Genomic DNA, 57,671 nt, shown 5'->3' on the forward strand with positions numbered 1-57,671 from the left:
CGTTTACGCTCGTTGGCTTTTATAGCCAGAGAGCCGTGTCGTGAAAAAGAAGGCATTTCAATCAAAAAGATACCATTCATCGCGTTAAGCTGACATCCGCGATTCTTGTTTTATCCCTTTGAATTAACTCTGTTCCCAATAAATATCGGGTGAGCCAAGTAATCGCATCCAGACATTGCATCTCTATGTAAATTCGCAAGCGAAACTCTTGCATAATCAAAAAAAATCAATACCTTTGCACCCGGTTTCAACAAGACCTTGGAGAGATGCTCGAGTGGTTGAAGAGGCACGCCTGGAAAGCGTGTAAACCCCTAAAGGGTTTCGCGGGTTCGAATCCCGCTCTCTCCGCAGAACTAACCAGACAATGAACAGTTAAGTCCCACAAATCCAACGATTTGTGGGACTTTTTAGATTTTTTGTTACCTACACTAAATCTTCTTGTTTGATCGAATAACACTTAGTGTTTGTAAGATGACAGACAATATTATTACCCCTAGCCCTATATAAAAAGCGGCGTTCAACTCTTTAGCCTCACTAAAAAGAAGCATAGCCAAGATAATGCTATAAATAGGTTCCAGATTATAACTCAAGTTTACCGTGAACGCAGAGATCTTTTTCAGGACTTGTATCTGAAGTAAATACAAACCAATCGTACAAACAGAAGCTAAAAGCAATAAATAAGTAAAATCTAATAGCCCGGGAACAATCGTCGATACAGGAAAATATCGCAAATAGAACGGTAAAATACAGGAAAGCCCGATAAAGCCACCTACCATTTCATACAAGAGCATGGTACTTGTTGAATAATTATTTCCGATCTTCTTATTCGTGATCGTGAACAAAGCCGCTAAAGCGGATGATATAATACCCAAACCTATTCCTAAACGATAGCGAGTATCAAAATGGAAAATCAGCACCACCCCGAATAAAGTCAACAAACTAAAAACAACCTCCTTGAAAGACACTCTATGACAATTAATCAATGGTTCTAGAAAAGCCGTAAAGAAACCTACCAGAGAAAAACAAACCACTCCAATAGACACATTCGAAGCCTTTATACTTCCATAAAAGAAAACCCAATGCAATCCCAGCAATAACCCTAATCCCCCTATTCTCAAGGCATCCCCGAAAGAAATTCGATTCAATCTTTTGCCGACGGATAAAACGAGTAAAAACAACAAAGACGCAAGCATCATACGATACCAGACCAATAGGGCTTCATTCAAGCTAATCAATTTTCCAAATATGCCCGTCGCACCTGCCAAAATAATAGATATATGCAGTTTTATAAATGCGTCTTTCATTATGTCACTATAATATTTAATTATGGACAAATGTACAAAGGAAATATAAGCTATCGAATTCAAACTTGATAAATACTCCGTTTTTTACCCTAATGGTAACTTTTTTCTAAATGGAGAAGCCTACTTTTGTGCCGCAAAAATAAAAAGAAAAGAAACTGATGATGCAAGACAGTATTGATTTTGGAACAATGAACATTCCGAAGTTGTTCCGTATGATGTTTATCCCTACCTTATTAGGTATGGTCCTTTCCGCCACTATAAATATCGCCGATGGAATATTCGTAGGAAGAGGCGTAGGAAGTGACGCCTTGGCTGCGGTAAATATCGTGGCTCCTTTTTTCATGTTAGCAACCGGAATCGGGCTTATGTTCGGAGTAGGCGCATCTATCGTCGCCTCGATCCACCTTTCACACCAGAAAGTCAAGGTAGCGAATATTAATATCACGCAAGCACTTTCGGTCTCATTATGTATTATGTTATCGCTTTCCTTGTTAGTGATGACATTCCGTACTGAGGTCGCTCTTTTATTGGGTAGTTCCGAACAATTATTGCCCTCCGTATTGGAATATATGAACTGGATCGTCCCGTTCCTTGCCTTTTACATGTTATTGAATATCGGGTTATTCATTATCCGGTTAGACGGATCACCTACATACGCCATGTTATGCAGCGCTATCCCGGCCCTGATAAACCTAACATTAGACTATATTTTCGTTTTCCCATTGCATTGGGGATTAATGGGAGCCGCTTTAGCTTCCGCTATTTCCGTAATCGTAGGAAGTATTATGATCGTGGTTTATATCGTAGGTTTTTCTAAAGTATTACATCTTTACCGCCCTAAATTCTCGCTTAAAAGTATCTTATTGACAATCCGCAATATCGGATACATGGTAAAGCTTGGTTCTTCCGCGTTCTTAACTGAGGCAGCTATCGCTTGTATGATGCTGGTGGGTAATTATATATTCATGAGATACCTTGGGGAAGACGGGGTTGCCGCCTACAGTGTAGCCTGTTATTGCTTTCCTATCGTATTCATGGTGAACAATGCGATCGCCCAGTCTACCCAGCCGATCATAAGCTACAACTATGGCATACAGCAGTGGAAAAGAGTACGGCAGGCGTTTAAGTTAGCCCTACTATGCGCTGTCGTGTGCGGAGGACTCGCCTGCGTGGGTACTATTTTATTCTGCCCGGAAGTCTCCTCCTTATTTCTCGGTAATCATGGCAACGCTTACGAGATAGCGGTCTCCGGCATTCCCTATTTTTCTTTGGGATATGTCTTTTTCGCTCTCAATATCGTTTGTATCGGGTACTACCAGAGCATAGAACGTTTCAAACCCGCTACGCTATTCACTATTCTACGAGGAATCGTGATTATCACCCTAAGTTTCATGTACCTACCTGTTGTCTGCGGAATTAAAGGTATTTGGCTGGCCATACCTTTGTCGGAATTAATTACTTTTGTAATCATAGTGGTATACTATCTATTGAAACGTAGAAGAGCATGAAAGAGGAAGTTCGCCAGAAAGTGATGGAACGGTTTTCAATCTCTGAGCAGGCCATGCAGTTATTGCTGGAAAGCGCAGAGATGATGTCGTTTGTCCCCAAAGATATAATCGTACATGAAGGTGAGATAAACACGAATATGTATATCTTATCCAAGGGAATCTGGCGGGCTTATACATTTAAAGATGGGACGGAAGATACCTTTTGGTTCGCCGTGGAGAGCGAGATCGCACTCCCGGTATGGGGATATACTTCCGGCTCTCCTTCTCTTTATACCATAGAAGCCGTTACGGAAAGCGAGGCGTATTGCCTATCCAAACAGAAACTAGAAATCCTATTTCAATCCTCCGTGCAATTAGCAAATATCGGAAGAAGGATTCTAGAGAATTTTATGCTTGAGATCGAGACTTCATGGTTAAGTTCTTACAAACGAACCGCCATTGAACGTTACGCCATTCTATTGGACAAGCAGCCCGAAATCATCCAATCCGTCCCCCTAAAATATATAGCTTCTTATCTAGGTGTCACGGCTCAATCCTTAAGTAGAATCCGGGCGAAGTTAGCTAGTTCCTTAACCTTTATCGTGTAAAGCCCCTTCATATCCCCTCGGACTGGAGATACCATGTCCAGCCATTTATATTTACCTGTACGGCATTCCATGTATTATCAGCAAAGAAAAAGATAATCTTATATCTATCTTGGCGATCCAGATATTCTTGTACATCCATATTATTTCCCTCCATACTAGTCAAGGCTAAAAAATCTGTCAAATTAATATTGAATACCTTTTTGCCGGTAGACTTCTCCGTTACGACAAAACGTGTCGGCCGATCTTCCATCAACCGCATCGTGTTCAACTCGACAGCTGCCGCCGATGATGACTTTTGTTCCATATAATAAGGTCGGAAACTTAACACATCATCCTCCAATAACGAGTTGTCATAGGCCAGATGGCCATTCGACTCGATGATCTCATATTCATAATCATTCATGTTCACATTCCAATTATCTCCGGAGGTAGCCCGGATATAACTATCGGAATAACCTTGAAAAACAAACCGTATCTTATTCGTATCTTTTATCAGATCAATCGTCTCAGTCTGATGGCTGGTCCCTGTAAAATCAACGTCACTGATATAACCATACCAAAGAGGCTCCAGTTCTTTACTGATGATAAGAGACTCCTCACGTTTCAGCCTTAACCTCATATCAGTAATCGTATTCTCTCCCCTAGGCGTATAAATATCGTAGGAGTCACGTGCGCCGGCCCAAGCCAGAAATTGGTATTCTCCTATCGGAAGCTTTACCTCCATTTGGTAATTGCCAGTCGCCAACGCTTCACCTTCCTCTACTTGACTGAACAGAAACTTTCCGTCTTTGTCAAATACATAAAGCTCCACTTTATCCACCTGCGTATGGAACGCATCCGTGAAAAGCATATTATAGTCGTACTTAAACTTGACAAATAAACGACATTCGGGAAGATCCTCATGAAACATATCGCAAGAGGTCAATATCCACGGACAGATAATAAGGATTCCCCAAATTGTATAACGTATAAGACGGTTCTGTTTCATATTTTTCTATTTTTCTAATTAATCCTTACTCTAATTAAAGGGAGTTCCCAGAAGGAAAAAACACTGTTTGGAAACTCCCCTTTTCTAACCTGCGATACCTAACTAATAACCTAAAATCATAAGATCTCCTCTTGGCTATACCAAGTCCACGGGTTCACGTTAATCTGGATAGACAACCATGTCTCATCATTCTCATCTGGCGTATCTGGGTCCGGATCCGGAATAGTAGGATAACCCGGATTATTAAATCCCTTGATATTAATATCATAAACGGAATTACGCACAACCCCAAACTCTCCAAACTCATTCATCGCCTTATCCGAGTCATCATGTTTAATCATGATCTTGTAATAACTTACACCACCATCATAATAAAAGACCGTACCATAACTACCCGCCCCTTTATTCTCTACGGCAAGCCTTGCGTCTACAAATTTCTGTTTAAGTGCCGCAGCCTGCGTTTCTGCGCTTCGACCGGATTGCTTAAATTCATCTCCGGTTGGAATAGTAACCTCCTTGGAGGAATCCACGTATTTTACATACCGGTTGAAGGCTGTTGATATAGAGGTTGGATAACCGTCAGGGTTCCCATCCTTATATTTCTTTGTCAACTCATTTTCTATCCAGTCCATCAAGGTATCATATGTATAGCTTACGCCATTTACGATCATCCAAGACTCACCCTCTCCCACATCAACCGTACCGCCATCTAATTTTTTCAGTTTCTTCGGCGCGAAGTTCGCTTGTAAAAGGACTTGGGTCGTATAAGCATGGTTGTTATACTCTTTTTCTTGTGTATTCTCCAGACAATATTCAGTAACGGGATTAGATGCTGAACTTATCTCATTCCAAGATATGGCAGATGCGTTCGTCGAAGCAGACACAAAATTGTAATTATTCGTATACGCCATTTGATTCGCCTCGTTCCACTCACCGATATTCGTATTGTTGTAATTCGGGTCTACCCGGTATGAACCGATCTCATACCTATCGAATGGAGTGACACAAGTACCGCGAGCATCCGGAGTATTGGCAGGATCTTCATTCCAAGTCTTAATCCTCCTCGATACAGGATAATACCATTTATTAGTAACGTTCAGAATCCATTTCGGGCTATAGATCGATGCCGTGCTATTATCCATAGCGCCATCGCTGGTATATACACGTACTTTAGCGACAACACGATCTATATAAATCGCTAGCGGATTCTTTACCGCGACATCTTGGCTCTTATAAAGAGTTAAGTTTATCGTATTTCCCGAGTTATCCGAAGGTTCCAGATGACCTTTTGAGTTTGCCATCAAAAATGTTCCTGTTTTCGCGACACTCGTTGTTATCGACTCATCCTTCACCGCCTTGTTCACATCCACGAAACTAGAGCCTTCCCCGACGCTGGAGAAACCGGCACCCGGATTCGCGATAATCAGTATTGTCTTAGAAGTAGCCGGAATCTGAAAAGCCTTACTGCTACTGCTTGCGCCGGAAGATGTCAAATCACCGGAACCGGTACTTAGGTCTATCACTTTTGTAACTAGACTCGCATCTTGATCGCCATCGAAGAAAATCGCTTTAACATCCTCAATCTCATATTCGCCTGTTATCGCATTCTCTTGATTAGGGATATTCAATCCACGGGTAACGGCGGCGGGAGTCTTAATATTCAAAGCCACCCACGCATCGCCCGAAGGATCGGTTACTACATCGCTATTCCCATCCGAAATAGCATGGTCATCACTACACGCAGCAAACACTAGCGTCGCAAGCGCAAACATAAAAAGTCTTTTCTTTTTCATTTTACAACAATTAAACTGTTTCTAACTAAACACTTATCACTTTTTATCTCTTAGTCATCTTTTAATCCGTCACGACCGTTTGGGATAATTGACTAATATTTAACTTTATACGTTGTACAGAATTAGTATTCGAGGATACACCGGGATCTTTTATAGTAGTCAGGTATATAATGCCACTTCTCTGTTTGGACATTGTATTCCCCAAGACTTCAATATAAATTGTCCCATCATCAACCGTGATCTTATCCGTGTCCTCCCGTACAGCGCCGGCGGAAGGACGCAGCTTTATCCAGCTCTTAGGATCATCCGCCCCATCTTCCACATATGCGGAAAGACAATAGTAGTTCATATCGAAACTATCGCTGCTATCCGCAGCCGGCATATATTTAATTGTCACTCCAGCCGCCGGTATAGCATATCTTTGCCTAATACGCACCGTCTTTTCGAGAGTCCCCAATTTCAGCGTGATATACGCATGATCTAACAAGCCATTCGATATTTGAGCTTCCACAGCCGTGATATTCGGATCTGATGTCGTATCATCCACGATCGGTATTCTCGCTCCATTAGATGGGTTTACCAGCAAGGGTACCCCAATGCCGACCTCGTTTCCATTATCACTAATCCGGCAGGCATTCGGAAAACGAGTCCGGCAATCCGTAATCAATTTAAAAACCTCAAAATTGGCACCCTCACTCGTATAGGCGATAAATACCGAATTACTGACTCCCAGAAAGAAATCGTTGTTCGCTACAACTTCGTATGAGTCTCTATTATCAACTGAGATCTCATAATCCAGAGCTGTGTTGGAAGGTTTAGAGGCTTTTGCATCTTCTACCGTATCATAGCCGGGACCTTTTGCCGTAACAATAGTGAATTGATAAGAATGATTACGTTGTAAATCCATTAACTGGACATCCTTATTGACGATCGCCATTTTATAGAAATAATCCCGTCCCCCATACGCACCTTGAATAATCAAGTGTGTATTATTCCGCATATCAGACTCATATAAATAGACTGGATCATTCTCAGTACTCTCCCCCCCATCTATGAAATCTGCCTGAACCAATAAGGATGAATAAGCAGCATCATTCCTGTATTCAGTCAAATTAGAGGTATTATCCCTAATGAGACCATCCAGCGTATGAAACGGTCCTTGCCTAGGTACATTCATAACCGCCACAACTCCCTTTAGCTCAAAGTTCGTCGCCTTATTGACAATTACCATTTTAGCGATCGCCCGGGTAAGCATCAAGGGCGTTCCGTCCGTATTCTCGATCTTTGTTGTATGATCTATCTTATCTACTTCCAGTAAATAACTCATCGGGATCACTTGCCCGTTACCACTATAAGGAATGACAGAAACCGAAGGTACCGCCAATGGAGCCGTCAGCATATTCGTACAGAAATCAGCCAATGTCGTCAAACCTTGCATCAATTGGGCAGAAAATCCAGTTTCATCGAATCCATATTCCGTAACCGCATCCCCATAATAAAATCTATCGGGTGAATTAGCCAATATCAATAACTGATATTCACTATCATTCGATTGTTTAGTCAATATCACATATCTTTTTCCCGCTAATTCAAAGGCTTGCACGGCTTCCACAAAAGTAGCGTTAGGCCCTTCCCCTTTGAAAACAAACATCCATGGGTTCTTACCCACCGTACCCTCATCCATAAGTCCTTTTGTTGACGGGAGATGGTACGAATTAGCACGGGCGAAAATCTCCAGCTGTACTTTTTCAGAAAAGACTTCTTCCTTTCCTACCTGTTCAGATAAAGCAAATTCATGCTCACAGCCAGATAGCATTAATAGGGATAACAGAGCCCAAAAACCGATCATATGCATACTAATTATTCTCATTCTTTCACGCAACGAATTGTAAAACCAAATTGATGACTCGAAGACTTGGGAGTTGTCGCTAAATAATTATACTCTATCCCCCAAATATTACCGTGAGCAGAACCTTTCTCTTCTCCACTTGACGTATCAGTCCACCCCGGAGCCGCCGAAGAAGACCAATAATACCCTGTCTCACTCGCATATTCCAAACTACCATCCGTATGCCATCTTCGGCCTGCGGCCGGAAAGAAAATAGAGGCGTTATTGTCCGGATTAAATATCAAGACACCCCCATAAGCCGCTTCCGTCGTATCTAAAGACACTCCTTTATACTTACTGACCTTCCCCGAACCTCTTTCTATGCCATCGATCATATCTCTTTCCACGATAGGACGCCTGTCGAAAAAACCATCCGCATAGAATCCGTACTTGATCTCTTCCAGAATCTTAGGGATATATTTCTCCGGTTTATTCTGTGGATCAATCGGTTTTTCAGCCGTCACCCAATTTCCATCCCCTTTCATTGGATTACGGAATAACGACATTCTTATCTCGGATTTATATACATCATTATAGGTATAACTATTCAACACAATCCTATCCAAGGGACCGTCGCTTGGACGATGATAACCCGGGGGACAGATCTCGTAATAATCTTTCAGTTTATCCCCGCTCGTAGCATCCCAAAAAGTGGGAGTCTCAATACGTCTTATCGGCCATTCCGATAACTCCCACGTAGCACTCTTATTATTCACGTTGGTAGGGTGATACGCACGAAGTGCTAAAGAAGCATATGCTACCGGTAATCCCCATTGAAAATGAGCGCCGGCTTGAGTCGGATACTTAACAAAATCAACTTGATCAGTGCTTTTATCTATCTGCCTCCATTCATCCTTTGTATCAACATCATTTAAGAATGACCGAGCTGTCAAATTGTACGCACTAAATTTTACACCTAAATCCGGCCCCTCGTTTGTACCCCTCCGCATTATATAATCAGGCGCCTCTCCTTGGCGGACATATAAATCAGTTTCGTAAGTCGTCCCATTTTCCGTATAAGAAAGCTTTACGACACCATATCTAGGCACTCCTTTTCTAGGATTCTTGCTCTTCAATCCTATCCGGAAGTAAACACGTCCTCTTCCTTGTACAAAACTGCCTGTCTCACCTTTCTGTGAATTAGGAATAACCGGATAGTCTTCCGGATCTCCCGGAGAACCTGTTCCAACGTTAGGATCAAAGCTAGGTGTCGAGCTTATCACTATAAAATCCTGATATTCGGTTGGAACTTCCACACGCCACTGATACCAATAACTCCACTTGTTCCCACTAATTATCCTTTCTCCACTTTCATCATCCTTATAGAAAGCCCCTACATAAGGGTTAGACCATAGATGATTCGTTGAATTAATATCAAACGGATAACGATTTCCATATTGACTGACCTTTACGGTTATCGTTCTCCGAATAGCGTTCTTCCCCGAGAAGTCTTCCGCAGCCATCAATGTAATCTCATAGGTTTCCTTACCTATAATATAGTTTGGCAAATCAAGTAAGATATCCATATAGCCCGCTCCAGTACTCGGATCATACGAAATCCTCTCATCAGCGTTCGGCTGCCACTCTTGACTCGACAAAGCGTTAAACACCTCATTCGTTTTCTTATAAGTGTTTGTACTTAGCACTTTTACTTTATCAAAAATCCTCACAACCGGCATATTGGACGAGAAAGAGATTCGTGCCCCGTTAAAATCGGTAATATCGACCTCCGTATGTGACACATTTAGCACTCTATTACCAGATATATTCCAATCATTTGCTATTGAATCCCAATCCGATGCCTGTATATTCATCTCCAAGGGTTGTTTAATGATCCCGGTAAGATCTAGCTTCGTATTTTTAGGTAAGTTATAATCAACCGGCTCTGAGTTTATTTTCAACTCACAGGAGGGATTATAGCTATCCTCCATATCTACCGTAAAAACCACCGCATTTGCCGGATCGTTCTTTCTCTCCAACTCATTAGAGGGCAAAATAATACGAGTGATCTTCCGAGCCCAATTCATTCCGGGAATATTTGGAGTAACAGAGGAGAAATAATCACCATCTTCTCTCAATGTAAAATTACGTGTTACATTCCTCTCAATAGTAGAGCCACTATATTGAGCGGTCAATGGGATCAAATTAGGGATACCACTAAATATAACTCCATTAAAAATATCATCGAGATTATCTGCTGCCTCCAAAACAACATCTACTCGAACTCCCAGACGATTAAGGGCCAGTTGTAATAAAGAAACCGTTGTCCCATCACTCAATTTAGCCCCTTTACCTTTTGGTAAAACCTCTACGTTATTTATTTCCTGCATCATTGGGATCGATTTCTCCGAAGAAAAAGAGCTTGCGGGATAAGCGATAAGATTCAAATCATCATAACGTGAAAGAGTGTTCAGTTTATTGGCTATAACGTTATCCGTCGGTTCATTCGCCAAAAATACGAAATCATAATTCCCAGCTACGATTGGATGCCGGATGATATTTTCTATCCATTGATTCTTACTATAGTGAATATTAGATATGCATGCTCCCGTTGTCTTATTGAAAGCCAAAACACGAAGCGTATTCACGTCGTAGTCCTCTTCGCTACCCGAATGAGTCCTATTTTGAGAATCTATATTCCTAATAGAAATATAGGCTCCTTCCACATTACCGCTAATCATTGTCTCATCCGTACATGAGAAAAGGATTATCAATAACAAGACTGCCACGAAACCTTTATATATTTTACACTCTTCCACTATCATAAAAATTGCTCTAATGTTATAATGCAAATATCACGATATAAAAAGTCACAATAAACTAAATATGCACCCAATAATGACAATATGAATCACAGTTTACATCTAATTATGCAATTATTTTTCAGGCCGTTACAGTTTCCAGAAAAACAAGATCAAAAGGCTCTATTTTTCTATTATACGCAAGACTCTTATCAAACAGTTCCGATTATCGAAACAAATCACATTAATAAGAATCCACGAAAAAGCCCTTAAACGAAAGATCGCTTAAAGGCTCAATAAACATCCCTTATAATATTCATTTATGTAGAAATTAGGTCCGTTATATTTCGTCTTATCTATAATTATAATATATCAATAACCGATCTCTGTCTTTTTATAAAATCGATACGTTGTGCCTCTCCACTTTCGGATATTAGGATAGAATGGCGTTTCAATGCCTGAATCCAATCTCGTTGCATTTTACAAATCTGCGGACTTTGGGAGTCCATAGAATTGATTGAATAAACTCGTAGCATACTAATTTGGAAATCCAGCTTCTCTATATAAGTATAGGTTGCCTCAAAATCAATGCTTGATAAGTAGAAAAACACCTTATGGCCCTCACTGAACTCTCCTGTGATAGATAAAGCCTCCATATGAGTAAGTAATTGATAAAGTTCCTCTTTCAAGCACAGAACATCCTCTTTCGATATCAAATTCAGGCAAGCAAAGTATTGGACCTCTTTCACGAAAGAAACAAAAATATTCATATCCCAGATAAAACTGGTTTTCGGACAATTCTTTACGCTATAACTTAATTTTTTATGTACATTTATAATTCGTTCTTCCACCACCATCCCATATAGAGAATTTGGAGTCTTTATCTGTCCATGATGATATAACCAGCGGCAAAGACGGAACTTAGACAGATATTCAAAAGAGGAATAAAGCGTAAAAGGCAAAACATTCGATGCCGTACAAACCTCCGTACTCTTATCTCCTTTCACATAGTCAAATATCCGTAAGTAACGATCAATAATCTCATAATAACTTTCTATCGCATTGGCAGACCGGAGCAAGTTCATATCGAAAGTCACTCTATTATGCAAGTGATTTCCTATGATCTGATCTATGGAGATCCCCAACTTATAGGAAATTTGCGCAACCTCATCAATCGTAAAAGCGACCTCTCCCCGAAGCCTGCGGTACACCGCCTCTCTCCCGATACATAAAGTATCCGTCAAGAAATTAGCAAGATTTTGTCCGGGAGGAAGCCTATCTTTCATTGCGGTTATCAATTCATTTACAATACTATCTTTCATTGCCTTATACCTTATTTCCAACTATTAATATTCCTTGATACATTTGGCAAATGTAAAACATGTAAACGATAGTTTTGTACGATAAAGCAAGCCTATGAGAATTGTTCCTTTTCTAATTAAAGCAAACACAGACAGAAAAAGATAGAAAACGAAATTAAACTAAAAAAGCACCTATAAATTTCGAATCGCGCAATCGGAAGATCTAGGTTGTTTCATTTATCGAAACAGGTTCAAACCCTAAAGCGTATTTATAATCTCCCTTTGTCTATTGAAAAACTGGATACGTTGCATCTCTCCACTCTCGGAGATCATGGTAGAGAACTTTTTTAAAGATTGAATCCAGTCTTTCAAGCTATTAAACATCTCAGAATCCTGTGTCGTAATAGAATTTATCGAGTAAACCCGTATCATACTTAACTGCAAAGAACTTGTTTCCAGATAACTATACGTAGCCTCAAAGTTAATATGCGATACATAAATTCGTACACTATTGCCAGCCTCGGTCTTTCCTCTCATGGCAAGTTCTTCCAATTCATCCACCAACACTAATAACTCCTCTTTGATACGTTGTATATCCTCACAGGAAATAAGATGGATATCGGAGAAATATTTAATGTCATTGACCAAATGATGGAAGATCATATTATCCCAAATATAATCCGTAGAATGGATATACTGTGTCAACGATACAAATTCTCTTTGGGTATCAACCAGTTTTTCCGGTATCTTCAGATTCTCAAAATGATTGCATTGGATATGCTTATTCTGATACATGCACTTAAATAAACGAAACTTTGACAAAAGGTCATGCTTCAAATAAAGGGTCTGAGGAATAGTATTGGAAGAGGTACCCAAAGCCGTAGTAGGATCATCCTGAAAGGCCCTAAAGATCTTCACATATCTAGACAAGATCGTAAAATAAGCATTAAAAGGATCATCGTGATCTACCACATTCAAGTCGAACACGGCATTGGCACTAAAACTAACCCCTACTATTTTATCCAATGACACACCCAATTTCCTTGAGATAAGAGCTGCCTCTTCCAAGGTGAAAGGAACCTCGCCACGTAAGCGCCTATAAATGGCTTCTCTGCCAATATAAAGGGTATCCATCAACAGATTCGCCAAATTTGTCTTAGGGGGAAGTTTTTCTTTTAAAGCTTCAATCAAGCCTGTATTTAATTCATTTATCATCATAACCATGTCGAATGAAAAATCATCTACTCTAGTAACATATATAGAGAGGAAGTTGTTTCGAGAACAAGTACATTCGTAGATGGATTTTCAAAGCACGTAGCTTTTCAGCTTATTCATATCAACTATTTTCCCTTCCCGGGAAATAGCCCCTTCCTCTATCATTTCCGAGAAACTACGGGCCAATGAAGGACGGGCCACTCCAAAATATTCCGAAAGCTCTGTTTGATTACGATCCTGCTTATAATGATCTCCTTGAATACGTTTAAGTATATAGTAAGCCAGTTTACCTTTAATGGTCTTAATCGATAATAATTGAAGACGTTCAGAAAGAAATTGTGTCCGATTGGCGTTAAAAGCCATATAGCTTTGAAGAAAATGCTCGTTTGTCGCCAGCAAACGCATCACCGCATTCTTAGGTATTAAAATGATCTCGCATTCCTCCAAGGCGATAACATCTACCGGGAAGCGATTATTTTCCGCAAACAAAAATGCGGAGGCCAAAGGAGTAGGCGCCGATAAAGTCTCCACTTCCAAAATTGTCCCGCTTTCGGTGATCATCTCAGTCTTTACCCGTCCTTTACTCAATAGATAAAGCGAAGATAAGGCATCTCCCTGACGAGCTACCCAGTCACCTTTCTCAAACGACCTTGTCGAATAATCCAACGAACTGAAAAGAGCGGTTTGCTCTTCCTCAGACAATTTTCCGCAAATAGGACACAAACTCAGATTCATAAAACTTCCTTTTGCGGATAAAGATAAAGAAAATAATCAAAGAGTGTAACAACTGTTACAGGTTAAACGATCTTCTATCCCCTACATTCGCGATAAACTTATAAAATAAAAGCTATGTTCTGTTATCAATGTCAAGAAACCGCCCAAGGAAAGGGCTGTATATTAAAAGGTGTATGTGGTAAGACCGCCGAAGTGGCCGGATTACAAGATTTACTGATGTACTTAATGAAGGGAATCTCCAAACTAACAACGACTTTACGCAAGCGAGGCGTGGAATCAGCCACGGCCAATAAGTTCATCGTCGACGGACTTTTCATGACCATCACAAACGCCAATTTCGATTCATCCAGATTCGTCTCAAAGATCAAAGAAGCCTATCAGCTACGGGAGAACCTTCTCGACGAGCTACATCGACAGGGAATCCATCCATCCTTAACCTGCGATTGTCTGACTTGGAAATCGGACAAAGTAGAGGAAATGGAGGTCAAATCGAAAGAAGTAGGTATTCTCGCCACAGAAAACAAGGATATCCGCTCTCTACGAGAATTACTCACTTATGGGATAAAAGGTATGGCTGCCTACGTGGAACACGCTTACAATCTAGGCTTCGAGGATACCAGCCTCTATGCCTTTATCCAAGACGCCTTGGTCGCAACGACTCAATCGGACCTGACCGTCGCCGATTTAACCCGATGGGTACTCACCTGCGGCGAATACGGAGTAAAAGCCATGGCCTTATTAGATAAAGCGAATACTTCCACCTATGGCAACCCGGAAATTACGAGAGTGAATATCGGCGTAGGAAAGAACCCGGGTATACTTATCAGTGGGCACGACTTGAGAGACATTCAAGACTTGCTGGAACAAACCGAAGGTACAGGCATAGATGTCTATACACATAGCGAGATGCTTCCTGCACATTATTACCCGGCTTTCAAGAAGTATAAGCATTTTGTAGGAAACTACGGTAGCGCCTGGTGGAAACAAACATCTGATTTCGAGACATTCAACGGAGTTATCCTGTTTACGACCAACTGCCTTGTCCCTCCCCGTTCTTCCGCCACTTATGCCGATCGGGTCTATACGACCGGCTCTACCGGGTTCGAAGGATTCCCACATATCGCCGATCGTAAGCCCGGAGGCTCTAAGGATTTCTCTGCGTTAATCGAACACGCAAAGAAATGCGCCCCTCCAACGGAAATCGAACATGGGGAAATCATCGGTGGATTCGCTCATGAGCAGGTATTCCAATTAGCCGACAAGGTTATCGATGCCGTAAAATCAGGAGCGATACGTAAATTCTTTGTCATGGCAGGTTGCGACGGAAGAATGAAGAGCCGTAGCTACTATACCGAATTCGCCGAGAAATTACCGAAAGATACCGTCATATTAACCGCCGGTTGTGCCAAATATCGTTACAACAAACTGCCTTTGGGGGAGATCAGAGGTATTCCACGGGTATTAGATGCCGGACAATGTAATGACAGTTACTCATTGGTGATGATCGCCCTCAAGTTAAAAGAGATCTTCGGGCTGGATGATGTCAATGAATTACCTATCGCATACAATATCGCATGGTACGAGCAAAAAGCGGTAATCGTATTACTCGCCCTACTCTACCTAGGCGTAAAAAACATTCACTTAGGACCGACATTGCCAGCGTTCTTGTCGCCGAATGTAGCCAAAGTATTGGTCGATAATTTCGGGATCGCCGGAATAGGTAGCGTGGACGAAGACATGGAACTATTTCTAGGAAAGTAAAATAAACCTTTCCCGATCCGCTCTTGTTTTCCTATCACATTTTAATCGATTCAAGATGAATAAGGAACAACAAAAAAGAGTAGCCGCCATTCATGACCTATCGGGATTTGGCAAATGTTCATTGACAGTTGCCCTCCCGATCCTCTCGGCGGCAGGAATAGAGACAAGCGCCTTACCTACGGCCATACTTTCTACACACACAGGAGGTATTCTCGGCTATACTTATAGAGACTTGACGGAAGATATGCGTCCGTTCATGAAGCATTGGAAAGAATTGGATATCCGTTTCGACGCCGTCTACAGCGGCTTTCTTGGATCTTTCGAGCAATTAGATATCGTAAAAGAGTTCTTCTCCCTTTTCAAGCGGGAAGATAACCTGATTCTAGTCGATCCTGTCATGGGCGATAACGGAGAACTATACAAGATATTCACCCCTAAATTCGCCAAAGGAATAAGATCCCTTTGTGAAAAAGCGGACATTATCGTACCGAACCTGACGGAGGCCGCATTATTGTTGGGCGAACCCTACCAAGCAGGTCCCTATACCAAAGCTTATATCGATGGTATTTTACATAAACTAAGTCAGCTAGGCCCTAAGCAAGTTGTCTTGACCGGTGTCTATTTCGACGAGAAAGAACTGGGAGCCGCCACTTTCGATATGGAACGAAATGCGACAGAGTATGTTTTAACAGAGAAAATACCTGGTTATTATCATGGTACGGGAGATGTTTTCGCAAGCGCTTTACTATCCGGTTTGTTAAATAATTTCAACTTGGAGAGATCTGCGGAAATAGCCGTTCGCTTTACGACAGAAAGTATTCTTCGAACATTCAAGGCGCAAACGGATTATCGCTTTGGCGTGAACTTCGAACAATCCATTCCGGATTTACTAAAAGAACTGAAACTGATATAAATGAGAGCCTTTTTTTTCTCATATTTGCAAATAAAAGGAATATAATAGTATGGCTAAATTAAGAATAGCGTTTTCTGGTATCGGTGCGGTGGGTGGTTATTACGGAGGTATGGTCGCCGCCCGCTATCAAGGAACAATAAAAGCAGATATCTTTTTTATCGCCCGTGGAGAAAATCTAAAGGCTATCCGTGAAAACGGTTTACAAATGCAACTAGGCATCCGGACAATCCATACGGCTCCGGCACTAGCCACCGATAATCCCGCCGAGATAGGGCCGGTAGACTACCTTTTCTGTTGTACAAAAAGTTACGATCTAGAAGAAAACATCCAGCAGCTAAAGCCTGTTATCGGACCTGAGACCGTTATCATCCCCTTGCTAAACGGATTGGATATCGAAGAACGAATCCATAATATACTACCCGAACAAGAGGTCTGGAAAGGATGTGTTTACATCGGTTCCCGCTTGACAGAGCCCGGTGTTGTCGAGAAATTCTCCTTGAAAGAACGTATTTTCTTCGGCAACAAAGATGCAAACAAAGATAAGCAAACCGAGTTGCTTAAATTACTTATGTATGCCCGGTTAAACGCTTTTAATCCAGCGGATATAGACCTACGCATTTGGAAGAAATTCTTCATGATTTCTACGGCGGCTACGGCTACGAGTTTCTTCAACCAGCCCATTGATGAAGTACTAGCCCAACATATCGACCTGTTCATCGCTTTGGGTACGGAATTAAAAAGCGTAGCGGAGGCTATGGGAGTCCGTTTACCCGATGACATCGTCTATACTTCCATCGAGACGCAAAAGATGATGCCGACCGGCTCCACGACTTCCATGCATAGTGATTTTCTCGCCGGGAAAAAAACAGAGTTGGAAACATTGACAGGATATGTAATTCGTCAAGCGGAGAAGCTCGGCGTTGATGTCCCTACTTATCGATTTATGTATAACGGATTGTCTTTTTATCCCTATCCGAAGAAAACAGAAATATCATAATTATGCAAGATATAATAAACGGGCGTTGTGGTTGGTGCGGAACTGACGAGTTGTATATGAGATACCATGATCAAGAGTGGGGAAAGTTGGTGACTGACGATAAAACACTGTTCGAGTTTCTTGTGCTGGAAAGTTCTCAAGCCGGGTTAAGTTGGATAACTATCCTTAGGAAGCGTGAGGGATATCGCAAGGCATTTTGTGATTTTGATATCGAAAGAGTGGCGCAAATGACCGATGAAGATGTTGAACGGTTGATGCAGTTTGAGGGAATTGTGAAAAACCGTCAGAAAATTAAATCGACAATCACAAACGCAAGGCAGTTTCTCTCCATACAGAAAGAGTTCGGTAGCTTTTATAATTACACTCTATCATTCTTTCCTAACCAAAAACCGATTATCAACACCTTTCAGTCATTGAGTGAGATTCCGGTATCATCTCCCGAATCCGAAGCCATGAGCAAGGATATGAAGAAACGAGGATTCAAATTCTTCGGAGCCACAATTTGTTACGCCCACCTACAGGCTTCGGGATTTATCAACGATCATCTGGTGGACTGCGTTTGCCGAAAAAGATAATAAAAAAGGCGGAAACAGCATGTTCCCGCCTTCATTATTATTTTAGTGAGTGATCTTATTGACCGATATAAGTCTCCATGAACTTAGCGCCCGGAGCCGGAGAGATGGTTATTACCTCCGTATCCGCAGGGATCAAGACAGTTTGACCTTGGTGAACAAAGATCTCGTTTCCTTTATTATCACGGATGGAAGCCTTGCCTGCCATGCAGATGTAAACCACGAAAGAATCCAGATCCGAGAAATTACGAACCATAATCGTATCCAGATCCAAAAGATTCGTGGTGAAATATTTGCAATCCGCCAACTCTACCGTGGCATTCGTATGACCTTTGTAGTGAGTACGGTAATCCGGATACAACGTATAATCGATAGCGTCTTTCGCCAATTCCGTATGCAGCTCACGGCCATTACCGTTCACATCTTTACGGTTGTAATCGTAAATACGATACGTGATATTACTGGTCTGCTGGATCTCGGCGATAAAACAACCCGCTCCGATCGCATGCACACGTCCCGCCGGCAAGAAAAATACATCACCTTCATTTACGTCGTAACGTTGAAGCACATCCATGATCGTATTGTTCTCCACCCGTTTCACGTATTCCTCTGCGTCGATTTGCTCAGAGAAACCGGAATACAAGCCAGCGCCTTTCTCTGCCTTGATCACATACCACATCTCCGTCTTACCGAAAGAGTTGTGGCGCTTTTTCGCCAGCTCATCGTCCGGGTGAACTTGAATAGATAAATTATCACGGGCATCGATAAACTTGATTAGCAACGGGAAAGTCGTCCCGAATCTCTCCATCACCTTCTCTCCCAGCAATTCCTTGCCATAAGAGCGGATCAACTCATCCAAAGACTTACCTTCCAACTCGCCATTATCGACGATTGAATAATTTCCCTCAACATGAGAAAGCTCCCAGCTCTCGCCTACACCATTCTCAACCGGAGTAATACCCTTAAACGGGCAGATATCTGAACCGCCCCAAATCACCTTCTTGAGGATCGGCTTAAATGTAAATGGATATAACATAACGTGTTTTGTGTATAGAGTTTTACTTTTTGACCTTCACTTTCCTTAATACGACGGCGCTACGTGCCGGGATATAAAGTTTCAGCCATTCTTTCTTTTCTTTCTTATATAACGGATCAAATTGCGTGAAATGCCTTATGGTATCATCAGCCAAGCCAAACCCCCCGAAACGGATAGCGTCGGTGTTCAATACGACCTCATATTCTCCCTTCGGAACCAAGAAACCGTAATCCGTGAACGATTTCGTCGGGCTAAAGTTGAACACAAAAACCAAGTCTTTACGCATATAAGCCAATATCTGATCGCCATCATTATCCCAAACCTTCTGGATAGGGGTATCTTGGAAATTCTTCACATCCCCGATCAATTCCAACATCTCACGGTCGAAATCGCCCAAGAAATGGTACTTCAAATCCAAGTTGTCCACCAAATCCCATTGGCGGCGAGCGTATTTATAAGACCATCCATTGCCCTCCCTCGGGAAGTCGATCCATTCCGGATGCCCGAACTCATTTCCCATAAAGTTCAGATAACCGCCATTAATAGTAGAAGCCGTAACCAAACGGATCATCTTATGCAAGGCGATACCTCTATCTACCATGAAATTATGGTCATCTTTTTGCATATGCCAATACATATCGGCGTCGATCAAGCGGAAGATGATCGTCTTATCACCCACCAAGGCTTGATCGTGGCTCTCGGCATAACTGATCGTCTTCTCATCGGCACGACGGTTCGTCGTCTCCCACCAGATCGAAGACGGATGCCAATCCTCATCTTTCTTTTCCTTGATCGTCTTGATCCAATAGTCCGGGATGTTCATAGCCATGCGATAATCAAAGCCATAACCACCATCCTCTATCTTAGCCGCCAAACCCGGCATGCCACTCACCTCCTCGGCGATCGTTATAGCGCCCGGATTCACCTCATGGATCAATTTATTGGCCAAGGTTAGATAAGCGATAGCGTCGCCATCTTGGTGGCCATTAAAATAATCGCCGTAATTACAGAAAGCCTCGCCCAAGCCATGGCTGTAGTAAAGCATGGAGGTCACGCCGTCGAAACGGAAACCATCGAACTTATACTCCTCCAGCCAGAACTTACAATTCGACAATAAGAAATGAAGCACCTCGTTCTTTCCATAATTGAAGCACAGGGAATCCCATGCCGGATGCTCACGGCGTTCGCCACTCAGGAAATATTGGTCATACGAACCGTCAAAGCGGCCTAATCCCTCCACCTCGTTCTTTACGGCGTGGCTATGTACGATGTCCATGATCACGGCGAGACCCATCCCGTGCGCCTCATCGATCAGTTGTTTCAACTCGTCCGGCGTACCGAAACGGGAAGAGGCGGCGAAGAAGCTACTTACGTGATAGCCGAACGATCCATAATAAGGATGTTCTTGTATAGCCATGATCTGAATGGCGTTATAACCATCCTTCGCTACACGAGGCAATATATTTTGACGGAATTCATTATACGTCCCCACCTTCTCCTCGTTGGTGCTCATACCGATATGGCACTCGTAGATCAAAAGGGGAGACTTCTTAGGTTTGAATCGTTTATTCTTGAATTTATAAGGTTTCTCCGGGTTCCATACTTGAGCGCTGAATATCTTAGATTGCTCATCTTGCACCACCCGGCGAGTCCATGCGGGAATACGTTCTCCGCTACCGCCGTCCCACTCGACCAGCAACTTAAACAAGTCCTCATGATACATCTGCGCATCGGTCAAAGCGATCTCCCATACGCCATTCGCCTTACGTTTAAGCTTGTATTTATTATCTTTCTGCCATCCGTTGAATGTTCCAATCAAATAAATAGCGGTAGCATTCGGCGCCCATTCACGGAACACCCAGCCTTTCGTGGTTTTGTGTAACCCAAAATAAAGATATCCGGAAGCCATCTCGGATAAGGTTAGTTTACCATTATTCGTCAGGCTCTTTTCTTTATCAATCACGTATTGATACCGGCCTTCTATAGCCGCCTCATAAGGGGCCAGCCACGGGTCATTTTTTATCAGATTTAGAGACTCCATGATTTATTATAATTTGGTTCTCGGCAAAGATAAAAGAAAAAAACATACCCATTGATAATATTAGGATATTTCTTATATTCGCGGTAAACCGTACAAAGATGAGCAAAGGAACAAAAAGTATAGCCTTTTACCTAATGATGATCCTCATTTTCGGTTCGCTGATGTACTTTATCGCCAAAGAAGGGGAAAGTCAGCAACTGGAAAATTCGATTGCGTCCATCCAAAACGCACCTAGTAATTTAGAAGAGGGATTTACCATATTTACTCAATTATTAGTACATAATATCGAGTCTTCCATAGGAATTCTGCTTTTACAAATCATCACGATATTGCTTACGTGCCGTTTGTTCGGTTGGTTATTCCAGAAGATCGGGCAACCCACCGTCATCGGCGAGATCGTTGCCGGAATCGTGCTAGGGCCGTCCGTATTAGGCAATTTATTCCCGGAGGCTTCCGCCTTCCTTTTCCCTGTGGAATCGTTGGTGAATATAAATATGCTGAGTCAATTCGGACTTATACTCTTTATGTTCGCTATCGGGATGGAACTTAATATCTCCGAGGTAAGGAAAAAGCTGAAAGAGACGATCTTAATCAGTCATACCAGTACGATCGTCCCCTTCTTTTTCGGTATGCTGACCGCCTATTTCGTGTACGACAAATATGCGGATAAGAGTACGCCTTTCCTCTCTTTCGCCTTGTTTATAGGTATCGCCATGAGTATTACCGCCTTTCCCGTATTGGCACGTATTATCCAAGAGAAAGGACTTACCAAGACACATTTGGGTACCATCTCGTTGGCAAGCGCAGCGAATGGGGATATCACCGCATGGTGCTTGCTAGCGGTTGTCATAGCGATCGCACAAGCGGGTTCGATGCTAAGTGCCGTTTACAACATTTTATTCTCAGTCCTTTACATAGTGTTTATGTTTTTGGCGGTGCGGCCATTCCTGCGGATGATCGGACATATTTACCACAACAAGGAGGTAATCGACAAGGGGCTGGTCGCTTTCATCTTCTTGCTATTGATCACCTCGGCTTATCTGACTGAGATATTGGGATTGCATGCCTTGTTCGGCGCTTTTATCGCAGGGGTGGTGATGCCGGGAAATGTCAAATTCCGCAAGATCATGACCGAGAAAGTAGAGGATGTATCCCTTGCGCTATTTCTTCCCTTATTCTTCGTATCCACCGGATTACGTACGGAAATAGGTCTTCTAAACAAGCCTGAGTTATGGTGGCTATGCCTTATCTTCATAGTCGTGGCCATCGCGGGAAAGTTTGGGGGAGCGATGTTCTCCGCCCGATTCGTGGGTGAGAGCTGGAAGGATAGCCTATACATAGGGGCGCTCATGAATACCCGCGGGTTGATGGAGCTGGTCGTATTGACGATCGGGTACGAGATGGGGATATTGACGCCTTCCGTATTCGTGATCTTAGTGCTAATGACGCTGGTCACCACCTTTATGACAACACCGTTGGTCTCATTCATCAAATTCTGTTACCGAGCGCATGACAAGCTGATGGAGCAAAAAGAGAGAATGCCATTGGAGGGGATATTCAAGGTACTGTTGTCCTTCGGACGAGCCGGAAATGGACAGATCATGCTGGACGTAGCCTACCAGATGTTCGCCCAAGGCAAAAACAAACTGGAGCTGACGGCACTGCATTTGACGGTTGGCTCGGATGTAAACCCGCTACACACGGATAATTTCGAGGAAGTCAGCTTCGGCCCGATCCTTTACGGGGCCAAGAAGCTGGGCATTCAGATACAGACCCGCTACGAGGTATCGAACAACGCCGGAGTGGATATTTGTAGCATCGTAAACAATGAGGGGTACGATTTCCTTCTGGTCGGTTCCGGGATATCGATGAGCAACACACCGGACGATATAGCGGCAAGCCATTATCGGGCCTCGTTCTACAACCGTTATTTCAAACGCTTCAAGGCTCCGGAATCCTGGTTTTATCCGGGTGCCTTATTGAAAGACAAGACGAAGATGTTTATCGAGCAAAGCAATTGCCCGGTAGGTGTATTCGTGAACCGGAATTTCGTCAAGGCATCGAACGTAATCGTGGTCATCGACTCCGAGGAGGATTTATTCCTGTTGGGATACGCCCAGACCTTATTGAAGTCTACACACGGCTCGGCCAGCGTACTTGATAAATCCAGCAGCACGACCCCGGGGAACGAGGTGATCAAGGAAGGAATCCTGCGATTCACGGAAGACGTGAAGCAGACCACGCTTCTACGAGGGAAAGACCTTACGCCCCAGTCTTTCAACGGCTTCAACTTCATGCTGATCAGTTATAAGACATGGAACGATGTCTCCGAGCACCGGAAAGAAGCCTTGCAGAAGATGCCTTCTACGTTGATATTAAGCAAATAATCCGTTATAAATCCATATAAACCCGTCTTTATGAGAATCTGTCTTTTCTTCTTGATCACCGTTTTCCTCATGGGCTGCTCCTCTACGGAAAGCCAGCGGCAGGAACCGGAAAACCAGACCTTGGAAACGATACTCAATCGCAAAAGCGTACGTAAGTACAAAGATCGCCCGGTAGAAAAGGAAAAGATAGACAAACTGATACGAGCCGGAATGGCCGCCCCTTCCTCCCGTGACAGGCGACCCTGGGAATTCATTATCGTAACCGACCGGAAAGCCTTGGATACGATGGCCGAAGGCCTTCCCTTCGCCCGGATGCTGAAAGAGACAAGGCAAGCGATCGTCGTTTGCGGCGATACGATCAAATCCTCCAACGCTTGGTTTCTGGATTGTTCCGCCGCCTCGCAAAACCTGTTACTTGCCGCCGAATCCATGGGATTGGGAGCCGTATGGACGGCTGTTTACCCCTATCCGGACCGGATCGAGATCGTCCGGAAAGAGCTTCGGCTACCGGATCATATCATGCCGTTGAACGTCATACCTGTTGGATACCCCATGCAGAAAGAGACTCCCAAAAACAAATACAACGTCCAACAGATCCATCACAATGGCTGGTAAAGCTATATGACTTCCAGATAACTCCGTCCGTTTCCCGCCCGGTTCACCCGAATCTGCACGGGAATACGTTCCGTCATTTCCTGTACGTGCGAGATAACGCCGATCTTGCGCCCTTGCGTACGCAGGCTCTCCAAGGCATCCATAGCGACCCGCAACGTCTCCGCATCCAAAGAGCCGAAGCCCTCATCGATAAACAGGCTCTCTACCTTCATCCGGTTCGAGGAGAGAGAGGACAAGCCTAGCGCCAAGGCCAGCGAGACCAAGAAAGATTCCCCTCCGGAAAGGCTATGCACGGTACGGATCTCGTCGCACATATCTTGGTCGATCACCTGCAAAGCCAAGGTATCCGGCACACGCTCCAACCGGTAACGCTGGGATAGTTGCCGCAATTGCACATTCGCATAACTCAACAAGACATCCAAGGTGTAGCCTTGGGCGATCCTACGGAACTTGGCGCCATCCGCCGAGCCTGCCAATTCATTCAGCTTCGCCCAACGCTCGCTCATCGCCCTCCGCTCCGAGAGCTCTTGCTGGAAGCCGGCTATCTTCCGCTTATTCTCCTCGTGCGTACGCAGACGGAAACTACATTCAGACTTTTGGGCCGTCATTTCCGACAGAGATTCCTCCAGCGTCTTCCCCTCGGAGTTCTCTTGATAGGCGACCATCCAGTTATCCAGCTCCTGCCGGCGTGCGGAAAGGAGACCGGAAGTCTCCGCCAGATCCTTCTTGATCTGTTCCGTAATCCCCCGGTATTGCTCCACCTCGCCGGCGTGCTTCGTCGTACTCTCTTGCAGCTGCTTCAAATGGCTCTTCAAGGCTTCCACCCGTTCGTGGAAGGTACGTTCCACCTGGTCGGCGGGCTGGCCTCCCAGCAGGAGATTCCGCTCCGAACGCAAGCGGGTATAGGATTGATTCTTCTCGTCGTAGGCTTTCGCGGCGTCCTCGTACTGCTTGCGCAAGGGAGGGAGGAAAGCCTCGTACGACTCCCGTTCCGCTTGATAGGCGCTCCGCTCCCGTTCCAATTCCCGCAAGCGTTCCCCGTTGGCTTGCCACTGCCGGGCGAAATCCGTCAAGGTCTCCCGGAAGCTTTCCGGGTCCTTGTTCCAGCCCGTCTGCCATGCGTCGTTCCCGAACAGGGCGTTGGCGGCGGATAGGGATTGGGACAGCTTCTCCTGCTGCTCCCGCTTATCCAGTTCTTCCCGGTCGATTTGCTCGGACAGGGATTGTAGCTGGTTCCTTAATTCCGTCCGTGCGTTCTCGTCCGCGGCGAGTTGTTTATGCAGCTCCAGTTCTTTCTGTTGCAGGGCGGCGAGTTGTTTCCCGCAGGCCTCCTGCCGTTCTTTCCGGTCGAGAAGCCGCTTGAGGCGCAGGGTAGCTTCCGAGATGCGATCCGCCAAGGCCAACAGACGCTCATGCGCCTCGTGAGAGGCGAAAGGATGCTCAAGGCTTCCGCAGACCGGGCAAGGCGTTCCGGCGGTCAGCTTGTCCCGCAGGCTTTTGATATCGCCAGTCGTCACGAACTGGGCTTGCTCCAACAATAAACGTTCCCGTTCCGTACGGCAGGTCTCGATCGATCGATCCAAAGCCTCCGGTTCCAATTCCTTGAGGGCTAGCGCTACGGACTTCCGCTCTTCCTCGATCTTTACCTGTTCCTTGGCGTGTGCCTCCGTTTCCCGCCGCAAGGATTGCCTCCGAACCTCCAACCGCTGAATTTTCTGTCGGATAGCTAGCAAGGCCTTGTCCGACCGCTCGACTGCCCGGCGAGCCGTAAGGCAGGTATCCAGATGAATCAACAAGGCCGACAGTTGCTCGGCGATCCCCTCCTTGCTCCGGTAACGTTCACGCCACGACGTCAGCTTGTCCCATTCCTCCGAGGCTTTCTTCTGCCGCTCCTCCACCTTCCGGAGTTTCTCTTCCGCCTCCTGCTTCCGCCGGGAGAAATCTTTCATCCGTTCATCGGCCTCGGAGCGGGCTTTCAAGGCCGATTCCAGTTGCACGTCCAGTTTCCGGGCCTGTTGCAATTCCAGTCGCAGACGCTTAGATTCCTCATCCGTCCTCGCCAATCGCACCTCTCCTTGCTCATACTCCTTCCTCGCGGTTTCCAGCGATGCCAACGCCCGTTCCAAGAAGCGGGCGTTCTCCTCCCGCTGTTTTTCCTTCGAGGCGATCTGGACCTCGGCCGCTTTCACGGCCTCCCGTAAGCTTTGCCGCTCGACCCTCGCCTTCTCCAGACGGGCCAGCTCCCCCTCCAAGACCGAAAGGCGGGTTTGGGAGGCTTCCACCTCCTCCTCCGATAGAAGCTCTATGCCTTGTACGCGGGCGTATAGCTGCTCGTAGGCCTCCTTCGCCTCAGCGTTCTTGGCGAAGATCCGGCGGGAGATCTCCGAGTATTGCTCCGTACCCGTCAGTTTCTCCAGCAAGGAGGCCTTCTCGCCCTGCTCCGCTTTCAGGAAGGTAGAGAAATCGTTCTGAGCCAAGAGCACCGAGCGGGTGAACTGATCGAAAGTCAGGCCGATCAGCTCGATGATACGGGCTTGCAGGTCCTTGTTGGTTCCCGGCTCCTCTTTCCCGGCATCTATATTATATAATGTAAGGCGGGCGGCCTGCAAACGTCCGCTCTCCTTCTCCCGGGCCCGGGATACGGACCAGCGGGCGCGATACCGACACCCGTTCAGCGCCACGAAATCCACCTCGGCGTAGCCCGAGGCCGTCCCGCGGCGCAAGAGGAAGCGGGGGTCGCTTTGCGGCAACACCTCCTCTTGCACGTCCCTCAGCCGCACGTTATTCTCCCTCGCCAGCTCCGTTCGCGGCGTACGGGAGAAAAGGGCGAGGCACATGGCATCCAGCAACGTGGATTTTCCCGCCCCCGTAGGCCCGGATATAGCGAAGATACCCGCCGAAGCCAAAGGCTCTTCCGTAAAATCAATGGAAAACTCTCCTTCCAGCGACGCCAGATTGCGTCCTCTGATCGCCTGCACTCTCATAAAGCAACCTCCCTCATCACCTCATTAAACAATGTCTCTATCTCCTCGGGCAACTCGCCTCCGTATCTCGCGGCAAACGTATGCCTCAGCATATCCAGCGGGGCTATCTTTTGCAAATCGTTATACGATAAGGCCCTCTCCTCCGCCTCCCCTTCCCGCCGGGGATACGAAGGAACGATGGAGGTGAGGCGGACCGCCTTCCCGACCAACGCCTCCTCTACCCTATGGCGGAACGTAGGGTCCGGCTCCGTCAGCAGGACCCGTATCTCCAAATAAGGCCAGCGGCTCTCGTCCTCCCTGCCCTCCTCCGGCTCCGGAAGCCCGGCGAGGCATCGCAAGACCTCCTCCGGAGGTAACGGGCTGTCCGGTATACGCATCAAGTCCGCAACTCTTGGGATCTCGATCGCCTCGATACCAGCGACCTTCCCCTCCTCGACCGCTACGGCTATCACTTGATGCCGGTAATTCTTCTCCGAGAACGACATGGGAAGCGGGCTTCCGGCGTAACGTACCGCCTCGCGCCCGCCGATCCGTTGCGCTTTATGGATATGCCCCAGCGCCGTATAAGCGATCCCGGCGTCGAAGGTATCCGCGGATACGGACTCCAGACCTCCCATGATGGCGCGCTCGCTCCGGTCGTCGTCCGACAACTCGGCTCCGGTAGCGTGGAGGTGTCCCAAGGCTACGATCGCCTCGCCGGGATTCCTCTGGGCATCGGCATAGGCGTAGAGCCGCCGGTACATCCGGCCGATACCCGCCACATACGAATCAAGCTCTCCCTCGGGCGCCGCCGGGTAATCTCCTTGGCGGAGGAAAGGCACCGCCAGGCAAAGCGCCTCCCGTTCTCCCGCCCGGTTCCTTAAAGGGACGACGAGCGAGGCGAGGTCGATCTCCCCGGAATCCGTTCTCCCCACGATACCTACGATCGAGGTATTCAATTCCTCCAGCAAGGGATTCGGGGCTTCCAGACGGATCGCGGAGTCATGATTGCCGGCGATGATCACGATCTGCAAGCCCGGGTTCAGGCGATTCGCCTCCCGCAGGAAACGATAGAAACGGCGTTGCGCCCCCGCGGAAGGGTTCGTCACGTCGAACACGTCGCCGGCGATCAACAGGACATCCGTCTGCCGCTCCACCAAAAGATTTGTCAGAAAACCGAGGAAAGCCTCGTGCTCCGCCTCCCGGTCGTAGCCGAAAAAGGTCTGGCCCAGATGCCAGTCGGCGGTATGGATAAGTTTCAATGCCATATATTGTCATATTTATAAAAGCAAAGGTACAATTTTTTTCCAGGTTCTTTCTTTTGCCGTCAACATTGCCAAAGAGACATATCCGCGTCAAGGGAATAAGTTGTCGTTTCTTCTTTTTCAGGTCTATTTCAGCAATATACATCATAATATATGTATTTTAGTCCTAAGTTTATAAATTCTTTTGTTACATTTAGAGCGAAGAATGATCATCAACCGTTTTTCCCATAGCAACGGATATCATAGATTTCCTAAAGGCAATGACATAGTTTACAATAAAAAAACTAAATAAAAATCATGTACCATCTGATATTAAACGTTCTAGTTTTCTTTCTCCCATTGCTTCACGGGGATAAATCGACCGCATCAAATCCGGATATCAAGGAGGGAAATGAGGCTTACACAGTCTCATTCTATCCGGAAGGGGGCCGATTGATATTAAATACTGCCTGCGTAGTCGCATTCAAGGCAGAAAGCAGAGATGGTAAAACATTAGAAATCTCAGGAGAGATCGTGGATGACAGAGGTAATATTGTACAAAACGTAAAATCCTTATATAACGGATTAGGATATTTCAATATTTACCCAAATGAAGGAAGGACCTATTATCTGAACTGTAAAAGCACAGAAGGTATAGAAAAAAGCTTTATATTACCTGCCGCAACCCTGTCAATAGGGATAAAAGTACATTTCAAGGAAGACCAAATATTAGTCTCCGCCTTAAAACCAGAGCATTTGCAATTTAAAGACACTTTATATATACTGTTACAATCCGAAGACTCCATCGTTTATAAAGACATTTGGGATTTCTCAAGGAGATGGATCGTATTCGAGAAAAAAAACATCAAGACCGGACTGTCTAGTTTTCTTTTAGTAGATAGTAATGGCGATCTACTTTCCGGGCGACCGTTTTTCAAGCTAGAAAATATCTCATCACTCCAATCTTTGTCTCCGGACTTCAAGATAAGGCTACTTCCTATCATGAACGATCCGGGAACCGACTCCATACGGAAGAATCTCGTATTGGATACTTTGGCCAAGACTTTAACAATCGACCAGGAACAATCGGAACCTGATAAAAGGCCAGATGATGATATATGGAAGACCATCGAGTTGGAGAATGTAGAAATCAAGGCATTCAAGAAAGAAAAACAGAATCAAGGACTCTATTCGTCTGTCCAAGCTTCCAGCCGTATTTATAGCTCCCAAGATATAGAACGGTGGCATATAAATGAGATGAAATCGTTATTATCTCGCTTTAGCGGGGTTAAATTTATCTTCGATGACGTTAAGCAAAAATATTATCCGGTACTCCGTGACGCGATAACTTCCTTTAGATCAAAAAATGAAGGGAAACCCCTAGTCGTGATTGATGACACGCCTTTTATCGATTTCGACATCCTAGATTACCCTGTTAACGACATAGAAGAAATATTTTTACTAAAAGGATCAGACGCTGCCATATGGGGGCCTAAAGCTAGCAATGGAATTATCGTCATTATAACCCAAAGAGGTAAATCCACAAAAATCGAGCAAAAAGAGGAATAAAATGAGAATCCCGTCTAGGGTCGGCAAGACATCCGCTTCCCGCTCCACTATCCCCCCTTATATACCGGCAGCACGACCGAGAAGCGGCTTCCTTCTCCCTGCTTAGAACTCAGCGCTATCCGTCCCCCCAAGTTTTGTACGATTCCTTGGCAGATAGACAACCCCAGACCGGCCCCTTGGCTGAATTCATCTTGCTTGAAAAAACGGCTGAATACCTTCTCTTGTTCCTCCTCCGATAGACCGATCCCGGAATCCTCGACAAAAATCGCCGCCTCATCCGTCCCCCTCAGATGCTTAAATCCCAATTTTATATATCCGCTATTCGTGAATTTACAAGCGTTTGTCAAGAAATTGGTTATAACTTGCGAAAGTCTCTTTTTATCCGTATAGATAAACAAATCCCCCTCCGCCTCTTTCGAGAATCGTAGGTGGGTGGGGACCAATAACTGATGGGCGAGGTAAAGGTCGTCTACCAACTCCTTGACGGAGCAGCTCTCTTTCTCGAATTTCATTTGTCCCGATTGAAGTCTCGAAACCTCCAGAATATCATTGATGAGCACCAACAACAGATCGCAGCTCTGATTGATCGTCTTGGCAAACAGCTGCTTGTCGGCCTCGTCTAAGTCCTTCTCCGAGGCCAGCAGGTTCGAGAAGCCTACGATAGAGTTCAGCGGCGTACGTATCTCATGGCTCATGTTCGCCAAGAACTTTTGCTCATATCCCCTCATGAGGATAAGCTCTTTTTCCCGTTTCTTCATGTCATCGATATTGATAAGTATACCGCTCACGTCTTTGCCTCCCTCCGCATTATCTACCGCAGGCATGGCGCTAAAGCGGAATTCCCACCATTCATAATCAGATCCGGCGAAGCGGGCACGGCATTGGAATACCTCCTTGTCCGCTTTCCATAAGGATTGCCTCTGCAGCTTGAAAGCGATGAGATCATCGGGATGTATCAATTTCCACATCTCCTCCAACTCGATTCGCGACGGCTGGTCACCGACAGGATACTTGAAAAAGAACTCCTCATCCTTGAATTCCCAGATGTATATGCCTCCACACTGTATGGCCAAATCCAAGAAGAAATTCTTTTGAGACAAACGGGAGAAGATCATCTTGACTTGCCTCTTCTCCCGCCGGTACAGGTATAAGACAACGATTAGCAGCAGGATAGAGGAGATCTCAAAAATAGGCCTCAGCCTGTAATACTCAAATAAGGGGGAGCGCTCGGGCAGTAAATAGATCGCTGCGAACAAAGCCGCCAAAACCAAGAATATGTAAAGTAGGTGCTTCATTATTCTTCAAATTTATAAGTCCTCGCGGGACTACGGTTAATTATGAGACCAAAGGTATGAATATTTATTAAACAGTCAATGAAAATCAACGATAGTCTTAATAATAAATAATAATGTTAACACGGGAGGAAGAAATAAAGCCGTCTATCACCGTAGTCCCGCGAGAACAGCGCCTACCTCTCCCGCAATCATCCATCCATCCCGGCTTATATCTCGTCCGGAGATTCCCGGTCGGAGCCGAAAAAGGCCCGGCCCGGATGCCAGTCGGCCGTATGGATAAGTTTCAATGCCATGATGGTAATCTTGTTTTATGGAGGCCAAAGGTAGGGAAAAATCTCAGGAAAGACCTTTAGAAAGGAGGAGAGGATGCGGGAAGGAAGCAAGTTGTCATTTCCGGGTGCCGGAAACGGACGTTTCCACGTATCGGAAACGAGAACTTCCACGTATCGGAAACGAGAGCTTCCGGGTGTCGGAAACGAGAACTTCCGACACCCGGAATAAAAGTTAAACCTCATCGGGGCTTTCGCTATCTCCATCACCTCCGCCCACGGTTAATGGATAAGGGAAGCGATTCCGGCGTACTTCCTTCAAAAAGACTTTACTGTTGCCACTCGAGCGAGTAGCCACCTCCAAGTAATACGTGCCATCCTCCAAGGCGGGGATGATAAGCGAGAAGGCCGACGGATCGTTGCGCAACACGGAGGTCATCGGCACGGCTACCGACGTTTGGGAGCCGTCCTTCACGAAGAAGAAGCCCACGGCATCTCCCGTCTCGCCGGCGATCTTGATACGTTGCCCGCTGCCGGTCAATCCTCCGCCCGGGGTCAGTTTCGTATTCACGGCACCGGACGCTACGTCCGTCACGCTGATGATCGTAGGCAGCCCCTCCTCCACGTGGCTGACGATCACGCTGATGTCCGTCAGCTTCGAACGAATCTCCGCCGTGGGCGTGGAACGGAGCACGACCTTGTTGCGCGCCGGGTCGAACTGCGCCTTCGGGCCGATGAACGAGCCCTCCACGCCCAAGCTGTTCGTCGTGAAACCGAACTCCACGGTACTGCCCGAGTACAGCTCCTCCTCGGCCACACCCTTGATCTCACTGTAAATACCTTCAATCTCCGAGGCCGAATATTTCGTACCGAGCCGAGCGGCGGCCAGCTTGCATAAGTCGCCGATCGAACGACTTTGTACGTAAGTGACGTTGAACGTGAAATCGTCCGTGCGCGCCGTCAACTTGTTCTCCACCAGCTTACCGGTGATACTTCTTTTCTTAGGTTCTGCCATACTATCATTCAGATTATGGGCCTCTCTTGGATAGAGACCCTAGTTATTAAACACCCAAATGTAACAATAAACTTTCACTCCGACAAGCGGGAATCGGATTACTATTCACGCTTTCCCAAAAACTATTTGTAAGCAAAACCTAGCCAACTCATAATAATTTGTTACTTTTGCGGTGGTTTTAAATAGGAACAACATAATTAATAAACATACCTATGGCAAAGATTACAAAAGAGGAGGCCCTTCGGTACCATGCCGAGGGCAAACCGGGTAAGATCGAGGTTATCCCGACAAAGCCTCATAGCACGCAAACGGATTTATCCCTGGCTTATTCGCCGGGCGTAGCCGAGCCGTGTCTGGAAATCGAGAAGAATCCGCTGGACGCGTACGAATATACGGCGAAAGGTAATTTGGTAGCCGTAATCTCCAACGGTACCGCCGTACTCGGGCTGGGCGATATAGGCCCCTTGGCCGGTAAGCCGGTGATGGAAGGCAAGGGATTGCTATTCAAGATATTCGCAGGCATCGACGTATTCGATATCGAAGTGAACGAGAAAGATCCGGAGAAGTTTATCCAGACCGTGAAGGCGATCTCGCCCACGTTCGGAGGAATCAACTTGGAGGATATCAAGGCACCGGAGTGTTTCGAGATCGAGACTCGCTTGAAGAACGAGCTGGATATCCCCGTCATGCACGACGACCAGCATGGTACGGCAATCATCTCCGGCGCCGGGCTGATCAACGCCTTGGAGATCGCCGGCAAGAAGATCGAGGACGTGAAGATCGTGGTGAACGGCGCCGGAGCCGCCTCTATCTCATGTACGAAACTGTACGTGATGCTGGGAGCGCGCAAGGAGAATATCGTCATGTGCGACAGCAAGGGCGTCATCTCTACCAGCCGCCCGGACTTGAACGCCGCCAAGCGGGAGTTCGCTACCGACCGTCCGATCAAGACCTTGCAGGAGGCCGTGGTGGGAGCCGACGTATTCTTGGGCCTCTCCGTGGCGAACGTATTGACCAAGGAGATGGTACGTAGCATGAACGCCGACCCGATCGTATTCGCCTTGGCGAACCCGAACCCGGAGATCTCCTACGCCGACGCGATGGACTCGCGGGATGATATCATCTTCGCTACCGGACGTTCCGACTATCCGAACCAGATCAACAACGTGCTGGGATTCCCTTATATCTTCCGCGGCGCCTTGGATACGCACGCCAAGGCGATCAACGAGGAGATGAAGCGGGCCGCCGTCTACGCCATCGCCGACCTTGCCAAGGAGCCTGTCCCCGACGTGGTGAACGCCGCCTATAAGCTGAAACGAACCACTTTCGGACGCGACTATATCCTTCCGAAAGCGCTCGATCCCCGCTTGCTGACCCGTGTATCTTGCGCCGTGGCGAAAGCCGCTATCGACTCGGGCGTGTCTCGCAAGACGATCACCGACTGGGAGGGCTACGCCAACCATTTGCGTGAGATGATGGGGTACGATAATAAACTCTTGCGCTCGTTCACCGATATGGCGAAAGCGAACCCGAAACGGGTGGTATTCGCGGAGGCGAACCACGTGAATATGCTGAAAGCCGCCGCCGAGGCGAAAGCGGAAGGTATCTGTTTCCCGATCTTGCTGGGTAACGAGGAGCGTCTGGCCAAGATCGCCGCCGAGGAGAATATCAGTCTGGACGGTATCGAGATCGTCAACCTCCGCCACGACCGTGAGACGGAACGCCGCCACCGCTACGCCCGTATCCTTACCGACAAGAAGGCGCGCGAGGGCGTGACCTACTCGGAGGCTTGCGAGAAAATGGTAGACCGTAACGCCTTTGGTATGATGATGGTGGCTACCGGCGACGCCGACGCTTTCGTGACGGGTGTATACAGCCGCTACTCGGAGGTTACCAAGATGGCGGAGCAGATCATCGGTATCCGTCCGAGCTACAAGCATTTCGGCGCCTTGAACATCCTGACGTGCAAGAAGGGTACGTTCTTTATGGCCGATACGTTGATCAACCGTCATCCGTCGGCCGAGGTATTGATCGATATCGCCCGCCTGACGCACGACGCCGTGAAGTTCTTCGCTCACGAGCCGGTGATGGCGATGTTGTCTTACTCGAACTTCGGTTCCGACAAGCAGGGCAGTCCGCTGAAAGTACACGAGGCGATCGACTTCTTGCATAAGACATACCCAGACATGGTGGTAGACGGAGAGATGCAAGTAAACTTCGCCCTCGACAAGAAGCTGCGCGACGATATGTACCCGTTCAACAAGCTGAAAGGACAAGACGTGAATACCTTGATCTTCCCGAACCTAAGCTCCGCCAACAGCGCATATAAGCTATTGGATACGCTGGGTATCACCGAGACGATCGGCCCGATCCAGATGGGATTGAACAAACCGATCCACTTCACCGACGTAGAAAGCTCTACCCGTGATATCGTGAACCTGACTACCGTAGCTGTCGTAGACGCTATCGTTCAGGAGCAGATCGAGAAAGAAAATAGATAAGTTTTGACGCAGATGACACGGATAACACGGATAAGAATAAAATAAATCCGTGTCATCTGCGTCATCTGCGTCTAAAAGATAGACCACCAAGAGTTTTGACACAGGGTCATGTCAATTTAGATAGCTTTCGATATTCGCTATTACCTTTTGCGACAATCGCTCCATACATTGCTCCGAGTGGCCGGAGACTTTCGGGGTATATATGACATTATCGAATTGCGTCAAGGTATCCGCGTAGTTCCCGATACCCACCTCATCGCATAAGAAGAAATTCCGCTTATGGGCGCTAAGCCAACGTTGTAAATCCGGGACACGGAAAGTAGGCCCTACCGACGTATTGATCAATATCTTCAGATTACCGAACAAACGAAACTCACCCGCCCCCAGAAGAATCGTATTACGAGGTAAGCAAGTACATAAAATATCCACCTCCGGCAGCAACTCCCGCAAAGGCAGGTAAGCGATACCGGCGGCCTCGGCATCCGGCTTACGGGTACGGCTGAAATAATAAACCTCAGCCCCCAAGAAACGAAGAGCGTCAGCGATCATTCTCCCGGTGCGACCCAATCCCACGATGCCTACTTTTTGCCCGCCCAGCTCATACGCCTTATGTTTCCACTGTTTCCCGCCAAAACCATGCAACAAACGGACCAGCTCGCTAATGACATACTCCACGACTCCCTCATCGCCATAGTCGCGGATGCCCAAGACCGTTATCCCCCGCTCACGTGCGGCGGCGATATCCACATTCGCACTAGACTCGCTATAGAGGGTACAGCACATCCCGATGTATTTGATATTCGGGCAAGCCTCGATCACGTTCCTCCGGATCTGTGTATTATAAGAGACGAGCACACAATCTGCGTCCCCGATCCGGTTCACGGTCTCCTCATCCGTTTCCGGAATGCCGGTATAAAAAACAACCTCTTTTCCAAGCTCCTTCAAACGTTCCACTCCCCATGTATTCAACCCGGTAGAATCTACCACTACTATTTTCTCAAACATATCTCACATTATTAATTACCATCTTCAATTAATTATCCCTCTCACAAAGCTATAAATAAAATAGCCGCAAAGGGTAACCTTCAGCACGACACTCAATAAAAAACCCGCGAACGCCCCAAAACCAGCCTTCAACGCATCCCCAGACGCCTTGCCTCCCAAAAGTTCCCCCACGAAAGCCCCCACGAAAGGACCCAGCAAGATCCCCCAAGGCGGAAACACGAATATGCCGGCCACGGTTCCCACGGCACATCCCCAATTTCCCCACTTGGACCCTCCGCTATACTTAGTCCCCAGCATGGGCGTAACATAGTCCATCGCCTGTGCCAACACGACCAGCAATCCCCACACGACCAACTCCGTAACCGTGAATTCCGCATAGCCTGTAAAATGCAGCAGCCACAAAGCCAAATACGCCACCGGCGGCCCCGGCAAGACCGGCAAAAAACACCCCGCCAATCCCACCAACAAACAGATAACGCCTAGTATAACCAATAAGATATCCATACATTTCAGTTTTTAGGATATATAAATAGACAAAGATACAAACATTTCCCACCCTTAACTGTTTTGCTAAAAGCTAAATCTAAACATATATATTTATGCACAAACATTTACGCCTGACATGTTATGCTTTGTTGTGCTTGCTGGTACCGATCGGGGTAATGGCGCAGACAGAGCATACGTATTTAGACCGTGCCCTACCCGGGTCATGGTCTGAGGAAGGGAGTGATTTCCAGCAGACACTTCCCGTAGAAGATAATTGGTGGAGAAATTTTAAGGACCCGTTGCTGGACTCGCTGATAGAAGTAGCCGTGAAACAAAACTATTCCGTGCGAATGGCGATGGACAGGATCGCCATGGCGAAAGCCAACCTGCGGTCGGCACAAGGAAGCTACTCGCCCACCCTAGGGCTTTCCGCCGGATGGACACGGCAACAAAGTAGCGGCAATATCAATCAGGTACCCAAGGCGATCACCCAATATTCCAGCGCAACCGTAGATATGAACTGGGAGGTGGACGTATTCGGGAGTATCCGGAACCGGGTGAAAGCGGAGAAAGAGAATTTCGCCGCCTCGAAAGAGGAATACAACGCCGCCATGGTCTCCCTTTGCGCTCAAGTAGCCTCCTCCTACATCAATATGAGGGAACTGCAACAAGAGGTAAAGGTAGCGCAACAGAACTGCCGCTCCCAACAGACGGTCGTACAGATCACCCAGAAACGGTATGAGACCGGGCTAGTCTCTAAACTGGACGTAGCGCAGGCGCAATCCGTATACTACAGCACGAAAGCCTCCCTACCGATGCTGGAGGCCGGTATCATCCAATACGCGAACTCCTTGGCGATCTTGCTAGGCCTGTACCCTTCCGATCTACAAAAGATCATGGAGACAGACGCTTCCTTGCCGGAATATATCGAGCCGGTCGGTGTAGGGCTACCGGCAAACCTGTTGCTACGCCGTCCGGATGTACGTGCGGCAGAACGGCAGGTCAATGCGCTTGCCGCCTCGCTCGGGGCCTCTAAGTCCGATTGGTGGCCGAAAGTATTCGTGAAAGGCTCGGTCGGTTTCGCCTCCCACGACTTCGACAAGCTGGCGAATCATAATAGCTTGACCTATGAGATCGCCCCTACCCTTACGTGGAACTTCTTCCAAGGCACCCAGAAGATACAGGCTACCCGGTTGGCGAAAGCCCAGTTGGACGAGTCGATCCGGCAATTCAACCAGACCGTGCTTACCTCCGTACAGGAAGTGGATAACGCCATGAGCTCGTACAAGAACTCGATCAAGCAGATCGTAGCCCTCCGGGAAGTGGTAAACCAAGGAAAACAGACCTTGGATCTTTCCCTAGACCTCTATAAGCAGGGCCTTACGCCTTTCCAAAACGTACTGGACGCGCAACGCTCCCTCCTCACCTACCAGAACCAATTGACACAGGCTCAAGGTAGCTCCCTACTGAACTTGATACAGCTTTATCAGTCATTGGGCGGAGGATGGAATCCTATGTAGGCCGTTCGATCCGATCGAACAAAAGCCCACTCAAACAATTAATATAAATAATCATTAAAGACAAAAGATATGAAGACATTTGTTTACATAGGGATTATCGGAGCCTCCGCCTTATTACTGGCGTCTTGCAAGGGGAAAAGCAAGCCGATGGAAACGCCCGTGCCCTCCATAAGCGTATCCACGCCGATCGTGAGGGACATTACCTTGACGAAAGAATACCCCGGATACCTTAGTTCACAACTGAAAGTAGACTTGGTAGCCCGTGTCAACGGATACTTGCGTACCTCTTACCTCAAGGCCGGAAGCCGGGTGAAGAAGGGCGATCTTATCTTCGTGATCGAACCGGACACCTATCAAGATAACGTCACCCAAGCCGAGGCTTCCGTAAAGACCTCCAAAGCCCAGCTGGAATATGCACGCAGCAACTACGAGCGTATGAAGGAGGCGGCTAAGAGCGGCGCCGTAAGCCAGATACAAGTGATCCAAGCGGAGGCTACCGTATCGGAGTCTGAGGCTGCCGTGAAGAACGCCGAGGCGGAATTGAATACCGCACGGACCAACTTGAGCTATTGCTATATCCGTGCGCCTTTCGACGGTGCGGTTACCCGGGCCAGCTACGATATAGGTAATTACATCAACGGAGCCGTCCAGCCGGTTACCTTGGCCACCTTATACAAGGACGACTTGATGTTCGCCAATTTCAATATCGAGGATAACCAGTTCATGAAGATGATGCTGGAAGCCGCCCGCAACGATAGCACCGTGAAACTTCCGACCGAGATCCTCGTCAGCATAGGCAAGGATGGCGGCAATGCGTATACGGGCCGGCTGGATTATCTATCCCCCAATATCGACCTATCGACCGGTACCCTGAACGTACGTGCCAATCTGGATAACCCGAAGCATGTATTGAAGAGTGGCTTATACGTCACTATCACCCTGCCGTATGCCGAGCAGCCGGATGCGGTCTTGGTTCGCGACGCCTCGATCGGTACCGACCAATTAGGGAAGTACCTTTATATCGTGAACGACTCCAATGTCGTACGATACCGTCCTATCGAAGTGGGGCAACTGGTAGACGATACGCTTCGCCAAGTGACCGCCGGTATCGGCCCCAAAGATCCCTATGTCACTTCTGCCCTGCTTAAGGTACGGGATGGCATGACTATCAAACCTATAAAATAAGCAAGCTATGGTAAAGTTCTTTATTAACAGACCGATATTCGCCACGGTACTTGCTCTGATCATCGTCGTAGCGGGTTTGGTCACCCTCAATATATTACCGATCGCCCAGTATCCGGAGATCACGCCGCCTACCGTACAGGTATCCGCCGTTTATCCCGGGGCGGACGCACAGACCGTAGCGCAGACCGTAGGTTTACCGATCGAGCAACAGGTAAACGGCGTGGACGGTATGCTTTACATGAGTTCAAACTCCTCCAGTTCGGGGGCTTACTCCCTAACGATCACCTTCGCCGTGGGAACGGATATCGACATGGCGACCGTCATGGTGCAAAACCGGGTGAGTATCGCCCAGAGCAGCTTGCCGGAACCCGTGATCGTACAAGGTATCACCACCCGCAAGCAATCCTCCAATATTGTGATGATGCTTACCCTAAGTTCCAAGGATTCCATTTACGACGGGTTGTATTTAAGTAATTACGCCACCTTAAATATGATAGACCAGCTAACCCGCCTGCCGGGTGTAGGCTCGGTACAGGTAATGGGAGCCGGAAACTATAGCATGCGTATCTGGCTAGACCCGGAGGCGATGCGTATCCGTAACTTGACGCCGGACATGGTCTATCAAGCCATATCCACGCAAAACGCCCAAGTATCCGCCGGTTACGTAGGCCAACCGATTCTACGGGCGGATAACCCCTATCAATATACCTTGACCGTGAAAGGACGGTTGACGACACCGGATGAGTTCGGCAATATTGTCCTTAAGACCGGGCAAGGTGGCAAGATCCTGCGATTGAAGGATATCGCCCGCATAGAGTTGGGCAGCTCCTCTTACAACGTGGTCTCTAAATTAAGCGGACAGCCGACTGCTGCGATAGCGATCTACCAGTTGCCGGGCTCCAACTCCTTGGATGTATCGAAGGTGGTAAAGGCCAAGATGAAAGAATTAGGCAGTTCCTTACCCGAAGGCGTGGAATACAAAGTGACCTTGGATACGACAGAGGTGATCGACGCCTCCATCCATGAGGTGCTTATCACATTCTTGGAGACAACCTTGCTGGTGGTCTTGGTCATCTTCTTATTCTTACAGAATTTCCGGGCGGTAGTCATCCCGTTCATTACGATTCCGGTCTCATTGATCGGTACGCTGGCGGTCATGGCGGCTTTAGGCTTCTCCATTAATACGTTGACCTTATTCGGCTTGATTCTGGCGATAGCGGTGGTGGTAGACGACGCCATCGTGGTGGTAGAGAACTCCACCCGGCTCCTCGATACCGGGAAATATACGGCCCATGAGGCGGTATCGAAGGCCATGGATGAGATCGTAGGGCCTATCGTGGGCGTGGTATTGGTATTATTGGCGGTATTTATCCCGACAACGTTTATCAGCGGTATCTCCGGGCAGCTCTATAAGCAATTCGCCTTGACAATCGCCGCCGCTACCGTATTAAGCGGATTTAACTCGCTTACGCTTACGCCCTCGCTTTGCGCCCTTTTCTTGGAGAAGAATACGGAAGAACCGAAATTCTTCCTCTTCAAAGGATTCAATAAGGTATACGGAAAGACTCAGAAGATGTACGACTCGATCGTGGAGCGGATGCTGAAACGACCGGGAGCGGCGATGATCGTTTACGGTATCATCACGGCGGTAGCGGTTATCTTGTTTATGCGTTGGCCGACAACCTTTATACCCGAAGAGGATGACGGCTATTTCCTAATCGTATCCCAATTACCCCCGGCGGCGAGCTTGAACCGGACGGAGGCGGTCACCAAGCAGATCGACGAGATCCTAAAGACATACCCCGAGGTGAAATCATTCATCAGCGTTAGCGGATTCTCCGTGATGGGTGGAGGGGAGCAATCCAATACGGCCACCTTCTTCGTGATCCTAAAGAACTGGAACGAACGTAAAGGTAAGGAGCATACGGCAGAGGCCGTGACCAACCGTTTCAACCGGGAGGCATCGGCTATCCAAGAAGCGCAGGTATTCGGTATGGTACCGCCCGCTATCCCGGGGTTGGGCGCTTCGGGCGGCTTGCAACTGCAATTGGAGGATCGTAAGAACCTAGGTCCGACGGAGATGCAGCATGCCGTGGAGACATTGCTGGCCAGCTACCGCTCGAAACCGCAATTGCTGAACCTTTCTTGTATGTATCAGGCCAATACCCCGCAGTATCTACTGAAGATAGACCGGGATAAGGTGCAGATGCTCGGTCTTCAGTTGAATCAAGTATTCTCCACGCTCAGCTATTATATGGGAGCGGCGTACGTGAACGATTTCGTGGAGTTCGGACGTATTTACCAAGTTAAGATCGAGGCGAACGGAGAGGCGCAGAAAGTGATCGATGATGTACTCCGTTTGAGTCTGGCGAATAGTAAGGGGGAGATGGTACCCTTCTCCTCTTTTATCGAATTAGACGAACAATTGGGATTAGACCAGATCAACCTATATAATATGTATTCATCAGCGGCTATTACTTGTATCGCCAACCCGAAATATAGTTCCGGAGAAGCGATCCTAGCGATGGAGGAGCTGATACAGGAGCAATTAGGTGATAATTTTGGATATGAATGGACCTCGGTCGCTTATCAAGAGACGAAAGCAGGATCTACGACGGTGATTATTTTCGCCATGGCGTTGCTAGTCGCTTTCTTGGTTCTCTCGGCTCAATATGAGAGCTGGACAAGTCCGTTGGCGGCTATCATGGGTTTGCCGATCGCCTTGTTGGGAGCTATTATCGGCTGCTGGGTGATGGGGGTTCCGGTAAGCGTATATACCCAGATCGGTATTATCTTATTGATCGCCTTGTCCGCCAAGAATGGTATCTTGATCGTAGAGTTCGCCCGGGATTTCCGAAAGGAAGGTAATCCGATACGGGATTCCGCCTTGGAAGCCGGACACGTTCGTTTACGTCCGATCCTGATGACCTCGTTCGCCTTTGTATTGGGTGTCATGCCTTTGCTTTTCGCTACCGGAGCGGGAGCGGCCAGCCGTATATCCTTAGGTGCGGCGGTAGTATTCGGTATGGCTATCAATACGATATTCGCCACGATGTTCATCCCTAACTTCTATGAACTGATGCAGACCATCCAAGAGAAATGGCTGGATAAAGGAAAGAAGACGGATGATACGCCTAAACAATAGAAAGTTTCCAATCCTCTAATGAGGCAAAAAGAGAATAACCATGGCTAAACCCATGGTTATTCTTTTTTACTCCCTTCGGATACATTATTATATATTCTATGATTGGAATTAGGCGATTCCCAACAACTCTACCTCAAATATTAATGTGGAGAAAGCAGGGATCAGACCCGAGGCACGATTACCATAACCAAAATTGTAAGGGATATAGATTATCCATCTATCCCCTACCCGCATTTCTTGAAGAGCCAATTGCCAGCCTTCAATCACTTGGTTCAAGCGAAAGGCTTCCGGGCAACCCCGTTTCCATGAGTTATCAAATTCCCTTCCGTTAATCAACGTTCCTTTATAATGTACGGAAACGACGCTTTCCCGATTAGGAGAGACTTTGCCTGTACCCGCTTGTATTACCTTATATAATATACCACACGGTAATGTCCGGATTCCCTCTTCCGAAGCGATCTCGTCCAAATACAATAGATTCTTCTCTTTGTACTCCTCTTTTCTACTCATATATATTACATTATCTTACATTTAGCTCCGCAAATGTAGCAAATAGAAATAGAAACGCAATGGCATGGTAACACAATAGACATGCCAAACGTTCAAATACTATCATTATATGAATCTGATTCCCGCTTTTTTTATCATAGATCAAGAAAACATAGGAATCCGCAAAAAACATGCTATAAAACATACCACGTATGGAATAACGCCGTATATTTGTGTCGTAAAACATAATTGTAAAGCAAATATGGTAAAGAGATTGTTTAAACGTTACATCGATTTGCTAGGGTTTCAACCTTGGACAATTTGGGTTTACCGCATGTGGTAAACCTCACGATGAAAAAGAGGAAGGTTTAGGTTAAGGTTATCAGAAGTCCGGGATTAGGTTAGTAATAGGTTAAAAGGTTAAAGGTTTAGGTTTTCAATTCATTCGTTACTCGGACTTCAAAAGTTATGTGAGATTTAGAACGTGTCGAAAGGCACAGATTTATTAATTAAAAAGAAAATGAGCTATGAAAAGTTTTATTAGACATTTTTTGGATAGCTGCTTGAGATCACTCGCTGCTATCGGTCAGTCGGAGTTAACAAAATGGGGTTACAATAAATAAGTAACACCCCATTTTACCGGGAAGGTGAACATTTGATTTTTTCAAACCATACCGCGGTTGCTTGGCATCTTGCCAGACAACCGCTTTTTTGTATCCATACCTTTTAAACAAGGTATCTTAGTTTCATTGAGAAAGTATCCTAAGTTCATTGGCGAAGTATCTTAGGTGTATGGGGCGATGAAACTAAGATACTTTTATAACTCATGCGCCTATCCCCACTGAGTTTCTACTACCCGTCTATATATTTATAGATATTAACTATTTGACAACTGTCTAACAACATCTTATTTTTGTCAAGAAGTTAAAAACAATTGTTGTTTCTAAACAGTTTTATTTAAAGATTACTTTATCTAAAATTCTTTATTGCGACATAAAAACTAAAGTTATGGAAGACAAAAAACTAACTGCCGCCAACGGACGCCCTGTTGCGGACAATCAGAACGTACAAACAGTGGGGCCACGTGGCCCGATGGTATTACAAGACCCTTGGTTCATTGAGAAGCTAGCGCACTTCGACCGTGAAGTGATCCCAGAAAGACGCATGCACGCCAAAGGTTCCGGCGCATTCGGTACCTTTACCGTTACACATGATATCACAAAGTATACGAAAGCGGCTATTTTCAGCGAGGTAGGCAAGAAAACTGACTGCTTTGTCCGTTTCTCCACCGTAGCCGGAGAGCGTGGAGCAGCCGACGCAGAGCGTGATATCCGTGGATTCGCCATGAAATTCTACACAGAGGAGGGTAACTGGGACTTAGTGGGTAACAACACCCCGGTATTTTTCTTGCGTGATCCCCTAAAATTCCCTGACTTGAATCATGCGATCAAACGTGACCCGAAAACGAATCTACGAAGCGAGGATAACAACTGGGATTTCTGGACTTTGCTTCCCGAGGCCCTGCATCAAGTAACGATTACGATGAGTTCTCGCGGCATTCCTTACTCTTATCGACATATGCATGGTTTCGGTAGCCATACGTACAGTTTTATCAACGATAAGAACGAACGTATCTGGGTGAAGTTCCATCTCAGAACCCTGCAAGGTATCAAGAACTTGAGTGACGAGGAAGCGGCTGCGATCATCGCCAAGGATCGTGAATCCCATCAGCGTGATTTGTTCGAGAGTATCGAGCGTGGGGACTTCCTGAAATGGAAATTCCAGATCCAATTGATGACTGAGGAGCAGGCCGAGACCTATCCGATCAACCCGTTCGACCTCACGAAAGTATGGCCGCATAAGGACTTCCCGTTAATGGATGTCGGTATTCTCGAGTTGAACCGTAATCCGGAGAATTATTTCCAAGACGTGGAGCAAGCCGCATTCAACCCGATGAATACTGTCGAAGGTATCGGCTTCTCCCCAGACAAGATGTTACAAGGTCGTCTATTCTCTTATGGCGACGCCCAGCGTTACCGCCTTGGCGTGAACCTAGAGCAGATCCCAGTGAACAAGCCCCGCTGTCCGTTCCATGCCTATCACCGTGACGGAGCGATGCGTGTAGACGGAAACTATGGAGCTGCAAAGGGTTACGAACCTAACAGCTTCGGCGAATGGAAAGACTCTCCCGAGAAGAAGGAACCGCCTTTGAAAGTACACGGGGATGTTTATAATTACAACGAGCGTGAGTATGATGATGATTATTACAGCCAACCGGGTGCCTTATTCCGTTTGATGCAGCCAGAAGAGCAACAGTTATTATTCGGAAATACCGCCCGTGCGATGGGTAACGCCCAACTGTTCATCAAGCAACGCCACGTACGCAATTGCTACAAGGCAGACCCTGCTTACGGTAAGGGAGTAGCTGAAGCTCTAGGAATCAGCTTGGAAGAGGCCTTGAAAGAAGACCGATAAAGTAGTAAGGCTACGATAGAAAGCGATAAAAGAGGGATAACCCCAGTAATCCTATGGATGAACAGGTTATCTCATTCTTTTTTAGTAGGATAAGAGAGGATATGCCATGAGACCCCGATACTGATAAGCCCTAACAAAGCTTTCACCCACCAATAGCCGACTAGCAAAAGGGAAGTAATGATCGTAGATAGCCACATGATAGCGATCGTGATAATCTTGGAACGCAAAGGAATAGCCTTATCTTCCACAAAGCCCTTAATATGCGGCCCGAAATAACGATTGCTCATCACCCGGTTATAAAGTCTCTCCGAGCTACGGACATAAAACCAACAAGTCAGTAACCAAAAAGGAGTGGTCGGGAGCAAAGGGACAAAGATGCCGATCGCTCCCAATATGAGAAAAAACGTTCCTAACGTAATGTATATGATACGTCTCGTCCCGTTCATCAGCCAACCGTATATTCTGCGATTTGCTTGAAACCGTTCAAGAAGTCCGTTATATTCATCCGTTTCTTTCCGGCAAGTTGCAAGGAATGCAATCGAAGGAAACCATCCTTCACGGCCACATCGATATACGATTTATGATCTGTATGGATAGAACCTACCGGGAAGTTATGCGTTGCCGGACGCTTCTCCGTCTGGTAAACCTTCAAGACCATACGTTTGCCATCCGCTGAGATCAATTCCGTCCAAGCGGCAGGATAAGGAGAAAGCCCACGGACGAAATCATAGATCTTCTTCACCGGTTGGTTCCAGTCGATATGACAGGTATCTTTGAAGATCTTCGGGGCCGGACGCAACTCGGCGGCATCCTTATAGAACTCCTCTTGAGGGATAGCGTCTGTTTTTCCATCCAACAGTAAGTCCACGGTCTCGGTAACCAACCCCGCCCCCATCGCCATCAAGGCATCGTGAACGGTTTCTACATCGTCGGTATCAGCGATCGGCAGATGTTTCTGACGGATGATCTTACCCGTATCAATCTCATGCGTAAGAAAGAAAGTAGTCACGCCGGTCTCCGTATCACCATTGATAACCGCCCAGTTGATCGGAGCGGCACCCCGGTATTGCGGAAGCAAGGAGGCATGCAGATTAAAAGTTCCCAGACGGGGCATATTCCAGACCACCTCCGGCAGCATACGAAACGCCACCACGATCTGCAAATCCGCCTGCAAGGCACGCAGTTCCTCTAAAAATGCCTCGTCCTTCAATTTCTCTGGCTGCAAGACCGGAAGACCCACCGATACGGCATATTGCTTCACAGCGCTCGGCTGAAGCACGCTACCATGACGGCCCATTGGCTTATCCGGCATCGTAATGACACCTACCACATTATATCCACCTTCTACCAAGGCACGCAGGCTCTCCACGGCGAAATCGGGAGTGCCCATATATACGATTCGTAAATCCTCTTTCTTCATATACAATAAATTGGATCTGTTTTTAACAAGTTAGTCCCCGGAAAAGTTATCGACCAATACCTCCCGATAGGAATTAAATATCTTCGATTTCGACATAAAGCCGATATAATGGCCATTCTCATCGACCACCGGAAGATTCCACGCTTTCGTATCATCAAATGTCTGCATGATCTGATCCATCGGCGTGTTGATTACGATCTTGGCCGGGGCGGAAACCATGAACTTCGATACATGGAAACGATTATACAACTCCGGACGGAACATGATATTCCGGATATTATCCAGCAAGACGATACCCAGCAACACGCCCCGCTCGTCCACGACAGGAAAGGTGTTACGTCCGCTTCGGGAAATGACCTTTACCATATCGCCCAACGTCATCTCCGGAGACACCATCTGGAAATCTTTCTCGATCACGCTATCCGCCCGTAGCAAGGTAAGCACCGCCCTATCCTTATGGTGCGTCAGCAACTCGCCTTTCTGCGCCAAACGCATGGAGTAGATGCTATGAGGCTCGAACATAAGGATCGTGATATAGGAACTGATCGAGACGATCATCAAGGGGAGGAACAAATCATACCCACCCGTCAGCTCGGCAATCAAGAAAACCCCGGTCAAAGGAGCGTGCATCACCCCGGACATAATGCCCGCCATACCCAGCAAAGCGAAATTCTTCTCTGAGATATACATCGTGAACGGGAAATAATTAGACGTATGCGCAAAGATAAAACCGGCGATACAGCCCAGATACAAACTAGGAGCGAAGATACCACCGCAACCCCCTCCGGCATTCGTGGCGCTGGAAGCGAATACCTTCGTAAGCAAGATCAAGGTCAAGAAGATCAAGACCCCGAAATACGTATCGTTCAGATCGTAAAACAAACTCTTGTCCATGATATGCGAGAACTGCCCGTTCAGCAACGAGCCGATCGTATCATAGCCCTCACCATATAGCGGGGGGAACAAGAATATCAAGATACTCAGCATCACGCCGCCCAACATGAACTTCTTCCAATACGTACCCAACTTCCGGTACATCCCTTCCACCTTGTTCATCACACGGGTAAAATAAAGGGATACCAATCCGCAAAAAACACCCAGCAAGAGCACGTAAGGAATACGCTCGATCTCGAATGCCTCGGTCTGAGAGAACTTAAACATCGCCTCGGTACCGGTAAAGATATAAGACATCGTAGCCGCCGTCACCGACGAGATCAGCAAAGGAAGCACGGAAGTCATCGTAAGGTCCAGCATCAATACCTCGATCACGAACACCAACCCGGCGATAGGCGCCTTGAAAATACCGGCGATCGCTCCGGCGGCACCACATCCCACGAGCAACATCAACGTCTTCTGCTCCATCCTGAACACCCGTCCCAGATTAGAACCGATAGCCGCCCCTGTCAATACGATAGGAGCCTCCGCCCCGACCGATCCACCAAAGCCGATCGTCACGGAACTGGCTACGATAGACGTCCATGTATTATGCGGCTTGATACGGCTCTTTCGTTGCGAGATGGCATACAAGATCTTCGTCACCCCATGGCCGATATCGTCACGCACGATATATTTCACGAACAAGCCGGCCAACAAGATACCGATCACCGGATAAAGCAAATAGAGATAGTTCACGCCGTCAGCACTGAAATTACCCGTCAATACATGTTGTATGAAATGGATCAATTGTTTCAATATGATAGCGGCCGCAGCTGTGCAAATTCCCACGATAAAGCTGATAATAAGGATAAAATGCTTCTCCTTGATGCGCTTTTCCCGCCATAACAACAATTTATAGAATAACCCTTCGTTAGCCATTTTAAATACCTTTACCTGTAAACACTGTTTTAACTGTATAAATGAGAATCGTTATGTCCAGAATCAAGGACATATTCTCATAGTATAATATATCATATTCCAAGCGCTCGATCATCTCATCCACGCTGCCGGCATATCCATATTTCACCATACCCAACGAGGTGATTCCCGGACGTACATTATGCAGCAGATAGTAGAAGGGGGCTTTCCTCACGATCCGCTCGATGAAATATTTACGTTCCGGACGGGGGCCAACTAGCGACATATCCCCTTTCAGCACGTTCCAAAACTGCGGTAACTCGTCCAAGCGGTATTTCCGCATCACCCGTCCGAAGGGAGTGATACGGGAATCGTCCTCGGAAGAGAGCAACGGACCTTCTTCCTCGGCGTTCGTATACATCGTACGAAACTTATAGATCATGAAAGGCTCGCCCATGTATCCGATCCGTTCCTGACTGAAAAACACCGGGCCGGGGGAATCCCGCTTCACCCGCCAAGCGATATACAGGAACAAGGGAGATAAGAGCACCAAGAAAATCAGAGATAACATCTTATCCATAAAGAGCTTTACATTCTGCTCGATGGGCAAGAAGTTGTTATCCGTCACGTCCACCAGCGGAACGCCCTTTATCGCCTTGATCTTTACTTGCGATAATGAACTGGATTTATCCGCCAATATCTTGATCGGCCGTTTATAGCAATATAACGAATACAGGATATCCATCAAACGGCTATTATCCACCGTCTCCAAGGCGACAACCAGCTCATCCACCTTTTTCTCCTCTACGATCACCGGCAAAGATTCCAGCCTACCGATCACACGATCTCCGGCGACCCCGCCCTTTTTCTCCGTACCATCGGAGACAAAACCGACGATATTATAACCCAACCCATACAGGTCGTCGGCAATACACGCCGCCTTCTTCCCCGCCCCAATCATCAATACGTTCAACGCCCATTCCCTGCACTTTATCTTCCGTAACCCGGCCTGCGTAATCAATAACCGGGGAATATACGTCAAGACAAACTGTAATCCCCATAAAGAGAAAAACATATCATAATACACATGATAGGAACGGGGCAAGTCATTCAGCACTAAGGCAAAAAACAAGATCACGACACCGATCGACACGCTCCCAAGGGTAGAGAACAACTCAGTAAGCCTCGACTTACCGAACGGTTTATTATAATAACCGGAAAACCAATATAATACGAACCAGAAAAACGGGATCAATAGCTGCCCCTTCAACGAGGGGATATGCAGCAAAAAGGCCCCGACGGTATCAAACCCTTCATACACCGCCACCTCCTCATAACGTATCAGATTAAATAATAACCAGACTACCGACGACGCTATAAAATCCGAGACAATATATTTTCCGGCTTGTACGCTTTTCTTCATCCTTATCTAATTACCTGCACAAGCCCACCGGCTCCTAGCTTGATAATGCCGGACGGAGCGGCCTTGCTCATATCGTCCTGACGATAACTCACGATATAATCCACACCCTCCTTGATCACCTCCGATACCTCGCTGAAATTAGCGGGAGAAGGCTCGCCGCTTACGTTGGCGGAAGTAGAGACCAAAGGTTTGCGGAAGCGCTCGCACAATTTCTTGGAGAACTCCTCGTTCGTGATGCGGATACCCACGCTACCATCGGCTCCCAATAGATTTGTCGCCAAGTTCTTGGCACTTGAGTAAATGATGGTCAACGGCTTATCAGACACGCTAATCAAATCCCAAGCGATATCGGGAACATCCGACACGTACCTATCCAATTTAGCCTCGCTGTCCATCAAGACCAACATAGCCTTATTGTCTGCCCTTCGCTTTAGCTCGTACACTCTTTGTACGGCTTTTTCATTGGTAGCGTCGCAACCAATTCCCCAGATAGTGTCTGTAGGATAAAGTATTATGCCGCCTGCGGCCATTACTTCGCAAGCTTTTTTAATATCTTCCGTCATTGTATTTTATAATATTTAGGCAAATGTACGAATCATTCTCCTACTTCAAAAAAATAATAACAAAAAAACTATTTTCTTTAAGCCATACCGGATATACCATATTTAATTTCTAACTTTACGGGTTGAAATATATTGCGGAAATCTCGCCTTTGTCATACGGTAGATTAAGGATGACAAGGTATCCGTAGTATCAGGCAAGCAAAAAAGAAAAAAACAATATATAATGATTAACAAATGGAACTTTCAAACCCCATCAGAAGAAGAGTTACATAAGAGAGACCAATTGGTGGCTGAATTAGGATTCAGCCCGGTGATCTGTCTCTTGCTCGTTCAACGAGGTATCACTTCGATCGAAGAGGCGAAGAAATTCTTTAAACCCAGCTTGAACGATTTGCACGACCCGTTCCTTATGCCGGATATGGATAAGGCGGTGAGGCGCTTGAACAAAGCCTTGGGGAATAAAGAAAAGATTTTGATCTACGGCGATTACGACGTGGATGGAACGACAGCGGTATCGCTCGTCTTCAAGTATTTAAGACCTTACTCGTCTACCTTGGATTTCTATATCCCAGATCGATACGACGAGGGGTACGGTATCTCTTACAAGGGTATCGATTATGCCGCCGAGAACGGCGTGTCGCTGGTTATCTCGCTGGATTGCGGTATCAAAGCGATCGAGAAGATCGAGTACGCCAAGGAGAAAGGCATCGACTTTATTATTTGCGACCACCATATGCCGGACGCCACTTTGCCGGACGCTGTCGCCGTATTGGATGCCAAGCGCTCGGATTCTATCTATCCGTATGAGCATTTATCGGGTTGCGGAGTGGGATTCAAATTCATGCAGGCGTTCGCCAAGAGCAATAATTTCCCGTTCTCGGATCTGGAGAAGTTGTTGGAACTGACGGCGGTCAGTATCGCCTCGGATATCGTCCCGATTACGGGAGAGAACCGCATCCTCGCCTATTACGGGCTGAAGCAATTGAACAGCAACCCCAGCCTCGGGCTGAAAGGGATCATCGATATCTGCGGATTGACCGGAAAGGAGATCACGATCAGTGATATCGTATTCAAGATCGGTCCCCGTATCAACGCTTCCGGCCGTATGATGAACGGGAAGGAGGCGGTGGAACTGCTACTGTCCAAAGATAGCGCCAGTGCCCGGGAGAAGAGCGAGAGCATCAACCAATATAATGAGGAACGCCGGGAATTGGACAAGAAGATCACCGACGAGGCGAACGCTGTCATCGACGAAGTAGAGAACATGGATGACCGGAAGGCGATCGTGGTGTATAACCCGGGATGGCACAAAGGCGTGATCGGTATCGTAGCGTCCCGTTTGACCGAGAAGTATTACCGTCCGGCGGTCGTTCTTACCAAATCGTCCGAGTTGATCACCGGATCGGCACGTTCCGTAACGGGTTTCGATATTTACAAGGCGATAGAGAGTTGCCGGGATTTATTGGAGAATTTCGGGGGACATACCTACGCCGCCGGGCTTTCCCTTCGGGAGGAGAACCTAGAGGCATTCACCGAGCGTTTCTTGAAGATCGCATCCGAGGAGATCATACCGGAACAGATGATCCCACAGATCGATATCGACGCTATCTTGGATTTGAAAGAGATCAACCAGAAGTTCGTGAACGACCTAAAGAAGATGAGCCCGTTCGGACCGGACAACCAGAAGCCTGTATTCTGCTCGCTTGGCGTAAAGGACTACGGCACCAGTAAGCTCGTGGGTAAGGAACTGGAGCATCTCAAGCTGGAATTGATCGACGGAAACTCAAGCACCCCCATGCACGCCATCGCTTTCGGCATGCACAGGCACAACGACCATATCAAGGGTATGAAGCCTTTCAACATCTGCTACACGGTGGAGGAGAACACCTACAACGGCAACACCTCTATCCAGCTGATGATCAAAGACATCAAACCCGACGATATATGAGGAGGACAGGTGGACGTCTACCATAAGATATTAGAGAAGTATTGGGGATACCCTGCTTTTCGCCCCTTGCAGGAGGATATTATCCATTCCGTCTGTGCCGGAAAAGATACGCTTGGGCTGATGCCTACAGGTGGTGGTAAATCCATCACCTTTCAGGTGCCGGCCTTGGCGATGGAAGGGATTTGCATCGTCGTCACTCCCTTGATCGCCTTGATGAAAGACCAAGTGGAGAACTTACGCCGGGTCGGCATCAAGGCTACGGCTATTTATTCGGGCATGAGCCGGCAAGAGATTATCACGCAACTGGAGAATTGCATCTTCGGAGGGTATAAGTTTTTGTATGTCTCCCCGGAGCGGCTTAGTACGGATATTTTCCGGATCAAGATGGAGGCCATGCAAGTTTGTTTGCTAGTGATCGACGAGAGTCACTGTATCTCGCAATGGGGATATGATTTCCGTCCTTCTTACCTCAATATCGCTGAGATCCGGGACTTATTGCCGGGTGTTCCGGTATTGGCCTTGACCGCCACGGCTACCCCGGAAGTGGTGAATGACATACAAGAGCGTCTGCGGTTCAAGGAGAAGAACGTATTTCAAAAGAGCTTCGCCCGCAAAAATCTGGCTTATATTGTCCGGAAGACGGAAGATAAGTTAAATACACTCGTTTATATATTAGGAAAAGTTCCGGGTACGGCCATCGTATATGTCCGCAATCGGAAACGCACCAAGGAGATCGCCGTCATGCTGCAACAGGCGGGTATCTCCGCCGATTTCTTCCATGCCGGGTTAAACCGTGACGAGAAAGAACTGCGTCAGGCCCGTTGGAAAAACAACGAGTGCCGGGTAATCGTATCGACCAACGCTTTTGGTATGGGCATCGATAAGCCGGACGTGCGATTGGTCGTGCATATGGATATGCCGGGATCGTTGGAGGAATATTATCAAGAGGCCGGACGCGGGGGGCGTGATGAGAAGAAAGCCTTCGCCGTGGCTCTTTGTTCCTCCACGGATAGCGCCAAGCTAAAGAAACGGCTGGCGGATGAGTTTCCGGACAAGGAGTTTATCTACCGGGTCTATGAGGCGTTGGGTAATTATTACCAGATCGCCGTAGGGTACGGGCTAGATACGGTACACGATTTCTCGTTAACGGATTTTTGTTCCGCTTATAAGTTCTCTTTATTGCAAGCACATCATGCCTTGAAGATCCTTGGGTTATCGGGCTATATCGAGTATACGGAGGAGGTGGACAACGCTTCCCGCCTGATGTTCACGGCTACCCGTGACGAGCTTTACAGGTATTTAAGTGAGAACAAGCGAACGGATGAGGTGATTCAGACAATCTTGCGTTCTTACACCGGGTTATTCGCGGATTATGTTTATATAGATGAGAGCGTAATCGCTACCCGTGCGAGAGTGACGCCTCACGAGGTGTATGAGACCTTGGTAGGTTTATCCAGATACCGGATCGTAAACTACATCCCGCATAAGAAAACCCCGTTGATTATCTATACCCAAACCCGGGAGGAACAGCGATATCTTTCCATACCCCGCTCGGCGTATGAGGAACGCAAGGAGCGTTTCGGGAAACGGATCGAGAAGGTGCTGGAATATATCAACGAGGAGCGGGTATGCCGTAGCCGCATGCTCCTATCCTATTTCGGCGAGGAAGATTCCGCCCCTTGTGGCTGTTGCGACGTATGCCTATCGAAGCATGAATCACAGCTTATGAATTGGGAATTCAACGCTATCCGGGAAAGTCTCATAAAGGTATTGGCCGGGGAATCCCCTATCCCCGTGAAAGAACTTATTGAAAAATTACCTTTCCCTCAAGAGAAAAGCCTCACGGCCATCCGCTTTCTGGCGGATCAAGATCCCCGATTCACATTAAGCGACGGCTATCTATCGCACGAGGATTCAGCAAAATAGCACGATGCCCATCGTAAGCTCCTTAGAATGCCCATTGTTAGCTTGCTAGAATGCCCATCATAAGGAGCTTACAATGGGCATTCTAATAAACCATGTATCACCGCTTATAATTACTCCGATTAGATACTTGTTTTTCCGTCGGGAAATCAGTGGGAACCTTTTGGGTTACCTTGCCGGTAGCGGCCCATTCCGCACCTCTTAACAAGGTGATCTGGAAGCCGGCGCATTGCATAGCCGGACAATTCTCTACCGTTTCCCCCGCATGCCCTAGCATCGTATGGAATATACGGGCATTCCCATAATCAACCGTAAAGATCAACGGCTCCTCACGGCCGGAGCCTCCGGTCTCCTTGTCCGAATAAGCGGTATACAAGCAATCCTTTATATTTCCCGGGCCACGCATACGATCATATAACTCATCCTGCGCATGTTTCCATTTATTCGGCAGCCCCTTCATGATCGGATGCTCATGGTTCCGGGCATTCAGCACATACTCATGTTGCTTGCCATGAGAGCCACCCACGCCCGCCGAGCTATCCTTTATCAACTTACCATCGCTCCAATATACATAGGGTCCCGCTTTCTCATCCCGGTTCTCCCAACCGCCCAAGGCACAAATCTTATTGTATTCCGGCCAGTTCACGAAGGCGTTATCAGCGGCATGATAGATCACGACACCACCACCTCCTCGCACATATTCCAAGAAACGACGGTTTGTCTCTTCCGGCCAAGCATCCCCATTATAATCCAGCACCACCAGCTCGTAAGGACTAAAATCCAAGACAAAGCCGGACATATCCTTCCCCGCCTCCGGAGAGACCGCGAAATCCACGGAGAAGCGTCCCGAGTTCTCCAATATCTGTTTAAGCACCACGTGGCTCACCTGCCAATTATGGTTATTCTGCCCCGTTATTAATAACGTCTTGATCGGCTTACGGGCCGACATGCCACATACAACCAGTAAAGCGGCCAAAAGGAAAACGATCTTCCTACAAAATACATGTCTCATGGTATGAATCAGATTTAAGTAAACAATTGATTATCCGTCTTTATTTATTCATAACAAAGGGAAGCGGCACCGAATAGCCCCGGATTCTCCAGCTTAGAGAAACGTATCTTCAAGTTCTTGATAGAGTTCGGATAAGCGAAATCCTTCAAGTCCTCATACATGCTCTCCTCAAACAACTCATGGGCGGAGGTCACCGAGCCTCCGAAGACGATCATCTCCGGATCTACCGTCAATACCACGATCTTGATAGCGGCGGCCACATGTACGCCCAACTGCCGATAAGCCTCCAGCGCCTGCTCGTCCTTCCGCATCGCACGGGTGTACATCTCCTTCCCATCCACGCCCCATACGTTCATGAAATAGGAACCGCTACAGAAATATTCCAAGATCTGTCCTTGGTAGGGAATCATGCCAAACTCTCCCGAGCCACAATTAGCGTCGGCCAGCAGCTTGCCTTTCTGGATAATTCCACCCCCCAAGCCTGTACCCAAGGTGAGGCCCACGAAGTTATCAACCGTCTTTCCGTCGCCAAAGATACGCTCACCCAAAGCGAAGCAATTCGCGTCGTTATCCACATAAACCGGCACGGAGAAGCGAGCCTCCAAGATCTCCTTCAAATGTACCTCTTCCCAATGCGGGATATTCACTACGTTATATACGATCCCCTTCTCACGATCCACCACGCTCGGCACACCGATACCGATAGCTACCACGCCCTCGTCCCACACGGAACGGATCACCTCTATCAAAGCCTCCAATGTCTCCCCGCAATCCGCGGCGTCCTGGGGAGTCGGGGCGTTCCCCTGAGCCACTAATCGATCCCCTGCGATACGGCCGGCACGCATATTCGTCCCCCCTAAATCCACTCCGATATAAGCGTTTTTCTTGACTACACTCATTCTTTTCACGATATTAATTAGATTATACTCCCACAAAGCTAACAAAAAAGGCAATGCTACGAATAACATTGCCTTTTAAACTGGTAAATTTAATACATCTATGCTTTTTATTTTCCCCGGCGTCAACTCCATCCAGCACGTATACCGACATCGCCTCACGCCTACGTTCGCATAGGCCTACGTCGATATACGTGTGAGGCAATGCCGGTATACGTGTAAGACGGCACCATTATAACTACCGCATCAAGCGAAGAACAAGATCAATAATTGCGCCGTAAGCACCCGCAAAAACATGGTCAATGGGTATACCGTTGCGTAACCTACGGAAGGAGCGTCGTTTCCAGCCGTAGCGTTCGAGTAAGCCAAAGCGGGCGGATCCGTCGTACTACCGGCGATCAAGCCCATTAAGGTGAAATAATTGATCTTATAGAAATAGCGGCCTACACAACCGATGATCAGTAAAGGAACCGTCGTGATAATGAAACCGTAACCGATCCAAGCGAATCCGCCGTTGTTCACGATCGTATCCACAAAACCATCGCCGGCGCTGATACCCACGCAAGCGAGGAAGAGGGTGATACCGATCTCACGCAACATCAAGTTAGCGCTCTGGGTCGTATAGGTAACCAGCTTATAACGGTAACCAAAACGGCTAATCAAGATCGCCACGATCAGCGGACCTCCCGCCAAACCTAACTTAACCGGTTGCGGAATGCCCGGGAACGTAATAGGAATACTACCCAAAACAATACCGAGGGCAATGCCGATAAAGATCGTGATCAAATTCGGCTCGTTCAAGCGCTTCATGGAGTTACCCAATACCTTCTCCACATTCGAGACAGCGGTTTCGGTACCCACCACATTCACACGGTCACCCACTTGCAACGTCAGGCCCGGCGTAGCGACCAAGTCCACGCCCGCACGGTTGATACGGGTGATATTGATGCCATATAATTTACGCAGTTTCAACTGCCCCAGCTTCTTGCCGTTCAACTCTGGTTTCGTGATCAAGATACGGCGGTTGATAAACTGGCTCTCCATACGAATCCATTGCTTGCGCTCCATATCGATCTCCTCGCCGATGAATGTCTTTACGGACTCGGCATCTTGATCAGTCGTGATCACGAAAATCTTATCATCCTCATT

At 47.1% G+C, this 57,671-nt stretch carries 42 protein-coding genes and 1 tRNA gene (1 of these 43 running past the window's edge); 18 read left to right on the top strand and 25 right to left on the bottom strand.

The features are described 5' to 3' along the window. Positions 1-260 precede the first annotated feature (260 nt). Positions 261-348: transfer RNA gene (locus tag DWY79_RS10435), tRNA-Ser, on the top strand. Positions 349-428: 80 nt separating this feature from the next. Here the strand turns inward: DWY79_RS10435 and DWY79_RS10440 are convergent. Beyond that, positions 429-1,304, bottom strand: a complete 876-nt coding sequence (locus tag DWY79_RS10440; RefSeq protein ID WP_121961058.1) for a DMT family transporter — start codon at positions 1,302-1,304, stop codon at positions 429-431. A gap of 158 nt (positions 1,305-1,462) precedes the next feature. Between DWY79_RS10440 and DWY79_RS10445 the strand changes: the two genes are divergently transcribed. Further along, a complete protein-coding gene (locus tag DWY79_RS10445; RefSeq protein WP_121961059.1) occupies positions 1,463-2,812 on the top strand; it encodes an MATE family efflux transporter in 1,350 nt (449 codons plus the stop codon). Continuing rightward, positions 2,809-3,399 carry a Crp/Fnr family transcriptional regulator gene (locus tag DWY79_RS10450; RefSeq protein ID WP_008779579.1) on the top strand — a complete coding sequence of 197 codons (591 nt, stop codon included), beginning with the start codon at positions 2,809-2,811 and terminating at the stop codon, positions 3,397-3,399. The genes DWY79_RS10445 and DWY79_RS10450 overlap by 4 nt, the downstream gene beginning before the upstream one ends. Before the next feature lie 7 nt (positions 3,400-3,406). Here the strand turns inward: DWY79_RS10450 and DWY79_RS10455 are convergent, their stop codons facing one another. The 7 genes from DWY79_RS10455 to DWY79_RS10485 all read right to left on the bottom strand — a co-directional run bounded on the left by DWY79_RS10455 (position 3,407) and on the right by DWY79_RS10485 (position 14,060). After that, positions 3,407-4,387 (bottom strand): FimB/Mfa2 family fimbrial subunit, encoded by a 981-nt coding sequence (locus tag DWY79_RS10455; RefSeq protein WP_048927773.1) that lies wholly within the window; start codon positions 4,385-4,387, stop codon positions 3,407-3,409. Positions 4,388-4,503: 116 nt separating this feature from the next. After that, positions 4,504-6,180: an Mfa1 family fimbria major subunit gene (locus DWY79_RS10460; RefSeq protein ID WP_199705211.1), complete on the bottom strand. Its 1,677-nt coding sequence runs from the start codon at positions 6,178-6,180 to the stop codon at positions 4,504-4,506. A 61-nt stretch (positions 6,181-6,241) separates the two neighbouring features. Continuing rightward, complete coding sequence (locus DWY79_RS10465; protein WP_199705220.1) at positions 6,242-8,050, bottom strand: DUF4906 domain-containing protein; 1,809 nt, start codon at positions 8,048-8,050, stop codon at positions 6,242-6,244. Then, positions 8,047-10,833 carry a fimbrial protein gene (locus tag DWY79_RS10470; protein ID WP_122369318.1) on the bottom strand — a complete coding sequence of 929 codons (2,787 nt, stop codon included), beginning with the start codon at positions 10,831-10,833 and terminating at the stop codon, positions 8,047-8,049. Before DWY79_RS10470 ends, DWY79_RS10465 begins: the two co-directional genes overlap by 4 nt. A gap of 338 nt (positions 10,834-11,171) precedes the next feature. Then, complete coding sequence (locus DWY79_RS10475) at positions 11,172-12,131, bottom strand: hypothetical protein (protein ID WP_008774203.1); 960 nt, start codon at positions 12,129-12,131, stop codon at positions 11,172-11,174. Between the two features lie 237 nt (positions 12,132-12,368). Beyond that, entirely contained in the window at positions 12,369-13,328 is a 960-nt protein-coding gene (locus tag DWY79_RS10480; RefSeq protein ID WP_122369343.1) for a hypothetical protein, read from the bottom strand. An 87-nt stretch (positions 13,329-13,415) separates the two neighbouring features. Continuing rightward, positions 13,416-14,060 (bottom strand): Crp/Fnr family transcriptional regulator, encoded by a 645-nt coding sequence (locus DWY79_RS10485; RefSeq protein WP_122297378.1) that lies wholly within the window; start codon positions 14,058-14,060, stop codon positions 13,416-13,418. Positions 14,061-14,174: 114 nt separating this feature from the next. Between DWY79_RS10485 and hcp the strand changes: the two genes are divergently transcribed. Genes hcp through DWY79_RS10505 form a run of 4 tightly spaced genes read left to right on the top strand, consistent with a single transcriptional unit; the run spans position 14,175 to position 18,306 of the window. Next, positions 14,175-15,821 carry a hydroxylamine reductase gene (gene hcp / locus DWY79_RS10490; protein WP_122144143.1) on the top strand — a complete coding sequence of 549 codons (1,647 nt, stop codon included), beginning with the start codon at positions 14,175-14,177 and terminating at the stop codon, positions 15,819-15,821. 55 nt (positions 15,822-15,876) lie between these two features. Continuing rightward, the gene (locus DWY79_RS10495) at positions 15,877-16,734 is read left to right on the top strand and encodes a pyridoxamine kinase (protein ID WP_122369319.1); all 858 of its coding nucleotides are present in this window, start codon (positions 15,877-15,879) and stop codon (positions 16,732-16,734) included. A 49-nt stretch (positions 16,735-16,783) separates the two neighbouring features. Next, positions 16,784-17,731: a ketopantoate reductase family protein gene (locus tag DWY79_RS10500; protein ID WP_048927766.1), complete on the top strand. Its 948-nt coding sequence runs from the start codon at positions 16,784-16,786 to the stop codon at positions 17,729-17,731. 2 nt (positions 17,732-17,733) lie between these two features. Further along, complete coding sequence (locus DWY79_RS10505) at positions 17,734-18,306, top strand: DNA-3-methyladenine glycosylase I (protein WP_036610691.1); 573 nt, start codon at positions 17,734-17,736, stop codon at positions 18,304-18,306. A gap of 55 nt (positions 18,307-18,361) precedes the next feature. On the opposite strand, the gene DWY79_RS10510 is transcribed toward DWY79_RS10505, so the two are convergent. Further along, on the bottom strand, positions 18,362-19,339 hold the full coding sequence (locus DWY79_RS10510) for a type I phosphomannose isomerase catalytic subunit (protein ID WP_087345928.1): 978 nt from the start codon (positions 19,337-19,339) through the stop codon (positions 18,362-18,364). Between the two features lie 22 nt (positions 19,340-19,361). Then, the gene (locus tag DWY79_RS10515) at positions 19,362-21,380 is read right to left on the bottom strand and encodes an alpha amylase C-terminal domain-containing protein (protein WP_005866235.1); all 2,019 of its coding nucleotides are present in this window, start codon (positions 21,378-21,380) and stop codon (positions 19,362-19,364) included. Between the two features lie 98 nt (positions 21,381-21,478). Between DWY79_RS10515 and DWY79_RS10520 the strand changes: the two genes are divergently transcribed. Continuing rightward, positions 21,479-23,767 (top strand): cation:proton antiporter, encoded by a 2,289-nt coding sequence (locus DWY79_RS10520; RefSeq protein WP_122369320.1) that lies wholly within the window; start codon positions 21,479-21,481, stop codon positions 23,765-23,767. 30 nt (positions 23,768-23,797) lie between these two features. Next, positions 23,798-24,382, top strand: coding sequence for a nitroreductase family protein (locus DWY79_RS10525; RefSeq protein ID WP_044544766.1), 585 nt, complete (start codon positions 23,798-23,800; stop codon positions 24,380-24,382). Between the two features lie 2 nt (positions 24,383-24,384). On the opposite strand, the gene DWY79_RS10530 is transcribed toward DWY79_RS10525, so the two are convergent. Both DWY79_RS10530 and DWY79_RS10535 read right to left on the bottom strand, forming a co-directional pair. Next, on the bottom strand, positions 24,385-27,366 hold the full coding sequence (locus tag DWY79_RS10530) for an AAA family ATPase (RefSeq protein WP_122369321.1): 2,982 nt from the start codon (positions 27,364-27,366) through the stop codon (positions 24,385-24,387). Next, positions 27,363-28,613: an exonuclease SbcCD subunit D C-terminal domain-containing protein gene (locus tag DWY79_RS10535; protein ID WP_122369322.1), complete on the bottom strand. Its 1,251-nt coding sequence runs from the start codon at positions 28,611-28,613 to the stop codon at positions 27,363-27,365. Before DWY79_RS10535 ends, DWY79_RS10530 begins: the two co-directional genes overlap by 4 nt. A 294-nt stretch (positions 28,614-28,907) precedes the next feature. On the opposite strand from DWY79_RS10535, the gene DWY79_RS10540 reads away from it, so the two are divergent. Next, positions 28,908-30,158, top strand: coding sequence for a TonB-dependent receptor (locus tag DWY79_RS10540; RefSeq protein ID WP_122369323.1), 1,251 nt, complete (start codon positions 28,908-28,910; stop codon positions 30,156-30,158). A gap of 47 nt (positions 30,159-30,205) precedes the next feature. Here the strand turns inward: DWY79_RS10540 and DWY79_RS10545 are convergent, their stop codons facing one another. After that, the gene (locus DWY79_RS10545) at positions 30,206-31,453 is read right to left on the bottom strand and encodes a HAMP domain-containing sensor histidine kinase (RefSeq protein ID WP_122369324.1); all 1,248 of its coding nucleotides are present in this window, start codon (positions 31,451-31,453) and stop codon (positions 30,206-30,208) included. Positions 31,454-31,819: 366 nt separating this feature from the next. On the opposite strand from DWY79_RS10545, the gene DWY79_RS23295 reads away from it, so the two are divergent. Beyond that, a complete protein-coding gene (locus DWY79_RS23295; protein WP_255420375.1) occupies positions 31,820-31,954 on the top strand; it encodes a hypothetical protein in 135 nt (44 codons plus the stop codon). Positions 31,955-31,957: 3 nt separating this feature from the next. Here DWY79_RS23295 and DWY79_RS10550 read toward each other — a convergent pair whose 3' ends face one another. Next, entirely contained in the window at positions 31,958-32,737 is a 780-nt protein-coding gene (locus DWY79_RS10550) for a DUF4469 domain-containing protein (RefSeq protein WP_005866221.1), read from the bottom strand. A gap of 212 nt (positions 32,738-32,949) precedes the next feature. Between DWY79_RS10550 and DWY79_RS10555 the strand changes: the two genes are divergently transcribed. Next, positions 32,950-35,238: an NADP-dependent malic enzyme gene (locus DWY79_RS10555; RefSeq protein ID WP_122369325.1), complete on the top strand. Its 2,289-nt coding sequence runs from the start codon at positions 32,950-32,952 to the stop codon at positions 35,236-35,238. 111 nt (positions 35,239-35,349) lie between these two features. Here DWY79_RS10555 and DWY79_RS10560 read toward each other — a convergent pair whose 3' ends face one another. Together DWY79_RS10560 and DWY79_RS10565 are read right to left on the bottom strand one after the other, a co-directional pair. Then, on the bottom strand, positions 35,350-36,243 hold the full coding sequence (locus DWY79_RS10560) for a D-isomer specific 2-hydroxyacid dehydrogenase family protein (RefSeq protein WP_122369326.1): 894 nt from the start codon (positions 36,241-36,243) through the stop codon (positions 35,350-35,352). Positions 36,244-36,267: 24 nt separating this feature from the next. Beyond that, a complete protein-coding gene (locus tag DWY79_RS10565) occupies positions 36,268-36,747 on the bottom strand; it encodes a DUF456 domain-containing protein (RefSeq protein ID WP_008779527.1) in 480 nt (159 codons plus the stop codon). Between the two features lie 95 nt (positions 36,748-36,842). On the opposite strand from DWY79_RS10565, the gene DWY79_RS10570 reads away from it, so the two are divergent. From DWY79_RS10570 to DWY79_RS10580, 3 genes are all read left to right on the top strand, one after another. Beyond that, positions 36,843-38,249 (top strand): efflux transporter outer membrane subunit, encoded by a 1,407-nt coding sequence (locus DWY79_RS10570; RefSeq protein WP_122369327.1) that lies wholly within the window; start codon positions 36,843-36,845, stop codon positions 38,247-38,249. Between the two features lie 69 nt (positions 38,250-38,318). Further along, positions 38,319-39,434, top strand: a complete 1,116-nt coding sequence (locus tag DWY79_RS10575) for an efflux RND transporter periplasmic adaptor subunit (protein ID WP_057325954.1) — start codon at positions 38,319-38,321, stop codon at positions 39,432-39,434. A gap of 7 nt (positions 39,435-39,441) precedes the next feature. Continuing rightward, complete coding sequence (locus DWY79_RS10580; protein ID WP_008774186.1) at positions 39,442-42,579, top strand: efflux RND transporter permease subunit; 3,138 nt, start codon at positions 39,442-39,444, stop codon at positions 42,577-42,579. A gap of 108 nt (positions 42,580-42,687) precedes the next feature. Here DWY79_RS10580 and DWY79_RS10585 read toward each other — a convergent pair whose 3' ends face one another. After that, positions 42,688-43,089 (bottom strand): FKBP-type peptidyl-prolyl cis-trans isomerase, encoded by a 402-nt coding sequence (locus tag DWY79_RS10585; protein ID WP_122369328.1) that lies wholly within the window; start codon positions 43,087-43,089, stop codon positions 42,688-42,690. A 987-nt stretch (positions 43,090-44,076) separates the two neighbouring features. On the opposite strand from DWY79_RS10585, the gene DWY79_RS10595 reads away from it, so the two are divergent. Continuing rightward, positions 44,077-45,543, top strand: coding sequence for a catalase (locus DWY79_RS10595; RefSeq protein WP_122369329.1), 1,467 nt, complete (start codon positions 44,077-44,079; stop codon positions 45,541-45,543). A 71-nt stretch (positions 45,544-45,614) separates the two neighbouring features. Here DWY79_RS10595 and DWY79_RS10600 read toward each other — a convergent pair whose 3' ends face one another. The 5 genes from DWY79_RS10600 to DWY79_RS10620 are packed head-to-tail and all read right to left on the bottom strand — an operon-like array spanning position 45,615 to position 50,743. Then, on the bottom strand, positions 45,615-45,989 hold the full coding sequence (locus tag DWY79_RS10600; RefSeq protein WP_005866200.1) for a YbaN family protein: 375 nt from the start codon (positions 45,987-45,989) through the stop codon (positions 45,615-45,617). Then, a complete protein-coding gene (fmt, locus tag DWY79_RS10605; protein WP_122369330.1) occupies positions 45,989-46,963 on the bottom strand; it encodes a methionyl-tRNA formyltransferase in 975 nt (324 codons plus the stop codon). The genes DWY79_RS10600 and fmt overlap by 1 nt, the downstream gene beginning before the upstream one ends. 30 nt (positions 46,964-46,993) lie before the next feature. Then, positions 46,994-48,778 carry a chloride channel protein gene (locus DWY79_RS10610; protein WP_005858223.1) on the bottom strand — a complete coding sequence of 595 codons (1,785 nt, stop codon included), beginning with the start codon at positions 48,776-48,778 and terminating at the stop codon, positions 46,994-46,996. Between the two features lies 1 nt (position 48,779). Continuing rightward, positions 48,780-50,180, bottom strand: a complete 1,401-nt coding sequence (locus DWY79_RS10615; protein WP_005866194.1) for a sugar transferase — start codon at positions 50,178-50,180, stop codon at positions 48,780-48,782. Positions 50,181-50,182: 2 nt separating this feature from the next. Beyond that, positions 50,183-50,743 (bottom strand): L-threonylcarbamoyladenylate synthase, encoded by a 561-nt coding sequence (locus DWY79_RS10620; RefSeq protein WP_008774182.1) that lies wholly within the window; start codon positions 50,741-50,743, stop codon positions 50,183-50,185. 223 nt (positions 50,744-50,966) lie between these two features. Between DWY79_RS10620 and recJ the strand changes: the two genes are divergently transcribed. Then, on the top strand, positions 50,967-52,691 hold the full coding sequence (recJ, locus tag DWY79_RS10625) for a single-stranded-DNA-specific exonuclease RecJ (RefSeq protein WP_005866190.1): 1,725 nt from the start codon (positions 50,967-50,969) through the stop codon (positions 52,689-52,691). A gap of 9 nt (positions 52,692-52,700) precedes the next feature. Beyond that, positions 52,701-54,617, top strand: coding sequence for an ATP-dependent DNA helicase RecQ (locus DWY79_RS10630; RefSeq protein WP_122144158.1), 1,917 nt, complete (start codon positions 52,701-52,703; stop codon positions 54,615-54,617). Positions 54,618-54,714: 97 nt separating this feature from the next. Here DWY79_RS10630 and DWY79_RS10635 read toward each other — a convergent pair whose 3' ends face one another. The 3 genes from DWY79_RS10635 to DWY79_RS10645 all read right to left on the bottom strand — a co-directional run. Further along, positions 54,715-55,626 (bottom strand): ThuA domain-containing protein, encoded by a 912-nt coding sequence (locus DWY79_RS10635; RefSeq protein WP_008774180.1) that lies wholly within the window; start codon positions 55,624-55,626, stop codon positions 54,715-54,717. A 44-nt stretch (positions 55,627-55,670) separates the two neighbouring features. Beyond that, on the bottom strand, positions 55,671-56,525 hold the full coding sequence (locus DWY79_RS10640) for an ROK family protein (RefSeq protein ID WP_122369344.1): 855 nt from the start codon (positions 56,523-56,525) through the stop codon (positions 55,671-55,673). Between the two features lie 243 nt (positions 56,526-56,768). Next, positions 56,769-57,671, bottom strand: partial view of a putative transporter gene (locus DWY79_RS10645; RefSeq protein WP_008778112.1) — the 3' portion only. Its footprint extends 774 nt past the window's final position; the window shows 903 of its 1,677 coding nt (coding positions 775-1,677); its start codon lies beyond the right edge, outside the window — the gene reads right to left on this strand; its stop codon occupies positions 56,769-56,771.

The organism is Parabacteroides sp. AF27-14 (genome assembly GCF_003635425.1).
In the GTDB taxonomy this organism is placed as follows: Bacteria; Bacteroidota; Bacteroidia; order Bacteroidales; family Tannerellaceae; genus Parabacteroides; species Parabacteroides distasonis.

Bases quoted from the DNA above. Each gene is read 5' to 3' on its own strand.
- DWY79_RS10440 (WP_121961058.1), bottom strand. From the start codon at position 1,304: ATGAAAGACGCATTTATAAAACTGCATATATCTATTATTTTGGCAGGT.
- DWY79_RS10445 (WP_121961059.1), top strand. From the start codon at position 1,463: ATGATGCAAGACAGTATTGATTTTGGAACAATGAACATTCCGAAGTTG.
- DWY79_RS10450 (WP_008779579.1), top strand. From the start codon at position 2,809: ATGAAAGAGGAAGTTCGCCAGAAAGTGATGGAACGGTTTTCAATCTCT.
- DWY79_RS10455 (WP_048927773.1), bottom strand. From the start codon at position 4,387: ATGAAACAGAACCGTCTTATACGTTATACAATTTGGGGAATCCTTATT.
- DWY79_RS10460 (WP_199705211.1), bottom strand. From the start codon at position 6,180: ATGAAAAAGAAAAGACTTTTTATGTTTGCGCTTGCGACGCTAGTGTTT.
- DWY79_RS10465 (WP_199705220.1), bottom strand. From the start codon at position 8,050: ATGAGAATAATTAGTATGCATATGATCGGTTTTTGGGCTCTGTTATCC.
- DWY79_RS10470 (WP_122369318.1), bottom strand. From the start codon at position 10,833: ATGATAGTGGAAGAGTGTAAAATATATAAAGGTTTCGTGGCAGTCTTG.
- DWY79_RS10475 (WP_008774203.1), bottom strand. From the start codon at position 12,131: ATGAAAGATAGTATTGTAAATGAATTGATAACCGCAATGAAAGATAGG.
- DWY79_RS10480 (WP_122369343.1), bottom strand. From the start codon at position 13,328: ATGATGATAAATGAATTAAATACAGGCTTGATTGAAGCTTTAAAAGAA.
- DWY79_RS10485 (WP_122297378.1), bottom strand. From the start codon at position 14,060: ATGAATCTGAGTTTGTGTCCTATTTGCGGAAAATTGTCTGAGGAAGAG.
- hcp (WP_122144143.1), top strand. From the start codon at position 14,175: ATGTTCTGTTATCAATGTCAAGAAACCGCCCAAGGAAAGGGCTGTATA.
- DWY79_RS10495 (WP_122369319.1), top strand. From the start codon at position 15,877: ATGAATAAGGAACAACAAAAAAGAGTAGCCGCCATTCATGACCTATCG.
- DWY79_RS10500 (WP_048927766.1), top strand. From the start codon at position 16,784: ATGGCTAAATTAAGAATAGCGTTTTCTGGTATCGGTGCGGTGGGTGGT.
- DWY79_RS10505 (WP_036610691.1), top strand. From the start codon at position 17,734: ATGCAAGATATAATAAACGGGCGTTGTGGTTGGTGCGGAACTGACGAG.
- DWY79_RS10510 (WP_087345928.1), bottom strand. From the start codon at position 19,339: ATGTTATATCCATTTACATTTAAGCCGATCCTCAAGAAGGTGATTTGG.
- DWY79_RS10515 (WP_005866235.1), bottom strand. From the start codon at position 21,380: ATGGAGTCTCTAAATCTGATAAAAAATGACCCGTGGCTGGCCCCTTAT.
- DWY79_RS10520 (WP_122369320.1), top strand. From the start codon at position 21,479: ATGAGCAAAGGAACAAAAAGTATAGCCTTTTACCTAATGATGATCCTC.
- DWY79_RS10525 (WP_044544766.1), top strand. From the start codon at position 23,798: ATGAGAATCTGTCTTTTCTTCTTGATCACCGTTTTCCTCATGGGCTGC.
- DWY79_RS10530 (WP_122369321.1), bottom strand. From the start codon at position 27,366: ATGAGAGTGCAGGCGATCAGAGGACGCAATCTGGCGTCGCTGGAAGGA.
- DWY79_RS10535 (WP_122369322.1), bottom strand. From the start codon at position 28,613: ATGGCATTGAAACTTATCCATACCGCCGACTGGCATCTGGGCCAGACC.
- DWY79_RS10540 (WP_122369323.1), top strand. From the start codon at position 28,908: ATGTACCATCTGATATTAAACGTTCTAGTTTTCTTTCTCCCATTGCTT.
- DWY79_RS10545 (WP_122369324.1), bottom strand. From the start codon at position 31,453: ATGAAGCACCTACTTTACATATTCTTGGTTTTGGCGGCTTTGTTCGCA.
- DWY79_RS23295 (WP_255420375.1), top strand. From the start codon at position 31,820: ATGCGGGAAGGAAGCAAGTTGTCATTTCCGGGTGCCGGAAACGGACGT.
- DWY79_RS10550 (WP_005866221.1), bottom strand. From the start codon at position 32,737: ATGGCAGAACCTAAGAAAAGAAGTATCACCGGTAAGCTGGTGGAGAAC.
- DWY79_RS10555 (WP_122369325.1), top strand. From the start codon at position 32,950: ATGGCAAAGATTACAAAAGAGGAGGCCCTTCGGTACCATGCCGAGGGC.
- DWY79_RS10560 (WP_122369326.1), bottom strand. From the start codon at position 36,243: ATGTTTGAGAAAATAGTAGTGGTAGATTCTACCGGGTTGAATACATGG.
- DWY79_RS10565 (WP_008779527.1), bottom strand. From the start codon at position 36,747: ATGGATATCTTATTGGTTATACTAGGCGTTATCTGTTTGTTGGTGGGA.
- DWY79_RS10570 (WP_122369327.1), top strand. From the start codon at position 36,843: ATGCACAAACATTTACGCCTGACATGTTATGCTTTGTTGTGCTTGCTG.
- DWY79_RS10575 (WP_057325954.1), top strand. From the start codon at position 38,319: ATGAAGACATTTGTTTACATAGGGATTATCGGAGCCTCCGCCTTATTA.
- DWY79_RS10580 (WP_008774186.1), top strand. From the start codon at position 39,442: ATGGTAAAGTTCTTTATTAACAGACCGATATTCGCCACGGTACTTGCT.
- DWY79_RS10585 (WP_122369328.1), bottom strand. From the start codon at position 43,089: ATGAGTAGAAAAGAGGAGTACAAAGAGAAGAATCTATTGTATTTGGAC.
- DWY79_RS10595 (WP_122369329.1), top strand. From the start codon at position 44,077: ATGGAAGACAAAAAACTAACTGCCGCCAACGGACGCCCTGTTGCGGAC.
- DWY79_RS10600 (WP_005866200.1), bottom strand. From the start codon at position 45,989: ATGAACGGGACGAGACGTATCATATACATTACGTTAGGAACGTTTTTT.
- fmt (WP_122369330.1), bottom strand. From the start codon at position 46,963: ATGAAGAAAGAGGATTTACGAATCGTATATATGGGCACTCCCGATTTC.
- DWY79_RS10610 (WP_005858223.1), bottom strand. From the start codon at position 48,778: ATGGCTAACGAAGGGTTATTCTATAAATTGTTGTTATGGCGGGAAAAG.
- DWY79_RS10615 (WP_005866194.1), bottom strand. From the start codon at position 50,180: ATGAAGAAAAGCGTACAAGCCGGAAAATATATTGTCTCGGATTTTATA.
- DWY79_RS10620 (WP_008774182.1), bottom strand. From the start codon at position 50,743: ATGACGGAAGATATTAAAAAAGCTTGCGAAGTAATGGCCGCAGGCGGC.
- recJ (WP_005866190.1), top strand. From the start codon at position 50,967: ATGATTAACAAATGGAACTTTCAAACCCCATCAGAAGAAGAGTTACAT.
- DWY79_RS10635 (WP_008774180.1), bottom strand. From the start codon at position 55,626: ATGAGACATGTATTTTGTAGGAAGATCGTTTTCCTTTTGGCCGCTTTA.
- DWY79_RS10640 (WP_122369344.1), bottom strand. From the start codon at position 56,525: ATGAGTGTAGTCAAGAAAAACGCTTATATCGGAGTGGATTTAGGGGGG.